Below are 57,671 nucleotides of genomic sequence, written 5' to 3'. Positions count from 1 at the left end.
ATAAAGAAATGAGCTTTGCCCACAACCCCTACGGTGACGGCAAAGCCTGCCACCGCATTATCGACGCGCTACTGGCCCACTAACTGCCAGCCCGCGCCGCAACAACACATCCGTTACGAAATACCCAGGAATCGCGCCATGTCATTCAACACCATTTCCGTCATTGGTTTGGGCTACATTGGTTTGCCCACCGCCGCCGTTATCGCCTCCCGCAAACAGAAAGTGGTGGGAGTCGATGTAAACCAGCATGCCGTGGACACCATCAACAAAGGTGAAATCCACATTGTCGAGCCGGACCTGGATATTGCCGTACATGCAGCGGTAACCCAGGGTTACCTGCGCGCTACGGCCACGCCAGAGCCGGCCGATGCGTTCATGATTGCAGTGCCTACCCCTTTCATTCATGACCCGGAAGGGCAATCCCACACGGCGGACCTGAAGTACATTAAAGCCGCTAGCCAAGCGTTGGCTCCGGTTCTTAAAAAAGGCGACCTGGTGGTGCTGGAATCTACCAGCCCCGTAGGTGCCACCGAACAGATGGCCGCCTGGCTGGCCGAAGCCCGTCCTGACTTAACGTTCCCGCAAACCCATGGCGAAGGTTCCGACATTCGCATTGCCCACTGCCCAGAGCGCGTGCTGCCCGGGCACGTCATGCGTGAGTTGATTGAGAACGACCGCGTTATCGGAGGCATGACTGACGCCTGCTCAAAGCGAGCCTGCGAGCTGTACGAGATTTTTGTCCAGGGCAGTTGCATTGCCACCACCGCCCGCACGGCGGAAATGGCCAAACTCACCGAAAACAGCTTCCGGGACGTGAACATCGCCTTCGCCAACGAGTTGTCTACCATCTGTCATGAGTTGGACATCAGCGTGTGGGAGCTCATCAGCCTAGCCAATCGCCATCCCCGGGTGAACATTCTCCAGCCTGGTGCCGGGGTAGGGGGGCACTGCATCGCCGTAGACCCCTGGTTCATCGTAGACGCATGCCCCGAACAGGCACGCCTGATTCGCACTGCCCGAGAGGTCAACGACGACAAGCCCAAATGGGTGTTGGAGCGCGTCAAAACGCAGCTGGAGCAATATCACCAGGCTAATCCTGACATTAGGCGCAGTGACCTTACGGTCGCCTGCTTGGGCGTCGCCTTTAAGCCGGACATCGACGACTTGCGCGAAAGCCCAGCCCTGGGCATCGCTCGAGCCATCTCCGACCTAGGCTGTCACGTGCAAGTGGTAGAGCCCAACATTCACGAACTCCCCACACAGCTCGACACCGGCAACACCCAACTGGCCACCTTGGACGAAGCTCTAACCCAGGCCGACATTCTATGCATCTTGGTAAAGCATAAGCCCTTTATAAAAGCCACCGAAGCAATCAAGGCTAAACCCTCCGTCATAGACGCCGTAGGCCTATTAGCCTAACCCCTGAGCCACCGCGTAGGGCGGATAAGCCAAAGGCGCATCCGCCACAAACTAAGCGTTCCGCTTTTAAAACATACGTAAAGATGAATCACCACAGGACCCAAATGGACGCACTACTCCAACAGGCAATTGAACTCGCCAAACAAGGCAGTACCCCCTACCTCCCCATACCGGGGCGCATCGCTTACGTCGTCAGTCATGGTCAAAGCTACGCCAGCAACGGCTATGCCATTCGTACCCAGGGCATCGCCAAAGCCCTGAACGACCATGGCCTGGAAACCCTCTGCTTCGTTCGCCAGGGCCGTCCCTGGGATCTCGGCGTGACCAGTGGCACAAACCCCGAAATGCTGATCGATGGTGTTCGCTATATCCACACCCGCTGGCCTAACAACAAAAGGCCCAAAACCGAAGCTGAACGCCTAGAAGTCACCGCCGACAAACTGGAGCAGCTCTTTCGCATCTACCGCCCGGAAAAAGTGCTGGTAGCCTCCAATTACGCTGTCGGGCTGCCAGCCTGGATTGCCGCTCAACGCCTGAATCTCCCGTTCTATAACGAAGTGCGTGGCTTTTGGGAGCTCTCAAGGGATGCCCGAGAACCCGGCTATGCCAAAACCCCGCAATTCAAAGCCGAAGCGGAGCGGGATGTCTTCGTTGCCCAGCAGGCGGAAAGAGTCTTCACTCTAAACGAGCCGATGAAACACGAATTGGCCCAACGCGGTGTTGAGCAAGCGCGTATAGAGCTGGCCCCAAATGGCATAGAGTGTATTCCTGAAACCAAAATCCCTGATGCTAACTTACAGAAGTCATTAGGTATCGAACCCAATGACAAAGTGGTAGCTTACATAGGTAGCCAAACGGAGTATGAAGGGCTGGACTTGTTGTTCGACGCCTGCGAATACCTGGTTAATACTGGCCAGAGTATCAAGCTCCTCTTTGTTGGGGACAAGCAACCCCTAAATCACCCTAAAAAACAATCTGTTACCAGCGACAAGGTGCCGTGGCTAATCCAAGCAGGACGAGTGCAGCACGAGCACATGGCAGACTATTACGCCTTGGCAAATGTTATCGCCATTCCGCGCAAGAACTTGCCGGTATGCCAGCTTGTACCGCCGATTAAAGTAGTCGAAGCCTTGAGCTACAAAAAGCCCCTTGTGCTCTCGGATATCGCCCCACTCCAGCCTTATAGCGAAGCCTTCTCCGCAGCAACGTCGTTCGAGGCGGATTCTGCGTCATCCCTGTCGGATGCCATACAAGTTGCTCTTAAAAAGACGGAAAGCAGCGAGGGCGATATTAAGGCATTGCTGTTCACTCGGTCTGTAGCACCGATGGTTAAAGCGTTAACGGGCCGATTAACTGCTCCCATTCAACATGGTGTACCTCGGGAGCCCGCTAGCTTTACGACACTGACAAGTGAACCAATTTCACAGGAGGGATCAGCCAACCCGGGCCAGCAAAAACTTGAAGCCGAGCCAGCCCCGCCGCCCTTCGAGCAGTCGACTCATATTGAAATCAGCCGAGCGCCAATGTGGTTCAATTTTGATGTCGATGAGCTGGTTCCCCATACCGTCAGCGGCAAACTCGAGTTTTCTGATCGCGCTGATATATCAAAGCGTGCCTGTATCACTCGCGTTGAATACCAGGACGAATCCGGAAAGACTATTCCTGGGCCATACAATGGCCTGGCCTCTTCCAAGCAGGTAGGGCCCTTCTCCTATCTCAATGTCACCAGCGAAAAGCTACTGCAAATCGTGCCACCCCTAGGGGCCCGGCGAGTGGCACTTGGAATACAGACCTGGAACGCGCAAAGTTCCGTGCGGTTGACGAGCCCTATTCAATGCATCAGCCAGTTGGCGTCGAAAGAAAAAGGCGGCGATCAAAAACAAAATAGGTCGGATATGGCGGCACAGGCCGCCAAACGTGCCGAAGCACCGGCCCGCTCGCTCCGGAACATCAAAATCGCCGCCATACTCGACGAATTCACCATGGAGTGCTTCCGCCACGAAGTTCAGCTCACGGCGCTATCTCCCCAAAACTGGGAAGCCGAGATCGAAACCAGTCAGCCCGATATGCTGTTTGTCGAGAGCTGCTGGTTTGGCAATGCCAACCAGTGGAGCGGCCTGATGTACGGTTACACCTCCAACGGCCCTAACAAAATGGACGAGCTGATCCAGGTTATCGCCTATTGTCGTAAGAAGGGCGTTCCCACCGTATTCTGGGCCAAAGAAGACCCCGTTCACTACAAGCGTTTCGGGCCGACCGCCAAGCTGTTTGACTATGTGTACACCACCGACGCCAATATGGTTACAGCGTACAGAGAGGATTTCGGAATCGACGCCGAGCCGCTCTCGTTCTTTTGCCAGCCACAGGTTCACAATCCGAGCCCAATCATTGCTCGCAATCACAAAGCTGCCTTCGCGGGATCTTACTACAGCGATAAAATAGAGCGGTGCGAGAACTTCCACACCATTATGCAGGGGTTGGAGGAAGCCGGAGTGGACTACGATATATATGATCGATGCCTAAAGCGCGGTGTGGCACACCTGCAGTTCCCGGAGCACTTCAAAAAACACGTAGTGGGCTACTTGGAGCCGCACGAGATGTGGAAGGCCTACAAAGGCTACCGCTTCACCGTAAACCTGAACACGGTAAAACACAGCCCTACCATGTTTGCTCGTCGGGTGTATGAGTCCTTGGCGTCGGGTACTCCTGTGATCAGCAACTACTCCGAGGGCGTGATCACCCAGTTTGGTGGTATCGTGTGTGCGAGCGATAGTCAGAAAGAGGTGAGTGACTACCTGAACCGCCTGAAAGAGCCCGCAGAATACCAGGCCATAAGCGAGCAGGGTGTTCGCGAAACCCTGGGTCGCCACACCTTGGCCGACCGGTTGGAGCAAGTATGTGAACGGTTGGGTATACCGGTTATACCGCATCTGCCCATCGCCAATGCCGTCTACACTGCAAGCACTGAAGCCGAAGTAGAACGGGCAAGGGCCCACTTCCAGCAACAGGGCTACCACCGTAAACGTCTGGTGGTCAACCTGGAGAACAGCAACGTTCTTTACCCCTACCTGAACCTGAACAATGAAGAAGAGATTTTCCGTGTACTGACTGAGTTTGCCAAGCCCCTGGATGGGATCGAAGTCGACATGGCAATCGATGGCACTTTCCCGGCTACGCACTTGGAAGATCAGGCCATCAAAACCCAGTACCAAGCTGAGACGGAGCAGGTTCACCTTCAGGAGGCGGTTGTATGAAATCCCTGAAGCTACTGGTCTACGCCGACGTCAACCTCAACATTATGGACGGCTCCTCTGTCTGGTTAGCTGAACTACTACGGCTGATTGCCGCTGACCCCCGTGTACAGTTGGACTTTCTCCAGAAAGCACCAGACCAAGGCGGTCCACTGAATGAACAGGTGCGAGATATCGCCACTATCAATCGGATAGAGAAGCATCCCCGGCCCATGCAGCCCGGTCAGGTAGTGGAAGCCATACGTGAACTGGACGATCAAAACCACTACGATCGGGTTCTGGTACGCGGCAACATTGCCTTGGGTCAGGAGCTAATCAAAATCCTGCCCGGTCGGTTGGCTTACTACACGCTGGAGCCCTTCCAGCGCATGACAGAGCTGACGCGCACGGAAAAAGCCGGCATTGGGCAGCTATTGAAAAAAACAGCATTCGCTATCGTCCAAAGCGAACGCATGCGCACCAGCTACAGTCGGGAGTTCGATATTCCGGAAGAGCACCTGTACATACTGCCGCCGCTGATCCCACCCATTGTAAAAAACCCAAGCTTCCGGAATCGGCTGAATACCCTATGCTATACCGGCAAGTTCTCGGAAGAATGGGGCACCCCCGGTCTGGTAGATGCCTTCAATGCTTTGAAGCAGAAGCTTCCCTACGCCAAACTCAACATCGCAGGCAATAAATTCCACGGTGACCTGGGCGGGCGGAAGGACGAAATTGAGCAGTACTTCGCCTCTGACGAGAATATTAACTGGGTGGGAGAAGTTTCTCGCCAAGAAAGCATTCAACTTTCCCGTGATTCGGATATTGGTTTCGCTCTGCGATCAGGCCAAATTGATAACGACAACTCTCAAGAGCTCTCGACCAAATTATTCGAATACATGAGCGCTGGCAAACCGGTCATCCTTCGTCCGACGAAGGTGCATAAAGACTTGCTGGGTGACGATTTCCCGTTGTTTGCTGAGAACCACGCTGAAGCCGCCGAAAAGTGTGCGGCCGCAATGACCAACGTCGCTTTGTATGAGCAAGCTGCAAAAATGGCCTATAGCGCTTACAAGCGCTTTGCCAATACTGTCAATCATGCAGAAATTGTCGAGCGCTTGCTAAACCACAAGAAAACTACAGTTCTTTTTGCCGGGCACGACTTTAAGTTTTTGACGGACGTAATCGACGCGTATGACAAAGACGACAAGTTCGAGGTGCTGATCGACAAATGGAAAGGACATACTCAGCACAACGAGGACGAAAGTCTAGACAAGCTGACGCAAGCAGATATTATCTTCTGTGAGTGGGGTTTAGGGAATATTCGTTGGTACTCCAATTACAAGAAGCCGGGACAAAAGTTAGTTGTTAGGGTTCATAGACAGGAAGTTCAACGGTTAGATTATCTTTGCGATTCGATAGAAAAAAATATTGACAAATATATTTTTATTGCTCCATACAGGTATGAGGAGTTTGTGGCCAAGGCTCATATGCCCCGGCGTAAGTCAAAAATGATATTCAACTCCGTCGACACTGATGTTATCACGCCCTCTGGAAGGTACTCCGATGGGTTTACCATAGGAATGGTTGGGATAGTTCCTTGGGGGAAAAGGTTAGACCGAGCTGTTGAGGTGCTGAAGTTACTTTGGGAGAAGAATAAGAATTTTAAGCTCCGTGTCAAGGGCAAGAAGCCGAACGAGCTTCCCTGGATGCTGAACGACAACCACAAGGAGGAAATGGAACGGTTCGAGCACTTATTTAATAGTATTAATTCGGAGCCATGGGGGAAAAATATAATTTTTGACCCGCATGGCAATGATATGTCCAATTGGTACAAGAAGGTTGATTACATACTGTCGGTCAGCGATTACGAAGGTAGCCACCAAGCTGTGGCGGAAGGTATGGCTTCGGGTGCATTTCCGCTGATACTTCCTTGGGCCGGTGCTGAGACAGTATATCCAAAAGAGCTCATCTTCTCAGGCGTTGAGGCATTAGTCTCATTTATTTCTTGCAACCCAGACCGTAAGCAGTATGTGGAATATGCACGAAAACATTTTGATCGGAGACTGATTGTGAGTCAGATAAGAGAGCTTTGCGAGAGCGTCAGTTGATTGCATAGAAGGCGCTAATAATGTACCCAAGATCGATAGCAGATATCTTTGAAAATCTAACGTTAGAAGCTAGGGCGTTTATTCTAGACGAGATTAAGGGGAGTAACAAAGAGAGTAAATCTAAACTATTGAGGGCATTTAGAGAATCGGTCGTGGAGACCAAAAACTTTCCTGCTGTTGATGATTGACGGTAAAAAGGAAGCCGTCGCGTGGTATTCGCCCGCAGAGGAGCACACTGTTGAACTGATGGATGAATGGGAAGGTCGAAAGGTGGCTATTCTAGGCTTTGCGCGGCAAGTGGGCAATAACGATGTAAAGTTGTCCAAGACATCAAACCCCCTTTAATGTGGATATTATGGCAGATACCCTTGAGTCACAACTTGAAGCACTGACCAGACAGATAGATCGCGTCCAGAAAGACCTGATGAACAGATCCTTCAAAGATTTGATCATTGTTCAAAATAGAATTTATTCCCAAATCGAAGCTCTAACCTGGTTGAGTCGGGCGTTGACGCTGTCTGGGTCATTGCCCCCGCTTCGCGGCTGGGCAGCGTCGCCGGATGTGCTGCTACGCCTCCACGAACATATCCGCTTCCAAAAGCCCAAAGTTGTGGTGGAGTGCGGTAGTGGCTCTTCCACGCTGGTGATTGCCGATGCGCTGCGCCAGAACGGGGAGGGTGTTTTGGTATCCTTGGAGCACTCGACGGAGTTTGGGGGGAAGACCCGGAGCCTACTGGAGCGTGAGGGTTTGAGCCAATGGGTGGATCTGCGTATCGGTGAGCTCGAAGATTGGGACGGCCCACATTTGAACGACGGTAAGGAGGAAACCATCAAGTGGTATTCCTCTGCGTCGCTTACGGGTATCCAGAACATCGATTTACTGTTTGTGGATGGCCCGCCGGGGGCGACCTGTAAATATGCTCGCTATCCCGCGCTGCCTGCACTGGTAGACCGTTTGGCCCCAAGAGCACAGGTGTGGATGGATGATACCGTGCGACAGGAGGAGGTCGATATCAGCAAAGATTGGGCTAAACGCTATGGTTACAGCGTTGAGTTCTTCAGCCTGGAGAAAGGGCTGGGTGTATTGATTCCTAATGAGCGCCAGCCTTCTTCCTCAGAGGAGGGTGAGCAGGCATCGTCTTTAAACTGGTCTGTAAACTCTGAGGTATCGAGTGCGCTGCAGCAGCATGTTGATGCCTGGCGGCCTGCGTGCGTGCTCCAATTTGGTGTAAGTGCGAATACATTGCCGTTAGCCGAATCGCTGAAGGCGGCGGGTGGCGGCAGAGCCGTGATTATCGCCGAGCCCTCTGACGAGGCTGATGCACTGAAGAGTAGGCTGGAGGCAGAAGGTCTTGCGTCTGTTATGTCTGTAGTTACCGAACCATTGGAAGATTGGGGTTATCGGCACCTACCGGATTGTGAGCGATCGCTCAAAAAATGGTTCTCTGAAGGTGCTTTTGAGTCACTGCCCACATTGGATTGGGTGATTGTCGATGGGCCTGATTTTCAGGGCCAACCCTGCAGTCGTTACCCGGCGTTTCCGTCAGTATTGGAGAAAATGTCGCCTCATGCGGAATTATGGATGCTGGGAGCACAGGATAGCCGGGTGCAGCAGGTAGTGAAGGCATGGTGTGAGCATTATCCGGCGAGGCGAGACGACACTATGCTAGACGAGGGTGTGATTCGCATCACATTGTAGATAGTCTTGTGATTCCGTTTGGGCAGTAAGCAGGTAGGTCGCTTTTCGATGCCCCCTGTCTAATCTTGCCCTGCTGTTAGAAAGGTAGTTCTATTGTGTCAGAATTGATGTTTATAGCAAAGAGAACCGATGGCCTGGGTGAGCGCCTTCGAGCCATATTAAACGCCTTCGCGTTGAGTGAGCTTTATGGCGCTCGGTTTGGCTTTTATTGGGATGATGACAAGTTTAATAAAGAGGGGCACGCGATAGACTCTATTGAGAAGGTATTCTCATCAAATTTTATCGATGCTTACCACATCGACCAAGATGTCGCAGAGTCTGCTAAACCGCTGCACAAGGTTCTGTTCTCGGGTAGTGGCGTTTTTTACTGCGACCAGGTAGTGGAGGAGGCTGTTTTTGAGAGCGAGCCTCACAGGTACGGTGATTTTAAGGCTAAGTTGTCTGAGTCATTTTGGAAGATTGGATTCTCTGAGTCCATTGAGCTGGCAATCAACGCTGCAATGCGAGTAAAGCTCCCAGAGAGCTGTGTAGCCATTCATTTGCGGGCGGGCGATGTAATATATGGCGGTCTGCGCAGCAACATAAGCTCTATCTCTAAGGCAATTTCATACCCATCTGTTGAAAATCTGGTCAATGGGTTTTTGGAGGAACGGGGCAATGTGTTATTGGCTGGTCAGGATTTGGCGGTCATAAGCCTGCTTTCTCAACAGGCGCAGGTTACTTCAATTGAAAGGTTGCATCCTGAGTCCTTTGGCAGGGTGGAGTCGGCGATTTTTGACGCTATTGTTATGTCAAGAGCTGAGTCGGTTTATGCAGGTAGCAGCGGTTTTGCGGTGCTCTCCAGCATCGTTGGCGGCATCCCTCTACTCAATCCGGAGCGTATAGTTGACCAAGCGGAAGTATGCGACTTGGTGGTCAGGAGTGTTACCTCTACCGAAATCAGTCCCGATGTTCCCAAAGAACAAGTTGGGTTTGCGTGTAAAAAGGCATTGGTGCTTGGTTTTCTGGTGTTGGAGAGAAAGGATTTTGATTTGTTATGTGACAAGGGGCTAAGCGCTGACCCAGATAACGTTGTGTTTCCTTATATGAGGGTCTGGCGAGACTTTAGAGATGGTCGAGTAACAGAAGCTGACAAAGGGGCAGAGCGAATTCTCGCTGACCATGAAAGCCTTGTCAGTTTTCTCAAAAGCAATTCAAGAACCCGTTGGCAGAGACGGTTTTTTGCCAAAACGTTTGGTCTAAAAAGTGACTGGCGTCAAGATTTTGAAGGCGGTTCTCCGTTCTCTGATTTGCTTGAGCTGACTTATCGGCTTATGCGAATTTGAGCCCGAGAAACCCATTAACCAATAGGAATGTGTGGCGAAATGAAAAGAAAAGCGCTTATAACAGGTGTGACTGGCCAAGATGGCTCCTACCTGGCAGAACTGCTTCTTTCAAAAGGCTATGAGGTTCACGGAATCAAGCGTCGTGGGTCACTTTTCAACACCCAGCGTGTTGACCATATTTTTGAGGATCCGCACGTCGATAATCAGCACTTTATTCTTCACTATGGAGATTTGACGGATTCAACCAATCTCATTCGAATTATTCAGGAAATTCAGCCGGATGAGGTGTATAACCTGGGGGCCCAGTCCCATGTGGCGGTGTCATTCGAGTCGCCAGAGTATACGGCGGACGTGGATGCTATGGGCACCCTGCGGTTGCTTGAAGCGATCCGGATCTGTGGGCTGGAAAAGAAGACGAGGTTTTATCAGGCATCAACTTCTGAGCTTTACGGGCTGGTTCAGGAAGTTCCCCAAAAAGAAACTACGCCGTTTTATCCTCGATCGCCCTATGCGGTGGCTAAGCTGTACGCCTACTGGATTACGGTAAACTACCGTGAGGCTTATGGCATGTATGCCTGCAACGGTGTGCTGTTCAATCATGAATCTCCACGCCGGGGCGAAACCTTTGTCACCCGAAAGATAACTCGCGGACTGGCAAACATTGCTCAGGGCCTGGAAGACAGGCTTTATCTGGGCAATTTGAATGCTCTGCGGGACTGGGGGCACGCCAAAGACTACGTACGCATGCAGTGGATGATGCTGCAGCAAGAAGAGCCGAAAGACTTTGTCATCGCTACTGGCATTCAGTATTCTGTGCGCCGGTTTATTGAGTGGTCCGCCGCCGAACTGGGTATTTCCCTGAGGTTTGAGGGCGAGGGCGTTGATGAGAAGGCGGTCGTCGAGCAAGTAGAGGGCGATCTGGCCCCGTCCGTAAAGCCGGGTGATGTGATCGTCGAGGTCGACCCCCGTTACTTCCGGCCCGCTGAAGTAGAAACCCTGCTGGGGGATCCCTCTCGTGCGAAAAATGAACTGGGCTGGGTACCAGAGATCACTGTGCGGGAAATGTGCGCCGAGATGGTGGCTCACGATCTCGATCAGGCCAAGCGTCATGCCCTGCTGAAGGCGCATGGGCACCATGTGTCAGTATCGACGGAGTAAGGGTAGTATGCGAATTTTCTTGACCGGTGGCTCCGGCATGGTGGGCCGAAACCTGCAGGCTCACTCCTTCGCCCAGGATTGCGAATTGCTTGCCCCGAGCAGCCGAGAGCTTGATCTGACCGATCAGAGTGCGGTGCTGGCTTACATCAAAGCCCAAAAGCCGGATGTGGTGGTACACGCCGCCGGGCAGGTTGGTGGTATACAAGCCAATATGGCCGACCCGGTGGGGTTTCTGGTCAATAATTCGCTGATGGGGCTGCATGTGATCAACGCGGCGTACCAGTCCGGTGTCAAACACTGCGTCAACCTGGCCAGTTCCTGCATGTATCCTCGGAATGCGCCGAACCCGCTCAAAGAGGAACAGGTCCTGACCGGGGAGCTTGAGCCCACCAACGAGGGCTATGCCCTGGCCAAGATCACCGCTACACGGCTGTGCCAGTACATTAGTCGGATGAATGACGATGTACAGTATCTGACCTTGATTCCCTGCAATCTGTATGGCCGCTACGACAAGTTTGACCCGGCGCACTCCCACATGATTCCGGCGGTGATCCGCAAAATTTATGAGGCGCGCGTACAGGGCGCCGACACGGTGGGGATCTGGGGAGACGGCGAGGCCCGTCGGGAGTTTATGTATGTTGAGGATCTGGCCGACTGTGTGTTTGATGTCATAGATCAGTTAGCTGCAGGTGAGGCTTTACCCGACTTGATGAATGTGGGGTTGGGCACCGATTACTCCATCAATCAGTATTACCAGGCGATTGCCGAGGTAGTCGGGTATGAGGGCCGCTTTGAACACGACCTGTCAAAGCCGGTGGGTATGCGCCAGAAGCTGATTGACAGCAGCCGGGTGAATGCATTGGGCTGGCGGGCGAAAACGTCGCTTATCGACGGCATTGAAAAGACCTATCAGTATTTTTTAAAGGAAGCGAAATGACACAGTATACGTTGGCCTCCAGCACCTGGGGCCAGGAGGAGCTCGACGCCATCCAGAAGGTGATCGACTCGGATATGTACACCATGGGCCCGCAAGTTGCGCAGTACGAAAAGCGCTTTGCGGAGTTTTTCGGCTCGCGGTACGCGGTGATGGCCAGCTCGGGCTCCACGGCGAACCTGCTGATGATCGCCTCCTTGTTTTTCACCAAGACGCCTCGCTTGCAGCGTGGCGACGAAGTGATTGTGCCCGCTGTCTCTTGGTCAACGACGTACTTTCCCCTTCAGCAGTACGGATTGAAAGTCAAGTTTGTGGATATTGATCAGGAAACGCTCAATATCGATCTGGATAAGCTTAAAGACGCGATTACCGACAACACCAAAGCGGTTCTGTTGGTGAACCTGCTCGGTAACCCGAACGACTTTGACGCGATCAACCAGCTGATCGCTGACCGGGATATTCTGATACTGGAAGACAATTGCGAATCCATGGGCGCCGAGTACAAAGGTAAAATGACCGGTTCTTTCGGCCTGATGGGAACCTTCAGTTCCTTCTTTTCCCATCATATTGCGACCATGGAAGGTGGTTGCGTCATTACGGATGACGAGGAACTGTACCATATCCTCCTGAGCATCCGGGCACACGGCTGGACTCGGAATTTACCCAAGGAAAATCGGGTGTCCGGCATAAAAAGCGATGATCCGTTTGAAGAGGCCTTCAAGTTTGTTTTGCCTGGGTATAATGTCCGGCCCCTCGAGATGAGCGGGGCTATTGGTATTGAGCAGCTTAAGAAGCTGCCTGGTTTTGTGTCCATCCGTCGTGAAAACGCCAAGCTGTTCGTGGAGCTGTTCGGCGATGATCCCCATATTCAGATCCAAAATGAAGTGGGAAGCAGTAGTTGGTTTGGATTCTCCATGGTGATCAAGCCGGGTGCGCCTTTTGGGCGAAAAGACCTGGTTACGGCTTTTCAAGAGGCCGGGATTGAGTGTCGACCGATCGTGACGGGAAACTTTTTGAAGAATACAGAAGTGCTTGAGTTCTTTGACTATGAGGTCAGTGGGGACGTCAGTGCTGCGGAGTATATTGATCAGAACGGTCTATTTGTGGGGAATCATCAAGTGACGCTGGATGATGAGATTCGTTATTTGCGTTCTGTAATCGACAGTCTATCTTAGCTTTTTGGGCAAGCTGAGTACTTATAGAAACTTTTACCCTGAGGTGAGGGTGAAGTCTGTTTCGGAAAATTTTGTAAATTGACAATAGTTGAGCGGATTCTTTATGGATTACTTTAGATTTCTCAATAATCCCCCAGTGATCGTGTGCGGCAATCCCCGCAGTGGCACCCGCATGTGCGCGAACGTACTAAATGCCCATTCAGATGTTCTCATAACAGGAGAGTGGCATAATGTCAGTAAGTTGAACCGAATGGTGTCACGGTTTAGCGAATATTTGCCGGATCGCATAACGAATGAACTAAAACAGGAAAAGTCAGATGCAATGGTTCACATGATGTGGGCCCTTCGCGATACTGCCACTGATATGGATAAGTTGGCTAAAGCCGCTTATGTCGGTAACAAAACGCCCACAGTTGAGCATCACTTTGACAAGTTTGAACAGCTTTTTGGTCAAAAACCCATTTATGTATACTGTGTACGTAATGCGTTTTCTGTCTTGCGTTCGGTAAAAAATCTTAAGAACCTGGCCTGGAATAAGAACTCAGTTGAAAAGAATCTTTCGTTGTATCTTTCTTCGTTGAAAAAGTATCAGGAGATGTTACGGCTGGCACCTGGTCGGGTGCACTTGGTCAAGCTGGATGAGCTGAAGAGCCATGAAAATAACATGTCGTATTACCGGTTTCTGTTTGATGCGCTTAACCTTTCGGTCGACGAGACTCTAGAACGGCGGGTCAATCGCCTAGGGAAACAAAACAGCATGGAGAAGGTGAAGTCCAAAAACAATGTGGATGAGAGCACTGTTGTGGAGTTGACTGAGGACGAGTTTCAATTGATCCTGGGTTCGCTTGAGTACAGGCGTCTAGCCCGAGAGCTCTCAATACCGGATCCCAACCTTGCGAGCATCAATGGTGCCAAATGAGTCAGCGTCATATTAGCTATTCCACTAAAGCTCACGAGGCGCTGTTGAATGGCGATTATTCATCCGCTCTTGAGCTGTATCTCTTGGCAGAAAATGAGGTCGGTAAAGGTATATTTGACGCCAATATCGATATTTGCCGAGCCGCGCTGGGAGAAGATGAAGCGTTTGATAGCTTTCAGGACGCCGCCAGTGAGTACAAGCTGACTGAGAACTCGGTGCGTGGGATTTTGGCGTCTGAGCTGTCGGTATTGAAAGCCGAAGCAGCGCCACTGCTACTGGTGCTTGGCTATAGTCTGGACAAAATCGAAACGTCCGGTGTCATCAGTCAGTTTCGTCATACCTGCCCGAAAGGAACGGTGTGCGTGGTGTTGCGCAAGGCATCGACACAGAAAGCTCTGAATGCCGCGAAGCGCCTGGGTGCCGATGAGGTGTATGTTCCGCCTTTTGAGGCAGAGGATGAGTTCTGGGTTAACTATGTGCTCAACCAGAATGAGTATACCCGTGCACTGGGTGTGAACTTCAGTCGTGGCGGCCTGGACTCAATGCTTGCTCGCCTTGATGTCGTTCATCGCGGGGATCGTAGTCTTTTTGGTATTGCCACGAGTGGTTTTGCGCTGTTTTCCCTCAGTGCTTATCAAACAAAAGAGTGCGGTGGCTTTTTCATTCCTTTGGAAGGGATGGCCGCCTGTTTGAGCTACCTTCTGAGGCTGGAGGTGCGGGGCGTTCTTCCTGGTGGTATCGGGCGTCGCGTTTTCTCTCAGCTTTCCTACTCCGAAACATCGCCTGCGCTGGCAATTGCTCGTAAAGTGACTTTTGACCTGATAGAGCAAGGCGGTGGTTTCGTAAAACCCTTGGATGTCCTTCAATGGCTCGCAAGTTACCCGGAAGGGATGTTGGGTAAGTCATCAACGCTGCTGGCTCTCTACGGCGAGCGATCCTCGGTCGAAGCTCCGGTGGATGTGTATTGCTTCGATGCGTTTTTGAATCGTTCGGGAATCAGTCGAAAAATCAAGCACGAGGAGTTTCATTTCCTGGACGGGCTTGAAAAGCCCAAGGTGAAGGTGCTGACCAATTCCGGGAGATCGGGCTCTCTACAGGCCAGCGAAGCGCTTCTCGCGCTTTCGGAATCAAAGGAGCTGCTTTATGTTGATCTTCTTCCCTTACGTACCTATGAGGTGTCTGGCCTTGATTTCCTTTTGGCAACTGGAAAGACACCCATCACGGTTCAGGTGCCCGTTATAAGGCGAATTCCCTGTCAAATGAGCCCCAAAGAGCTGTATGAGCTTAGCACTAAAGAGCAGTTTGGCTCGATTTCGGCGTGCTTTAACAATGGCAGTACGCTTTGCGCGTCGTTGTTAAGCGTAGTAGCGCAGTCAGTGTCGCGACTTGAGGTTAACGTCGTGGACGATTGTTCCGCGGATGACGGGCTGGCGCTGGCAAACGGGTTCCTTTCATTGTTTCCCTACGCGGATAAGCGCATTACCCATAGCCCGTTGAATCAGGGGGTTTATCCGTCGCGTAACGTGGCCATTATCAAGTCCCGGGCTTCTTACCTGTTTGGCCAGGATCTTGATGACCACTCAACGCCGCAGCGCGTGTTTCTCTCGAACGTATTGCTGAAGGAATCCGGTAAGGACTTTCTGGTCACGCGACATGCTCGGTGTGACTCGGGCACCAACCTGCTCTCCATGAAAAAAGGCTCTCAGCCCTTGCAGCTGTTCCGTAAGGGGTTGATGACTTGGCATACCAAGCGCTCTACGTACTTTACGTATGGTCTTTTTTCCCACGTCAGAAAGAGTGGAGACAGCGAGTTTTACGACCGTGTTAAACGATTGGGAAAAGGGGTGGTTGATGCGCCTCTCAACACCTACTTCGCTTTAATGGATGAGGCGAACGAGGGGCGGCTTACTTCTGATATTTTTTCAGTCGGTGGTGTCGACTCTCCGCTCGTCTACGAGTTTAACGCTTCCGAAGCGCGAGCCCAGTTTGAGCGGGATTATAAGAATGTACATAAAGAGTTGAAAGCACCCTTTAATCATTTTGGTGGCAATGTTGTTTCCAGGAATGAGGCGGTTAGAGTCGAGGGCTCGGTCGCCACGATTCCGGGTAGGGAAAGTCAGTTTTCTCAGGCCCTGCGTTCAATACTGGGGCAGGTTGACCAGATCAATGTTTTTCTCAACGGTCCTGTGAATGTAGAACATCCTGATTTGGCTTCTGTTATTGATGATGGCAGAGTGCACCTTTTTCGGTCGTCTCATGTCGGTGACCTTAGGGATAACGCGAAGTTTTTTCTGGCGCGTGAGCGGCAAGAGAATACCTATTACTTTACCTTTGACGACGATCTGATTTATCCTGAAGATTACGTAGATACCTTTCTGTATAAAAGCTCTTTGTATTCTGATAGTAAGGTGTTATGTGTGCATGGGTATCGTCTTTGGCCTCACTTGAAGAGTATTCATACAGACTCCCAGAAGCGTGGGCGGTACTACCACTTTAAAGAACCGTTGATTCACGATGTGGTGGTTGATGTTCCTGGCACCGGCACTGTTATGATTCCGCCTGGCGCGCCTATCCAAAGTTTCGATAGCCCACCTTACGGTATGATCGACGTTGTGTTCGCGGAGTTTTGTGCAAGACAAGACTGCGAGATTGTGTCGATTGCTCGTCCGTTACAGTGGATCAAGGAGGCAAAATCGGATGAGGCGCCTGATCAGCGTCCTGTGGCACTGTTCAAACAGAATCAAGCGAATGACCGGGAAGAGCAAATTCGAACGTTTGTGTCGTCGATACAAGAACAGCAGCAACAAAGTTCCCGGAAGGTTCCTCAGGCTCTGGAAAGGGAGGGTGAGTCTGCGAGCTTGAAGTATTCATTGGCGGATGAGTACGACAGGAATTACTTTAGCCAGTTTGGCCGCAAGCTTTATATCTGTTGTACAGGCTACAACTACGAAAGTTTTGCCAACAAGTTCGCTCGATCACTGTTTTGGGCCGTTCGGAATACCAATTTCTTAGACGTCGAGGTCCTTTTCTATGACGATGGATCTACAGACGGTTCGGTAGATGTTCTTATAGAGTTTCTGAGAAAGAACTTTACCGCTTGGCCCGTTACCGTGTTCAAGGGTCTGGCGAATCAGGGGCCTGCGTTTGGTCGCGCGTTTCTGGCAGAGCAGGTGGCAGAGGAAGATGCGGTCTGTCTCTTTCTGGACTCGGATGACGAAGTGTCTCCGTCTATTATTCGTCGTGTTATTGCCGAATATGTCGCGCATCCAGATACGATGGGTACGTTTGGCGGCTGGATGTTCAATGATGTTGTTAAGAAGCCCTGGCCCAGCCATACAAGAGCAGAGCTGGCAGAGAATCCTGCTTCAAACAACGTTTTCAAGTTTGGTCACCCAAGAACGTTGGTGAAGAGTGCATATACGGCGTCAGATAAGCGACTGTTTTTCACGCCGGATGGTCGGTGGCTTAAATACTGCTCTGATCTGGGGCTGTTCCTCGGCGTTCTCGCAAACGTCAATATTTCCCAGTTTCGCAGAATTGACGACATTCTTTATTACTACAATGTGGGCACCTCAAACGGAACTATGGCCCGCTTTGGTGCTGACAAGCGGCTGATGAGAGATTATTTGTTTTACGTCTACCGCCAAATTGAAGCCGGGGCGGGCGCCAGCCTTCCGAATCCTTACGCGTACCGCGTTGAGTCAGATTTCAAGTCGGTGGAAAAGGTTTATTGTGACAACGCTTGAGCGAGTTATAAGCGATGTGGTGCTTTCCGGATTGTTCGATGACGACTGGTATACGCAGTCTTATCCAGATGTTGCGGCGTCCGGAATGGCACCCGTGGTTCACTACGTGCATGTGGGTGCGAGGCTGGGAAGGTCGCCTAGCAAAGCGTTCTCGCTTTCTGACGCTCGCCGAGTGATTGGTATTGAGGCCGGTTCAGTTAATGTGCTTTGGCGCTATATTGAAGCTGGGCAGCCAAAGCTGGCATTGGGACCTGTCGCCGACAGTCCTGAGGCGTTGATTAGCCTTAGGTCCCAAAAATTGGAGAGCCTGCTGTGGGGTGGTTTTTCTGACGATGGCCTATTCACGTTAAAGGCGAAGCTGCAATCGCCCTCTCAAAGTCGACAGGAACGTGCTTATGCTGCTTGGGCACTGGCCCGCTGGGCGGCTTTTCACCGTGAGTATGATGAGGCACTGTTGCGGATACAGCAGCAGCGGTTCCTTGATCCTAACGCGGCTTCCGGCAAAGCGTCCCGATTGATGCTGATCGATTGTCTCAATCGTATGGGCCGGCCTGACGAGGCGTTGGGTCACTTGGATTCACTACCCAAAGCCGAGCAATGCGATGTGGATCTGCTGCTCGCTCGGGCGAACGGTCTAATCAGCTGTGCCGACGTCGGTTTTGAGTCGGACTGGCTGGCCAGTGTCAATCAGGCGTTGGCTCAGTCGGGGTTTTCGATGGTCGACCGACGGGATAAGTCGAACGCTATCTCGATCTTCAACATTGCCTGTTATGGCGTACCCGTGCTACCTCAGGTGCAATTACAGCAAGCGAAGGTGTCCATTGTAATGCCAGCCTATAATGCCGCCCACCAGATTGGTTTGGCGATTCGTAGTCTGCAGGAACAGAACTGGACAAACCTCGAGATACTGGTTGCAGACGATTGCAGCACTGATGAGACGCAGGAGGTGGTAGCGCGGCTCGCTAAGAATGACCCGAGGATTGTCCTGCTGTCCACGCCCCACAATGGTGGCGCTTATGCGGCGCGAAATACCGCGCTGGCTCAAGCCACTGGGGACTTTATTAGTGTACACGACAGTGATGACTGGTCCCATGCCCAGAAGCTGCAGGTTCAGGTGGAGCATTTGTTGAACAATCCGGGTTGTGTGGCCACGCTTACTGACTGGGCTCGAGCCAGGGAAGATCTCTACTTTACCGGCACCTTTCGGGCGCATGGCTCTCTGGTTTCGGAAAATACCTCGTCATTGATGTTTCGCCGGGAGGTGGTGGATGAGCTGGGTGGCTGGGGGCTGGCGCGCACCAGTGCCGACAGTGAGTATGTCATGCGCATTTGCTGTCGCTACGGGGATGAGGCGGTGGAACGCCTATACAAGGGGGTGCCCCTGGCCTTTGCACTAGATCAGGAGACCTCTCTTACGCGTACCCCGGTTACCCACGCTAAAACCTTGTTTTATGGCGCTCGCCGGGAGTTTCGCGAGGCTGCGCAGGCGTGGCATGAGCAGGCCGGCCCCGAGAGATTGCGTGTACCGTTGGGCAACCCGACATTGCCGTTCCCCATGCCTTCGGTCATGGAGACCAAGCGAACTAATAAGCCGCGAGAGTATGACCTGGTGGTGATCTCCGACTTCAATCTGAGCGGCGGTGCCTATATTTCCACGATGCATTACGTCAATGCTGCTGTTGGCCACGGGCTGCGGGTGGCGCTCTTTCATTGGCGGCGTGCGGACCTGGACGTAAAAACACGGCTTCGCCCCGAGCTTCGGGCGCAGGCGAGGGAAGGGCGGTTTGATATTCTGGCGGCCGGAGAGTCGGTCGTGGCGAAGACGGTCATTGTGGGTTATCCGGTGGTGTTGAACTACCGGCTGGATTCCCTGCCAGAGATCAAAACCGAACGGTTTGCGATTCTGGTGAACCAGATGGCATCGCGCCTGACCACCGGTGAAGACCCGCAGTATGATCCGCGCCGCATTCAAGCCAATGTCAAAGCGCTGTTTGGCCTGGAACCGGTCTGGGTGCCAATCTCAGGCTATGTGCGGCGCCTGATGTGGGAGGATGGGCGTTATCCTGTGCCCCATGAGGAGCCCTGGAACCCATTGCTGGACTTGGAGAACTGGTGCCAGTTTCGGGTTCAATGGCGTGGAGATGAGCGTGCAAAGCCCGTGATAGGGCGGCACTCCCGGGACCACTATACGAAGTGGCCCGTGACCCGTGCGGCGCTGGAAGCGGCGTATTGTGTGAATCGTGACTGTGAAATCCGGTTGCTGGGCGGCGCCGATCACGCGCTGTCGGTGCTGGGTTATCGGCCTGACAACTGGGTGGTGGAAGGCTATGTGGATACCACTCATGAGTTTTTGCAGGAGCTGGACTTCTTTGTGCACTTCCCGCATGAGGAGTATATCGAGGAGTTTGGCCGGGCGGTGCTGGAGGCCATGGGATTGGGCATTCCCGCGATTTTGCCGCCGGTATTCAAAGATACCTTCGGTGAGTATGCGTTGTATGCCGAGCCTGAGGAGGTTTGGCCGTTGATTGATCGGTTGTGGGCGGATCAGGGGGCGTATCAGGCGGCCGCGGACAAAGCGTTAGAGTTTGTACGGCGGTTTGCCGGATATGATGTGCTGGAAGCTAGGTTGGGCCGATTACCGTAGGGCACCCATGCGGTGCCGTTTCGATGTTGGAATTTTGGCACCGAATGGGTGCCCTACTTTTGTGGTAACGATGTGTTTGGATTTTTAAAACGGAAAAAGAAGTTCATCGAGGTCCCGCGCTTTTCCGGAAAAGTCGGTGTGACCGACCTGGCGGATTACCGCCGTACGGAATTTGGACCTGAGCTGGTAGAAAACGACGACGATCGGGTGATATTCACTCGGGAGCATAACGGTTTACGGTATGATTTCGCGTTCGCCAAAAAGCCCAAGGCCAAGCGTCTGTTTGTGCTGTTCAGCGGCGCGGCGGCCCGGGATAAAGTGGACCCGCCGGTATTTCAGCGTTGGAAGTGGGCAGACCGTTTTCCGGGGCATGTGCTGTATGTATCGGACCCGGCCCTGTTTGAGCATGAACGCTTGGGCCTGGCGTGGTATATCGGGGTAGGGGACAAGGATCCTTTGCCCTTTATTGCTGACACGGTGCAGGAGCTGGCGGGTTACTTGCGAGTCAGGCGTAAGAATACCATTTTCTATGGTTCCTCGGGCGGTGGCTTTGCGTCTCTGAGGATGCAGGATTTCCTGTCGGGTGCAACGTCGGTGGCCATTAACCCTCAGGTAACCTTACAAAAATATAACAAAAGTCTGGTGAATCGTTACTTGAAATTCTGCCATAATTCAACGTTTGATACGTTTGATTTTACAGCCAGTGCGGAGCGTTTTGATCTGTTGGCGAGCCCGAGAACGACCAAAGATCGATTGGTGTTAGTGCAAAATGTGTTGGATAAGTCCCACTATACAAAGCATTTTTCCGAGTACTGCAAAATGCTTGGGATCTCACCGGATGAATCCACATCCCGAAAGCGGGTAAAGACCATTCTGTTTTCCCATGAGAAAGGGCATCTCCAGGCGGAAACGTCGGACGTGTTTTCTGAAATTATGAGCGCGGTGTGATATGGCGTTGTTCAAGTCAGAGGTTGGGCAGTCAATTGAAGACGTTGAACGGATTCTTACTGAGATTACGGAGCGTTACCAGGCGCTGAGCAAACCGGTAAAGGCGATTCATCGCAAAAAGTTGCTGTCAGATAAAGACGCTGAGGCAGTCAGAGCGCTGAAACAGTTTAATTTTTATCCCCGGTTGAACCACACTGAAAATACGTTTTTCGAAGCTTCTCAGCCCGTTTCTTACCGGTTGCAGCGAGCGGCGCAACTGGGGGCAATTCAGAATTCAAAGAAATTGCCGCCGCGCGTGGTGAGTGTCAAGGGGAACAGTGTGCGCTTTGCGGAGCGCGTTGGTTTGCCGATTCCGGCTTCCGAGTACCCACTCAAGCTGGAAACATTGACGTTTGACCAGCCTTGTGTGATCAAGCCGGTTCACGCGGAAGGTGGGAAGTGTATTTATGCTGTCCGTACGCTGCCCAGCGGTGAATTGCACGATTTCTTTTCCGATCGAACCTTCTCGTCGCCGCAAATGTTTTTTGAGACGGTTCGGCGAGAGATGGCCGAGGTGGGCGTGGCTAAAGATGCCTGGCTGAAGGAGGAGATGATTGTCGGCTCAAGCGGTAGCCCTCTGGATACGTTTGATGTCAAGATGTATACGTTTTACGGGAAGGTTGGACTGATTCTTCAGGTTGACCGTTGGCACGGGCGTGAGTATCGCTTTTTCAATGCTGATGGCGACGTGGTTGATACCGGAAAGTATTCTGCGAAGGCAGATGTGGCCCCCGTTTTTGATCATAAATTGATCGAAGTGGCCGAGGATGTCAGCCGAAAGATTCCCTGGGCGCATGTGCGCATTGATTTTTTGGTGTCGGACACCGATTGGCGGTTCGGCGAGTTTACGCTGCGGCCGGGTGTGGCGGCAAGTTTCAATCAGGTGTGGGACCGCAAACTTGGCGATCTGTTTGTCAAAGCTCAGGCCCGGCTTTTTGAGGACTTGATTTTGGGTAAAGATTTTTCAGATTACCGGAGTTTGTTGCCCGGTTCCTGATGGAAGGCGATGATGCTTATGGACAAAATTGATAGTCCTTCGGAACAGAGCCTGCGTGTGTGCACCCTGGAGCAACGGGTCAGGGAACTTGAGGCCGAGCTGGAGGACAAAGAAATATCGCTGGCGACTCGATTTGATGAATTGGGTGCTTTGACGCAGCTTATAGAGCTTCAGCGGCAGGACCTGGAATCGCTGAGGCGGTCAACACCGTTTCTGCGGGCTTTTAAGCGGCTCAGTAGTACGCCTCGGTTTCCGGTGACGCCGTGGTACAACCGCTGGTTTCGACGAGCGCGGAAACGAATCCCCCAGCGAGCGGTGCGACGCATCGCGGAATCATCATTTTTCGATGCTGACTGGTATCGGGCTCAGTACCCCGAACTTGCCAATGATCGGTTGGCGCGCTCGAACCCGGCGCTTCATTACCTGAAGCAGGGCGGCTTTCAGGGGTATGACCCTGGTCCGAACTTTGATAGTGCCTGGTATTTAGAGAAGTACCCGGACGTCAGGGCGATTGGTGTCAACCCTTTGTTTCATTATTTACTCCACGGTGCCGATGAGGGGCGGCGTATTCGTCCCCACCAAGTTAAGTGAGAAACGATAGAATTCAGAATGGTGTGTAGTGTATGAATAAAGTATTGGCTGGTATTGGCGTTGTTGCCGGATTGGCGGCCAGCGTTGGGATTTGGTATGCCCTGGAAAGGGTGGATCGTAGCGAGCTGCCCGAGTGGATGGGCGGCGAAGCGACAGAAAAGCCAAGTGAGAGTCAGGGCAAGGTGTGGGATAAATTTGTCGCGGTGGATGATTTATCCAAACAGGACTTTACAGCGTGGCCCGGCCAGCTCGAGTGCGACCCTTGGCATCGCTGGGAGGGCTTTAGTCGGGACAAAGAGTTGCTCGTTAGCGAGGGGATGGTCGCCTACGATAATGGGGAAGTTCAGGCGTTTCTCGATTCCACTCAGGGCGGGACGGTAGTCCCCGCGCAGCTGAGTGCCAGGTTTGAGTGGTGGCGAGGGGAGGTTAGCGGCACCACCGTGGTGATGGAAGGTTGGTACACGGCCGGGAATGACGATTTGAAACGGCTTTCCATGACGGGGACCCTTGCTGAGGGAGAGCTGTATTTGGAGGGTGAGCGCGGCCCCCGGACGTGCCGAATTACCGCCTCTCGACCGGATTGATGCTCTCTGGTGTTTTAAGGCATTTATACCGCCGCCAGCAGAACGTATCGGAGGATTTTGCGACGCTGGTTGACGAGCCTTGGTATTTTGAGCAGTACGGCCCTCTGATTCCGGAGGGCTTGTCGGCGCTTGAGCACTACGCTAACTATGGGGCGGGTCTTGGTTGCGACCCCAGCCCCTGTTTCAGTACCAGCGCCTATATTGCTCAGCATCCGGGGTTGTGCGAAAGCGGTATGAATCCGCTTTGGCATTTTCTGACGCGCGGCCGTGCGACTGGCAGTCGGGTGGTGGTATCGAGCCTCGCCGACTCTGCGTTGATTGCTCATCCCCTGGCTCGCCAGCCTGCCAAACGCCTTGAAGATAAACTCTGGGCGGGCTTTTCCGATGAGGTGTTGCCGCTGTTGCGGCTCAAGCGGATTTCCCCCACCGAGGGTATGAAAGAGCGCAGTGATGCGCTCTGGGCGCTGGCCCGTTGGGCCGCGTTTCATAAAGATTACGCCACGGCATTGGCGCATTTGTCACAACGCCGCCATATCGATCCGGGTATTCGCCACAGTAAAGAGCAGGTGCTGCTGGAGTCGGATTGCCTGGTGCGGTTTGGCGCGGAGCCGCAGGCTTACGAGTGCGTGCAGGCAGCGCGGCGTGTGGTCGGGCGGCAGGATTCTGACCTGCGCCTGGCATTGAGCAATACCTATGTGCGTGCACACACCGGCACAGCGGTCTCTCAGCGCTTGGCGGCCTTGAATGGTATTTTGCAACGGGCAGGGTTTTGCCCCATCGAGCGGCGGGATTCGGCGCGGCCGTTAGCCCTGGATAATGTGATGGCCGCTGCAATGCCTGCGTCAGACGCGGAGCACAGCAAAGTTTCGATACTGGTGCCGGCTTACAATGCGGGCGCCCAAATCGAACCGGCGCTGCGCAGCTTGTCGGCACAAAGCTGGGCCAACCTGGAAATTCTGGTGGTGGACGACTGCAGCACTGACGATACCCGTAAGCGGGTTCAGGCGCTAATGGCTACCGACTCACGTATCAAACTGTTTCAGATGCCGCAGAATAGCGGCGCCTACGCGGCGCGCAACTATGGGCTGAGCTTGGCCTCGGGCGAGCTCGTCACCGTGCACGATGCCGATGACTGGTCGCACCCGCAGAAACTCGAAACCCAGGTGCGCTACCTGCTCGATCACCCGGACGCTATCGCCACCATTACCGATTGGGCGCGGGCGAGAGAGGACCTGTACTTTACCGGTACTTTTCGGGCCCACGGGGCGCTTACCTCGGAAAATACCTCCTCGCTGATGTTCCGCCGGTCGGCCATTGATGCCTTGGGGCAGTGGGACCTGGCTCGGACCAGTGCGGATTCTGAGTTCATGTTGCGGCTTAAAGCCGTGTACGGTGAGGGTGCCGTGGTCCGGCTGCACAAGGGCGTGCCTTTGGCATTTGCGTTGGACCAGGATAGCTCCCTGACTCGCACGCCAGTCACTCACGCCAAAACGCTGTTTTACGGCGCCCGGCGTGAATATCGCGAAGCGGCCCGCGCCTGGCATGAAAGTGTGCCCCCCGAGTCATTGAAACTGCCGTTGGCCGGCGGCCAGCGACCCTTTCCGATCCCTTCCGTGATGCAGGTGGACCGGCGTGATACGCCCCGGCGCTACGACCTGGTGGTGATGGCGGATTTCAACCTGGACGGCGGTGCCTTTGTATCGACTATCAATTACGTCAATGCCGCCCTGGCGCTGGGTAAAAAGGTGGCGATTTTTCACTGGCGCCGGGCGGACCTGGATGTCACCTTGCCGCTTAAAGCCAGCCTGCGCGCGCGCGCCAGGGCAGGGGAGTTTGATATTCTAGCGGCCGGAGAGGCGGTTGAAACTGACCGGGTTTTGGTGGGTTACCCGGTGGTGCTGCGCTACCGGCTGGACGCGGTGCCGGAGATTCGCGCCGACCAGTTTGCGATTCTGGTGAACCAGATGGCGGCACGTCTGACCGATGGTGGTGACCCGCAATACGACCCGCGCCAGATTCACGCCAATGTACAGGCACTGTTTGGTATTGAACCGATATGGGTGCCCATTTCCGGATTGGTGCGCCGGTTGATGGAAAGCGACGAACGCTATCCGCCACCGCACCGCGATGTGTGGAGCCCATTGTTGGACGTGGACACCTGGAAGGTCGCCGAGCCGCACTGGCGAGGCGCCGAGCGGGACCAACCGGTACTGGGCCGCCACGCGCGCGACCATTACACCAAGTGGCCCTCGTCACCGCAGGCGCTGGCCCAGGCGTACTGTGCGGATCAGGGTTGTGAGGTGCGCTTGCTCGGCGGCGCCGATTACGCGCTGAATGTCCTGGGGCGCCGTCCGGATAACTGGCAGGTAAGCGCCTTTGCCGAGAGTACCCGGGACTTTTTGGGGGAACTGGACTTTTTTGTTCACTACCCGCACGAGCGCTACATTGAAGAATTTGGCCGGGCCGTCCTGGAGGCCATGGGACTAGGCATTCCGGTAATTTTGCCCCCGGTGTTTGAAGAAACCTTTGGCGATTACGCTCACTACGCCGAGCCCGGACAGGTGTGGCCCCTGGTACAACAACTGTGGCGCGATGAGTCGGCCTACCTGGAGGCCGCCAATCGAGGGCTGGCGTTTGTGCGCGAGCGTGCGCACTATTCGGTGCTGGCCGAGCGCCTGCGGCGATTGGATAAAACGCCGGTGGCTACGGGATAAACAGATGGATGCTTTTCATGAGTCATGATGTGGAAACGATAGCAGCGCTCACCCGACAGTTGGAGCGCCAGCAGGACGAGATCGACCGGCTGCGCGGTGTTCCGTCTCCGCTGCGCCGCTTTGTGCGCCGCCAGTCGACCTACCCGTTTACCCGCCGCCCCTGGTGGCTGCGTTATTTTGATCGTTACCGGGCGCTCGTGCCTCAAAGCGGTGTACAGGTGGTGCGCAACACCGCGCTTTTTGATGGAGACTGGTATTTGCGCCAATACCCGGAGTTGAGGGAGAACCGCCTGGCTCGGCGGGACCCGGCGGTACACTATTATCGGCACGGTGCCTCTCAAGGCCTGAATCCGGGCCCGGATTTCGACACGCGCTGGTACTGGGCCAACTACCCCGATGTGCGCTCTACAGGCATCAACCCCCTGGTGCACTTTGTGTTGTTTGGCCAGGGTGAAGGGCGTTCGGGTAAGCCTTGACATGGCGTTGCTGGCACGAGTGACACGGGGCTTCAAAAGCCTCAGCGCGATGCGAGCGGCCCTTTCGCTGGATGCTGACTGGTATCTGGCTACCTATCCGGATGTCAAAGCGTCGGGTATGAACCCCCGGTTGCACTACTTGCGCTATGGTCGAGCCGAGGGCCGTCGCCCCTCATTGAACGCCAAAACGCCCTATCTGCCTCAATCTCCCCAACACACGCTGGTTGACCGCTTGGGTGAACAACTCTGGTCGGGCTTCGCCTATCGCGCAGCACCTGAGCTGGAAGCGCTCGCTAAAGGTGGTGACGGGAGGGCAGCCTGGGAGTTGGCGCTCTGGGCCTATGCCAACGGGGATTTGGCCACTGCTCGAGGTTGGCTCGCAGACGCTTCGGCGCCTGGCGGGGAGCGGCAAAAAACGCTGGCGTTGAAGAAATGCGGTGTCGAAACGTCATTATCGGAACTCGATCCGGTTAATCGGGCGCTGCTGGAGGTAAATAGGGACCCGGCGCCAACGCTGGAACCCTTGAACCGTCTTTACCGAGCTCAAGGGCTGGACGAACTGGTGGCGCGTGACAAAAGCCGAGCTTTGAGCCTGGATAACCTACAGGGCCGTCACCGAAGTGAGTTAAGTCGCCAGGACGGGGTAAAGATCAGTGTCGTGATGTGTGCCCATAACGCCGCACAAACTCTGCCGACCGCCCTGGACAGCGTGTTGAACCAAACCTGGGGCAACCTCGAAGTGTTGGTGGTGGATGATGCCAGTACTGATCAGACCGCCGCGATAGTAGAAACGTACCTGGCGCGAGATAGCCGTGTTCGCCTGCTACGCAATGCCCGCAATTTGGGAGCTTACGGTGCGCGTAATCGCGCAGCCCGGGAAGCGCAGGGCGACTTTGTTACAGTCCACGATTGCGATGATTGGTCGCACCCGCAAAAACTGGAGCGGCAACTTGCTCCGCTGCTGAGTAACACGGTCCTGATGGCCAGCGCGAGCCGTTGGGTGAGGGTGCAGGAGCCGTTTAAGATGATGGGCTCCTGGCAACTGAACCAGGGCATGTTGGAGCTAAACCCGTCGTCCTGGCTGGTACGCCGTGCGGTGTTCGAGCGCATGGGCTACTGGGATGAGGTGCGGGTTGAGGCGGATACCGAGTTTGCCCGGCGCCTGGAGCACCATTATGGACACAAGGCGCTGATGACGGTGATGCCGGAGATACCCCTGGCGTTTGCCCGGCTGAGCGCTAATACCCTGACACAACAAACGGCCAGCCACTTGAGAACCCAGTTTTATGGCTTGCGCCGCGTGTACGCCGAGTCCGCTCGCTGGTGGCACCGGGCGAGTGGGGGTCAACCGGTCATGCCCGATGGGTTGCGCCCCTTTCCGGTGCCGTTGGGGAGTATAATGGCCGCCAGGCTTAAGGTGACGCGGGTGGCAGTAGCGAATTTTGCATTGCAGGACCAGGCGGAGCTGCCTGGGCTGCTGACTCAGCTTGAGACCCTCAATAGGGATGGTGAGACGCTGTGTTTACTGCACTGGCCCGACGCCACGGCCTGGGCGGGAAATACCATCGCTGATGAAGTGTTTGCCTGGGCCCAACGAGCCGGTGTGTGTTTCGCTCACCCGGGGCTGACACTGGAGGCGGAAACGGTGTGTTTGCTGACGCCGTTCGCGTCGTCACCTCGGCCATCGCCCACGGTGGCGCTGCCCCGGCTGCAGGAAGTACTGGGCCCCGATGGACGATGTCATGAGTCACAAGCATCCTGGCTTGAGTATTTTCGGGCCGGAGGGGCTCGCCTGTGAGCCTGCGTCGTTTAAAAAATTGGTACTGGCGCTGGCGATTACGCAATGAACCTTTGGCGCATGCGTTTGATCCGGTCGCTTACCGGAGTTTGCATCGGGACGTTGCGGCCCTGGGGCAGGATCCGCGAGTGCACTATTTGCGTTTCGGCCGTGCTGAGGGGCGAGACCCGGGGCCAAACTTCAGTGCGTCTGGTTATGCGCTACTGAATCCTGAGGTGTCTGATGGGGCGGACCCGTTGCATCACTGGTCTCAGCATCATTTGAGCGAGCCTTATTGTGTACCCGAACTAAAGGGCGATGTGGCTCTGGTGCAGGGGCAACAAACGGTGCTGGTTTGCGGACATCAGGCTGGGCGTACCTTGTATGGCGCTGAGCGCAGTTTGCTTGAGACCCTGGACGCCATGAGTGGTTTGCCCATCAACCGTGTGGTGGTGTTGCCCAGTGCACTCAACCCGGATTATGTCGACGCGGTGCGCGCTCGCTGTGCGGCGCTGGTTATCGTGCCCATGGGCTGGTGGCATCGTGAGCGTCCAAGCGTGCAGGCAACGGTACGGCATTTTGTGGATCTGATCCAGCGCTTCGAGGTCGATCTGGTCTATGTGAACACCCTGGTGCTGGATGAACCTTTAGTCGCCGCGCGTCAGTGTGGTATACGCACAGTGGTGCACGTTCGGGAGCTACCGGTAAGAGACGACGCTCTGTGCGCAACCTTGGGCGCCACACCTCAACAGGTCCTTGAGCGGGTAGGGCAGGGTGCGGATGTGCTACTGGCAAACTCGGTTTACACGGCAAATAGCCTGGGTCTTCGCAATATTTGGGTGGTGCCTAACGGCGTTAACGTCGGCAGTTTCCAATCGCTGGTAGCTCACCCGGATCGGCCTTTTACTGTCGGCATGGTCAGCAGCAATTTGCCCAAAAAAGGGCTGTACGATTTTGTAGAACTGGCTCGACAGCTGAGCGACAAGGCTCACATTCGCTGCCATTTGGTGGGGCCCGACAATGAATGGGTCCAGAGTGTTAAACGCGAGCCGGTACCTGAAAACCTGGTGTTTGTGCCTTATGTTTCAACACCACAGGAGGCGCTGGCCGATTTGGATGTGTTGGTCAACCTGTCGCATTTTGAGGAGTCGTTCGGACGCAGTGTGGTTGAGGCCATGGCCGCCGGACTCCCGGTGGTGGCGTACCAATGGGGTGCGCTGCCCGAGCTGATCGAACACGGCGAAACCGGATACCTGGTGCCGCTGGGGGAGGTTGACGGGGTGCGTCACCGGGTGGAGCTGCTAGCGGAAGATTCCGCCCTGTGTGAGCGTTTGGGCTCCGCCGGAAGACGTGCTGCCACCGATCGCTATGATGTGACGGTAACGCGACAACGCCTGGAGCAGGTGATGCGACACATTCTTTCGTTTTAGGAATCAGTATGGGTGATGAACAGAGGGGGAGCCTGCACAGCCAGGGAGTGGATGTGGTAATTCACGTCGGTGCGCCCAAAACGGGTTCGTCGGCTATTCAGCTCTTTAGTATGAATAATCGAAAGGCTTTGTTAGACGTAGGATTTTATTATCCAAAGCACTTCGTGGATAAGAATGGCGTTTCTGGTGGCCACTCGATTCTGTCAACCCTTATGCTCAAGAAAAGCTTTTTTCTGGCTAGAGTGTACTTTCGGTGCCAGTTGCTCAAAGCCCGTCTAATGAAGAAAACCTTGCTGCTCTCCTCGGAGGGCTTTTGCCGATGTGCTTCACGCTTTTGGCCGCTTCTTGAAGGGCTGAATGTACGAGTGGTGGGCTGGTTTCGTCACCCCGTTGAAGCGTTTGTTTCGAACTACAACCAATCGATAAAGCGTCATTTTTGCACTAAAACCATTGGTGAGGTGTTTGAGAATTTGCCTTCCAGTCCGCGCCCCCCCAACTTGAGTGGTAAGCGACTACGCCGTTGGGCGGATTTGGTGGGTGATGATAACTGCACGTTTCTGCCTTATTTGAAGCCCTCGCAGGGGGAGCCTGAAAAGCCTATTGAAGAACGATGGTTGGAGGCGATTGGGGTAAAGACACAATACTTTGACCGTTTCCGTTTTGATGCTAAACGAGTCAATCGCAGTTATGTCCCTGACGCGTTGGAGCTGAAGCGATTGTTGAATGTCATTCTCAGTGAGGATGAAGGCATCGATAGCCATGCAGTGGACTGGGCGCTGCAGGACTACTCTGATCAGTCTGAACATGTAGAGAAGGGGCTGAGCGTTTATTTGGAGCCTGAACAGGTTGAGCGCCTGAGCCGGGCTTTTCATCGAACAAACAGTGTTCTGGCGAACCGCTTCCCAGCAATGAAGTTGTTGTTAGATAGAGACGAAACTTATTTACATCAGTCCAGGGGGGCGCAGAAAAAGCCATTAGATCTGGGTTCTGCTCTGAGGCATCTTGAGCAGCTTTGCCCCAACGAGATTGAGCGAATTCGTGCTGGCGTGAAACATCGTTTGAAAACGCAGAAAATGGTCTCCAGTGACGTTGAAAAGCTGGCGCTATTGCTTGGGTTGAAGGAGGAGTGTTAGTGCTCTAGAGCCGAGGGTTTTGCTTTATTTACAAGGGGATAGAGTTGGAGTAGCATGCCTCGCATTATTATGTTTGCCTGAGATAAGCCTCGTGGAACTGATTAAAGTAGTGGAAACGAATGAAGATTAAAAACTTTTTAGCGCTGGTGGATGTAAAGGCGAAGATGTCGCTGAAGTCCGATGCGTCCAAGCTGTATCTCAGCTATTTGTGGTGGATTCTGGAGCCAGTATTGTGGGTTTTGATGTTTTACTTGGTGTTTACGGTCCTGTTGGGTTTCGGTCGCGACATTCTGTTTTTGATGATGGGGAAAATTCCGTTTTTGTGGTTCAGTAAGTCGGTGAACTCGTCTTCGAACAGTATTGTCAGTGGTAAGTCTTTGATCACCCAAACCAACGTGCCTCGGCAGTTTTTCCCCTATGAGCAGGTTCACACAGTACTGTATCGGCAATGGGTGACGTTTCTGATGCTGTTTGGCTTGACCATGGTTTATGGTCATATGCCGAGCTGGCACTGGCTCTGGATTGTGCCTCTTTGGGGGGTACAGTATTTGCTGATTCTGTTGGTGTCATTGATGGCAGCGGCGTGCGTAAGTTATGTGCGTGACGTTCGTATTCTGATCGGCATGGCTGTGATGGGGCTCATGTTTGGTTCGGGTATTTTTTGGGATTTGAACCGAATTGAAGACCCTGTGAAGCGTGAACTTCTGGTGACCTGGAATCCGTTGGCCTATTTGCTGGACGCGTACCGCGATGTGCTGATGCGGGGTGAAATGTACGACCTGCAGCACTTGGGATGGTTGGCGTTGGTACTGTTGGGTGGCTTGGTGCTGGTGCATCTGTTTTATCGATTTATGGGGCAATCCATGGCCTCCAGGGTGATTAACTCATGACGACGGGTGATATTTTGCTCTCAGTTGAGGATGTCGAGTACGGCTATAACAGTCGTGTCTGGGGCTTCAAGCGGGTGAGCATACCGGTTCTTAAGGATGTGACATTTGAGGTACGCCGCGGTGAAACCTTGGGCATTATGGGGCGCAATGGTTGTGGAAAAAGTTCGCTGTTGCGGATTCTGAACGGTGTGGTTGCCCCTACCGGGGGTAAGGTGACGCATCCCAAGCACATCTCCCGGATCCTGCTGACGCTGGGTATGGGTTTTGATAAAGAACTGTCCGGACGGGATAATGCGCTGTTGGCGTCGATGCTTCAGGGCTACAGCAAAAAGCAGGCAAAGCAATCTATTGAGGGCATAAAGGAGTTCTCGGAGCTGGGCCAGTTTTTTGAACGCCCGGTGAGAACTTATTCGTCGGGTATGCGTGCCCGCCTGGGGTTCTCCACTGCTCTGCTGACCGAAGTGGATCTGTTAATGATCGATGAAACCCTGAGCGTGGGAGATCAGCAGTTCAACAAAAAGGCCGAGAAGGCCATGATGGAAAAGATCAACAGTGAGCAAACCGTGGTATTTGTAAGTCATAGCGGGGCGCAGGTGAATAAGGTGTGCAGCCGTGCCCTGTGGCTGGAAGATGGCGTGATCAAGGCCCAGGGAGATACCCATGAGGTGGCCAAGGAGTATAAACACTTTATGAACAATCTGGCCAAAAAGGGCGGGAAGTCCGCATGGCAATAAGTTCCAAGGCACGAAAGGGCATTATCCTCGCTGGCGGCTCTGGTACACGTTTATACCCCCTTACCCTGGGTGCCAGCAAGCAGCTTATGCCCATCTACGATAAGCCCATGATCTATTACCCGCTGACAACGCTGATGTTTGCGGGTATTCGCGATATTCTGGTGATAACCACGCCCCACGAACAGGAAGCATTCCAGCGCCTGTTAGGGGACGGTAGCCAGTGGGGGATTAATCTGGAGTATGTGGCGCAACCCAGCCCCGATGGCCTGGCACAGGCTTTTGTGCTGGGCGAGCGTTTCCTCGATGGTCACCCGAGTACGCTGATACTGGGCGACAACATTTTCTACGGCCATGGGTTTCTGGCCCTGATGCAGCGTGCGAATCAGCGCGCTGATGGCGCGACAGTGTTTGGTTATCACGTGGATAACCCGGACGCCTACGGTGTGGCTGAGTTTGATAGTGAGGGTAAGGTGGTCAGCCTGGAAGAGAAACCCCGGGAGCCTAAGTCCAACTATGCGGTGACCGGCCTGTATTTTTACGACCATCTTGCGCCCGAGATCGCCAAGACGCTGAAGCCCTCTAAGCGCGGTGAGTTGGAAATTACCGATCTTAATATGCACTACCTTCGCGAGGGTCGCTTGAACGTGGAGATTATGGGCCGAGGTTATACGTGGCTGGATACCGGCACCCATGAGAACCTGTTGAGCGCTGCGCAGTATGTACAGACCATCGAAAAGCGGCAGGGCTTGAAGATCTCTTGCCCGGAAGAGGCTGCGTATCGGCAGGGTTTTATAACCGATGAGCAGTTGGAAGCGCTGGCGAAGACGCAGATCAAAAGTGGGTATGGCCAGTATCTACTGAAGATATTAAAAGACAGCCAGCGCCCCTGTGGTGATCTTCGACATCGTTTCGCTGATTGATTTATGAATATTGTTGATACCCGTATCCCCGACGTAAAAATTCTGGAGCCTCGAGTATTCGGCGACGAGCGGGGTTTCTTTATGGAGACCTTTCGAGAGAGCTGGTTTCGGGAGAATGTCGCTGATGTGACCTTTGTTCAGGATAACCACTCTAAATCTCGCCGGGGTATTCTTCGTGGGTTGCACTATCAGGAGCCGCAACCTCAAGGCAAATTGGTGCGTGTGGTTTCCGGCGAGGTGTTTGATGTGGCGGTGGATATTCGTAGGGACTCTCCTTCCTTCGGTCAGTGGGTAGGATGCTATTTAAGTACTGACAACAGGCGTCAGATGTGGGTGCCTGAAGGCTTTGCACACGGCTTCCTGGTGATGTCGGACTCTGCGGAGTTTGTGTATAAGTGTACGAATTACTACCACCCGGAATCGGAGCAGTCGATTCGGTGGGACGATCCGACGTTGGGTATTGAGTGGCCTGTTGAGCGCGCCGGCGACGTGTTGTTATCCGAAAAGGATCGCACCGCTCCAATCTTCACGTAGTGCGGATAAGCGCCAAGCGCATCCGCCGTAACCCAACATTATGTATTCCTGCAAGCGTCACGTGTAATTAAGGCGGATGCGCTTGGCGCTTATCCGCCCTACGGGGGTATTATGAGAATTTTGGTCACTGGCGGTGCCGGTTTTATCGGGTCCGCGGTTGTTCGCCAGTTGATGAAGGATGATGAGCACCAGGTGCTGATTCTCGATGCGTTGACTTATGCAGGGAACCTTGATTCTGTGCCCGGTTACGAGAGCCACGCCCGAACAAACTTCGCTCAGGTCGATTTGCGGGATGCGGGCGCGACCCATGCTGCTGTCAGTGGTTTCGCGCCGGACATTATTATGCACCTGGCTGCGGAGTCCCACGTGGACCGTTCCATTGACGGGCCCCAGGCGTTCCTTGAGACCAATGTGATGGGTACGTTTAACCTGTTGCAGGCCGCTCGTGAACATTTTGAACAGCTGGATGAGGCAGGCAAGGCACGGTTTCGGTTTCACCATGTGTCGACGGATGAGGTATACGGTGACTTGGACGATACCGAAGCGTTGTTTACGGAATCTACGGCCTATGCTCCCAGTTCCCCGTATTCGGCGTCCAAGGCGGCCTCGGATCACCTGGTCCGAGCCTGGGGGCGCACCTACGGGCTTCCGGTTGTGGTGACCAACTGTTCCAACAACTATGGTCCGTATCATTTCCCCGAAAAGCTGATTCCCCATATGATCCTCAACGCGTTGGCCGGTAAGCCGTTGCCCGTTTACGGGGATGGGGCGCAGGTGAGGGATTGGCTGTATGTGGAAGACCATGCTCGTGCGCTGATTCAGGTGGCGACCGAAGGGGCTGTCGGCGAAACCTATAACATCGGCGGGCACAACGAGGTCAAGAATCTTGATATCGTTCGTTCTGTGTGCGCGATACTGGAGGAGTTGGCTCCGGAGAAGCCCGCTGGCGTTAACCGGTATGAAGAGCTGATTACTTTTGTGAAGGATCGGCCGGGGCATGACCGCCGGTACGCGATTGACGCCTCTAAAATTCAGAGAGAGCTTGGCTGGGAACCCCGGGAGACGATTGAGACTGGGTTGCGGAAGACGGTTCAGTGGTATCTGGATAATAGGGCCTGGTGGGAAAGGGTGTTGAGTGGGGAGTATCAGTTGACGCGTTTGGGCGAGGGCTGATATTAACGTTATTTTGGTAGGTGGCGGCTATCGCCTTACCTACCCTACACCTCGTTAAGGTGGGTATGAAGGTTTTGGTGGTTGGTGGTGGTCAGCTTGCGTGGGATTTGATGCAGACTGCGCCGGCAGGTGTTCACGTCACTATGGCCGGTCGTGATGAGCTGGATATCACCTTGTCGGATGCCTGTGAGTATGTTCTTCAGGGTCGACGGCCAGAGGTCGTGATCAATGCAGCGGCGTACACGGCGGTGGACAAGGCTGAGAGCGAGCGCGAAGCGGCGTTTGCGGTGAATGAGCAGGGCGTGGCCAATTTGGCGGCGGCCTGCCAGTCCGTACGAGCCCGGCTTTTTCATGTTTCTACGGACTTTGTGTTTGATGGTCAAGGGAATCGGCCCTATGTGCCTGATGACGCTGCCAATCCACCGTCCGTCTACGGCGCCTCGAAGCTTGCCGGGGAAACGGTTCTGCGCCGCCAGCTGCCGGGCTCGGTGATTGTTCGGACCAGTTGGTTGTACTCGCGCAACGGCGGAAATTTTGTAAAAACCATGTTGCGTCTGATGGCTGAGAAGCCGTCACTGAACGTGGTGGTTGACCAGTTGGGGGCGCCCACCTGGGCGGCGGGCCTTGCCGGGGCATTATGGTCAGCCATTGAGCGTGAAGTACCCGGTGGCATTTATCACTGGTCCGATGCCGGTGTGGCGTCCTGGTACGATTTCGCGGTGGCGATTCAGGACATCGCCCTGGAGCTTGGCATTCTTGATAGCGCCATCCCAATTCGCCCAATCCCTTCTTCAGAGTTTCCGACACCGGCCAAGCGCCCCGCTTACAGCGTACTGGATACTCGCTCTACTCAAGAGGCCTTTGGATTGGAGGCGGTGCATTGGCGCCGGCAGTTGAAATCGATGCTGGAGACGTTGCCGTAAACGGCCAATAATGCGTAGCGTAGGTAAGCCGGTAGGCGCCACCTACGGATGGTACGAGCGCACACCAGCGTGGTAGGTGGCGGCTGACGCCTTACCTTACCCTACGTAAATTCGGCCCTATCAAAATTAGTAGGGTAATGGGTTATTTTAAGCTTTTGGAGCCGAACAATGCGGTTTTGGTTCTGACCCAGGCGAAGCGGATGGCGCTGGTCAGGTGCCACCAAAGGTGTTTGTTGTTCAGGGTGTGGCTGGCTCGTTTGCCCCGGTGGACCATTTTGGCGCCGGGAATGTAGTGGGTTTTCACGTTCAGTAAATGCCGTGCCCGCCAGCATATGTCTACGTCTTCATAATATAAGAAATACCGTTCATCGAACCCACCCAGCGCTTCAAAGGTGTCGGCCCTGAAGGCTAGGCAGGCGCCCGATGCCCAGTCCACTTCGCACGCTGTGAGGCAGCAGCGGTCCACGCCCGTTCGGTTTTTCCGAAATATATACGACGTCAACAACTCCCATAAGTAGGGAAAACGGCGAACGGATTCCTCGTGCTCCTGAAAGGCGTTGTCCTTGAAAATGTTGGGCGCCCCAATTCTGGTGCCTTCTTTTTCCATATCCTTCACGAACGTCGTAATACTTTGTGGGTCGCACTCCAGGTCCGGGTTCAGGATGATGAACCAATCCGTTTCAAGGTCCATGCCCAGGTGTTTGCGACAGTATTGAAATACACGGTTGTGGTTTGAACCAAAGCCTTGGATGGCGTCGTTTTCAAGGTAGTGCAGTTGGTGGTCCAGTGCGTACCGTTTGAGGTCGTCTGACGGTTTGTTGTCTAACAGCACGACCCGCTGATTGGCGGAGGCCAACTGATGAGGCTTCAGGTCGTGGACAATTTCAATCGTGTTTTGATGGGAGACGATTGAGATGAAAATGGTCATTGGGCGCGCGCTCCCTTCACCAACAGAATGCTTGCCCACAGCTTGCAGGTACGATTGAGGTCTTTATGGGTGGGCCGATGGCGCAGTATAAATGCCAGGCGCTTTAGTGTGCCGCCGCGCATGGCGTTCTCGTAGGCCAGAAAGAAGGCGCGATCCTCCGGCGTGAGCCGTTCCCGAAAATGTTCCGAGAAAGCGACGGCCTGGCAGAGAATTCGGTTGGCGATAAACAGGGTTTTGGCAATGTTCCGCTTCTTTTTTCCGGCGGAGTTCTGGCTCCCGACCTGGTTGCTGCTGTGTTGGCGGTAGAGCAGAGTGGGTTCTTTGATGGCGCTTACTCGGCCGGTACCGCTGGCGATCAGTGCCAGCCACCAGTCGTGCATGATCACCTCGCTCGGCGCGCCTTCGGTGTTTATCGTATTGATCAGTGCCCGGTTAAAGCAGGCCGACGCGCCTTGCACGGTGTTGTGAAACGCGAGCTTTCTGGGGCTTTTGGCGTTGTCGGGTTTCAGGTCGTCAAGCTTCCAGAAAGAGGCCATTTCCTCCTTCCCCGGGTGCCAGACCCAGGCATCGGAGAAAATCAGGTGGGGGTCATCGCTTTGACGCATGTGTTCCGAGAACAGGGCTACTTTGTTCTCCAGCCAGATATCGTCCTGGTCCGAGAGGAACACGTATTCTGCGGTGGTTTGCGGCAGGGCGGTCAGCACGTTGTGAATGACGCCTTTTCTCGGGCCGTCAATCAGGGTAACTGGCACGGGTGATGTTTCGGCCAATTGCTTTACAATGTCGCGAGTATTATCTGTTGAGCCGTCGTCGCTGATCAGGATCTGTCGAGCGGGCGGCTCTTGTTTGAGGATGCTTTCAAGTTGCTCAGCAATGTAGGCCCCACCGTTATAGCTGCACACGACGACGTCGTAGTCTATGCGTGTGGGTTGGGGAGGTGTGCTGGGCATATCGGTTTCGGTTTTATCCATAATTTGGCGGAGTATACCTGAAAAGATGACGGTCTGGATAACAGGAGCCACCGGATTTGTGGGGCGAGCGCTGATGGCTCGTTTAGTCAACGACGGGGGGGGCGTGGTTCCCGTCTCGCGTTCCGCTGGTGAGGTTGCTGGCGTGAAGGCCGAGCGCGTGTCGGCGTTGGGCGATCCCTTATCACCGGGTGATGTGGTGGTTTATGCGGCGGGTCGAGCCCATGTTCAGGGAAAGCCGAGTAAGGCCTCTCGGGATGCCTTTCGGCAGGCGAACCGGGACGAGCCTTTGGCGGCGGCACGATTGGCGTCTTCGCGCGGAGCGCGTCGGTTTGTGTTTGTGAGTAGCATCAAAGTCAATGGCGAGAAAACCGAGGGAGCGCCGTTCTCGGAGAGGGATACACCCGCGCCTCAGGATGATTATGGCCGTTCCAAGTGGGAGGGCGAGCAGGCGTTGCGCCAGCATGCCGAACAGTCGGGAATGGAGGTGGTGATTGTTCGGCCGCCTTTGGTATATGGGCCAGGGGTGCGGGCCAATATGGCGGCACTGATGCGGGCGGTCGGGCGCGGTTGGCCTTTGCCGTTGGCGTCAGTGAGCAACAAGCGCAGCCTGGTGTTTGTGGAGAATCTGGCGGATTTTCTGGCGCTTTGCTGTACGCATCCGGCGGCGGCGAATGAGACGTTTCTGGTGTCGGATGGGCGGGATTTGTCCACGCCGGAGCTGGTACGCCTGATGGCTGAAGCGCAGGGCCGTTCGGCACGGTTGTGGCCCTGCCCGGTGCCTATACTCAAGTCGGGCGCCGGTCTGTTGGGGCGCGGAAGCATGGCGGACCGGTTGTGCGATTCCTTGCAAGTGAGTTCGGATAAGGCCCGCAACCGTCTGGTGTGGCGCGCGCCGTTTTCGGTGGAGGAGGGGCTGCGGAAGATGGCGGAGTGATTTTACTGGTAGGTGGCGGCTGGCGCCTTACCAACCCTACGTTAGGCACACGCTTGCGTAGGGTTGGTAAGGCGTCAGCCGCCACCTACCGCTACAAGTGGTTAGTTGATATGACGTTGTTGCTGGTTGGATTGGTGGTGTTGGGGCTGACTTGGGCTCTGACTGGGCTGCTGCGGGGCTATGCGCTGCATAGGCAGTTGTTGGATGTTCCCAATGCGCGCAGTTCGCACTCGGTGCCGACGCCGCGTGGGGGCGGGGTGGCGATTGTGGTGTCGGTGCTGGCGGCGTTGCCAGCGTTGGCGTGGCTGGAGCTTGTGCCGGATACCCTGGTGTACGGATTGGGTGGCGCGGGTTTGCTGGTGGCGCTGGTGGGGTGGTGGGATGATCACGGCCATGTGCCCGCGCCGGTGCGGCTGCTGGTGCATTTTACTGCGGCGGCCTGGGGCTTGTACTGGTTGGGTGGGCCGGTGGCTCTGCCCTTGCTGGGCTGGACGCTGGAGGGGTATTGGCTGTGGGTGCCCATGTTGGTGTATTTGGTGTGGGTACTGAATCTGTATAACTTTATGGACGGAATTGACGGGATTGCCGGGGTAGAGGCGCTGACCGTGTGTGTCGGTGGCGCCTTGCTGGCCTGGTGGGTGTTGCCGGAGCCCAACATGGCGTTGTATGGGCTGCTGGCCGTGGCGAGCCTGGGGTTTTTGATCTGGAATTTCCCGCCGGCGAAGATTTTTATGGGGGATGCCGGCAGTGGTTTTGTGGGGCTGTGGCTGGGGCTGCTGTCCATTTATGCGGGGCATCAGGCGCCGGTGCTGTTCTGGGGTTGGGTGATTTTGTTGGCGATGTTTGTGTCGGATGCGACCTTGACTCTGTTTTTTCGGTGGTGGCGACGGGAAAACGTGTTTGAGGCGCATCGTAGCCATGCGTATCAGCACCGGGCAGTGTATTGGGGACACAAAGGGACGACGTTGTTTTACGGTGCGATCAATGTGATCTGGTTGTTACCCATGGCCTGGTGGGTGGTGTCCGGGGGTATTGACCCGCTGTGGGGTGTGTTGTTGGCCTATGCGCCGGTGGTGTTTTTGGTGTATCAGTTCGGCGCCGGGATTCGGCATGTTGAAGAGTGGTAAAGGGAGTTTGGTAGGTGAGGCGACAATTGGTCGGTGGTGCTTCTGGTAGGTGGCGGCTGACGCCTTACCAACCCTACGTGTTTTGGCTAGAGCGTAGGGTTGGTAAGCGAAGCGCCACCTACCATTAGCCTAATTCACCACCCGTAGCTTCCCGGTATTCTGCTTCTGCCGCCAGACGGCGTCGGTGATCAACATGCTGGCTTTGTAATCGGTGGGGGCTTCCACCAGGAGCTGTTTGACGCGGTCGCACTGGTAGGAGTGGCAGGCTACGTCCAGTTCATCCAGCAGGTTTTTGGTTTCTTCCCAGCTCAGGTGATGCTCTTCGGCGCGCAAAATGCCCGGGTGCTGGGTGCCGGCGACGTTGCTGCCGATCAGCAGTTCCTCATAGAGTTTCTCGCCGGGGCGCAGGCCGGTGAATTCGACCGAGATGTCGCCGTTGGGGCGGTCGTCGTCTTTCACTTCCAGGCCCGAGAGGTGAATCATCCGGGTCGCCAGGTCCACGATTTTCACCGGCTCGCCCATATCCAGCACAAACACGTCGCCACCGGTGCCGATGGCGCCAGCCTGAATCACGAGCTTCGCCGCTTCCGGAATGGTCATGAAGTAGCGGACCATTTCCGGATGGGTGACGGTGACCGGGCCGCCGTTTTTGATCTGTTCCCGGAACAGGGGCACAACCGAGCCGGAGGAGCCCAGCACGTTGCCGAACCGGACCATGCTGAAGATGGTGTTGCTCTGGCGTTTGGCCAGGCCCTGAAGCACCAGTTCGGCCAGGCGCTTGGAGGCGCCCATGATGTTGGTTGGGCGTACCGCCTTGTCTGTGGATACCAGCACGAAGGACTCCACACCGGCGCGGATAGCGGCTTCGGCGGCATACCAAGTGCCGTACACGTTGTTGCGCACGCCCTCTACAATATTGTGCTCCACCAGCGGTACATGCTTGTAGGCAGCGGCGTGATACACGGTCTGAACGCCGAAACTGCGCATGATGGTCTCAACCCGGTGCTCTTTCTGGACGGAGCCCAGGATGCTGTACAGGTTGATATGGTTTTCCCGATAGGATGGGGTGTCCATCAGTTCGCGCTCGATCTGGTAGAGGCTGAACTCGTTCAGCTCGAACAGGACGATGGCTCGCGGCCGGTGCTGAATGATCTGGCGACAGAGTTCGCTGCCGATCGAGCCGCCGGCGCCGGTGACCATGACGACTTTGTCGGTAATGCAGGCGTTCATGAGTTCCGGTTGGGAGGTGACGGGGTCGCGACCCAGAAGGTCTTCAATTTCCACGTCCCGGATGTGCTCGATACGTGCCTTGCCACTGAGAATATCGGGAATGGCAGGCACCGTCTGGACCGAGATGGCCAATGACTCGAGTCGCTTGATCACCTGCGCCCGGCGGGAGTTGGGCGTGCTGCCCAGTGCCAGCAGGACTTTGCTGGCCCGATGGGTCCGAATCAGCGCCTCAATCATTGTGGGGCTGTAAACCTTGATATTGGCGATCACGGTTCCAGACAGAGCCGGATTATCGTCCACGAAAGCGACGGGCTTGTACTGGGAGCCCTGCAGGGCCAGGGTCAATTGGTGGCCGGTGTAGCCGGCGCCGTAGACGATAACCGGTTCTTTGCAGTCCACGCTACGGCGGCTGAGCATCATGATGACGCTGCGGACCATCAGGCGCGGGGCGCCGATCAGGAGCAGGGCGATGGTCAGGTAGATGAACGGTATGGAGCGGGGTAGCTTGGAGTTGGTGAGGAAGCTGGCGGTCGCCAGCACCAGCGCTGAGATGAAAACGCAGCCAACGATGGTCAGCATGGCCGGCGTGCTCATATAGCGAAGAATGGCCCGGTACATGCCCATGCGGATAAATACCGCGAGGCTCACCACCAGGGTAATGGCGATGACGGTAATGTCTTTGTCGAGAAACTGGGACTGGAAAGTGCCAAGACGGAGAAACGCGGCCATATAGAAGGCCGAAACAATGGCGATGGTGTCGTAAACTAGGGAGATAATGCGTTTGGTGGTCCGGGAGGACTCAAACAGGGCTTCCAGCATATACCTCAAACTCCTTAATGACCGAATCGTGCCCCTGGCCGTGTGTGCTCCTTCGTGGGGCATTAACTGGCGAAGTATAGCTTAGATAGCGGCCAATTGTTACGAAAACCTTACGATTTTTTGTTGGGAAATTGTAAAAGCAATTTCGGCGCCGTTAGGGGCGTCGGGTTTTTTGGTAGGTGGCGCTTCGCTTACCAACCCTACACCAGAAAACCAATTACGCGTAGGGTTGGTAAGGCGTCAGCCGCCACCTACCAGAACTGCCACCTACCAATTCTGTCTAACGCCGCACCAACCAACACTGGTGGATTTTTGGGTTGCGCTGGAAATCCTTATCAATCGTCTGCGCGGTGATGTCTTCCAACTGATATTCCGCCAAGGCGTCCCGATCCAACGAAAAACTCCGCAAGTTGGTGGAAAAAATCAACGTTCCTCCCTTCGCCAACGCTTTCATGGCGTCTTTGATGAGGACCACATGATCCCGCTGAATATCCAGCACGCCCGGCATTTTTTTCGAGTTTGAGAAGCTGGGCGGGTCCAGCAGGATCAGGTCGAATTCCTGGTTGTTGGTTTTGAGCCATGCCATGCAGTCCGCTTCTTCGAGCCGGTGCTTGGTGTCGCTCAGGCCGTTCATGGCGAGGTTGTTGCGCGCCCACTTGAGGTAGGTGGGGGACATATCCACGCTCAGGGTAAAACGCGCGCCGGCCAGGGCGGCGTGAACGCTGGCGGTGGCGGTGTAGCAGAACAGGTTGAGAAAGCGCTTGTTGGTGGCCATTTCGGCGATTTTCAGGCGCACAGGCCGATGATCGAGAAAGAGACCCGTGTCCAGGTACTGCCAGAGGTTGATCTGCAGGCGAGCCTGGCCTTCGGTCACAGTCAGCAGTTCGCCCTCAGGGCGCGCGCTCAGGCGCTCGTACTGGCTGCCTTCCTGGTGACTGTGGCGCCGGCGCTGCTTGTAGCTGACGTGTTCGGGCGCAATGCCCAGGGCGTGGGGCACGGCGGCTTTGATTTCGGCAAACCGCTGCTCGGCCCGGGCTTCATCCACGGATTTGGGGGCGGCGTATTCCTGCACGTGGGCGTACCGCTCGCCCTGGTCCGTGTGGTACAGGTCCACTGCGGCGCTGTATTCGGGCATGTCCGCGTCGTACAGACGGTAACAGTGAATATTCTGCTTTTTCGCCCATTTTCCCAGCTGTTTCAGGTTCTTTTGCAGGCGGTTGGCGAGCATCTGGGCGCCCTGGCTCAGGGCCTGGCCCGGTTCCGGTTCGTGGGCGAGGGGCTTGGGGGCGGCGTTGACGTAGGCGCTTTCCTCGACGGTGAACAGCAGCAGGTCCGTCGGTAGGGGGCCGTTGAACAGCTTGTAGCGCTTTTCGGCGCGCAGGCCCATCTGCTTGCCCAGTTCAGGGTTGCCGGTGAATATGCCGGCTTTCCAGCCCGGGAATTCGGTTTTCAGGCGTTCTCCCAGGTGCTGGTAGAGCAGCTTGAGGGATTCGACATCGCCCAGACGCTCGCCATAGGGCGGGTTGGTGATCACCAGGCCTGGTTCCAGCGTTTTGTGGGTGGGCTGTTTCAGAGTTGCCAGTTCCTTGCGGCTGACGCGTAGCCAGTCGTCCAGCTCGGCCTGAATGATGTTGTCTTCGGCGGCACGAATAACCGAGAGGTTGGCGTCGTAGCCGCGCACTTCCGGTTGGGGGCGGGCCAGGCCGGCGCGTTTGCGCTCGATGGCTTCCTGCCGCAGTTCCAGCCAGACGTCATTGCGGTGGCTCAGCCAGTGTTCGAACCCAAAGCGGGCCCGCCCCAAGCCGGGGGCAATGTCGGCGGCGATCATGGCCGCTTCCACCAGTAGGGTGCCGGAGCCACACATGGGGTCGATCAAGGCGCCACCCCGCGCGGCGATTTCAGGCCAGCCGGCCCGGATCAGGATACCCGCGGCGAGGTTTTCCTTCATGGGGGCGGTGCCTTGCTTGGTGCGATAGCCGCGTCGGTGCAGGCTCTCTCCGGAGAGGTCCAGGCTGATGGTGACCCGGCCTTTGTTCAGACGGGCGTTGATGCGCAGGTCCGGCTGTTGTTTGCTGACGGAGGGGCGCTCGCCGGTGATGTCCCGCAGGCGGTCGACGATGGCGTCTTTGATTTTGAGGGCGCCGAATTGGGTGTTACGGATGGCGCCGCTGGAGCCCAGAAAGTCCACCACCAGGGTGCTCTGGGGCCCGAGGTGCTCTTCCCAGGGGATGCTTCTGGCGCCGTTGTAGAGGCTGTTCTGGTCCCCGACCGGGAAATCGGCCAGCGGCAGCAGGATTTTGTTGGCGAGGCGGGACCAGAGGCAGGTGCGGTAGGCGAGGGCGATGTCACCGGAGAAAGCGACGCCAGCGACGGTTTCTTTGAGGTCCTCGGCCCCGAGTGCCTCCAGCTCCTGATAGAGCAGGCCTTCCAGGCCTTTTGGGCAGGTGGCGAACAGTGGAAGCGGTGCAGTCATGGTCAGGAGGGCCTATTTGTCAAACGCGTTAATAGAGCAATGTGCCATATAAGGGTAGCTGGCTATAAAAAAAGAATCGTTCACAGCCAGGGGAGTTTTTTGCTGTACTGAGGGCTCGCCTCTCTGGTATCCCGCACGACCGCGCCGATCCAGATGAGGAGTTAGCAGTACCTCCCCACGCATTGGCTTCAGGGCCCGCAGGCCCGGCGATGCGTTTTCCCTTAGACCGGCGGCACCCACCCGGGTGGCCGGTCTCGCAAGATTAACGGCTACATAGAGGTGCATCAAATATGAAACGTCAAAAGCGTAACCAATCAGCTCGCGCATTCGGCAAGGGCTATCAAGCCGGTATTTCGGGACGCTCCCGGAGCCTGTGCCCCCATGAGACAGGGAATGCCCGCCAGGAATGGCTTTCCGGCTGGCGCGAAGCACGCACGGACCAATGGGATGGTTACAACATGGCCGCTCAAGTTCAAAAATTGAGCAACCTCAACCATCATCCCTAGACGGGCCTTTTGACGATAACCATTTTTCTTGGCCAACATCTCCTCAAACTTGCCCACCCGTAAAAAGGTGGGCACTTTTTTGTGCAGGGATGCACTTACTGAAAATTGCTCCTGCATCTCCAGCACTTCCCCCATCCTTGGGGGGCGTATGCCGCGGAGCACAGGATGTGCGGGAGCGGTGCTTGTCTACCATAAAAAAAACGGCTTGGGCGCAATCGCTCAAGCCGTTTTTCGGTATTTGGTAGGACTACCCAGACTCGAACTGGGGACCTCTACCATGTCAAGGTAGCGCTCTAACCAACTGAGCTATAGTCCTATTTCGTTGAGGCGCGAACTTTACCAAAACTATGATTTTTTGCAAACCCTTTTTTTAGTGGCGGATGCGGGTTGGCGGATGCGCTTCGCTTATGCCGCCCTACGCGACCTGCCGTGCTCTCCGTAGGGCGGATAAGCGTCAAGCGCATCCGCCATTGCCACGGGCCACCATAGCCGAGGGGATGGAACTTGGTACCTATGCTATAGTCTTCCTAACATTCGTACTCAAAGAGGAGAACTCCATGCGTATCAACCGTTTGAGCAAAGCCATCGCCACTGGTCTGTGTGCGGGCCTGATTCTGCAAACCACCGCCTGTGGCACGGTGCTTTATCCCGAACGCAAGGGCCAGACCGGTGGTCAGCTTGACCCGGCGATTGTGGCGCTGGATGCGATCGGCCTGTTGTTCTTCTTCGTCCCCGGGGTCATCGCCTTTGCGGTGGACTTCTCCAACGGCACCATCTACCTGCCCGGTGGCAGCGCCCAGCTGACGGAAGAGCAAATGGACCGCGTCGCCCGTGAAGACGGCACTGTCGACCAGGAAGCTCTGGAGCAGGTGCTGCAAAACGAGCTGGACACCCCGGTCGACCTGAAAACCAGCGACCTGCGCGTGCGCAGCCTGCAGTCGGTCGAACAGGCCCGGGCGCTGATCGACAATCAGCCCACAACGCTGGCTGCCCTGTAATACCGTCAACATGAAACTGAAAAACCCCATTGCCGCCATCTGGGCCAGCGATGCCTCCCGCGGGCTGAAGATCATTGCCTACAGTCTGGTGGTGGTGTTTGCGACCTCGTTACCGTTTATCGCCTATGTGGCGTTTGGGCCCGAGGGTGGTAACCCGGTGGGGCTTGGGCTGCTGTTCGCCTGTGGGGCGATGGTGGCTCATGTGGGGTTTTTTGTGGGGCTGTCGATGTTGATTTGGGATCATTATTTTCGGAAGTGATTTTGAGCTTTTTTTGGTAGGTGCGCCTTAGGCTTACCAACCCTACACACGACCCGACCGCGTAGGGTACGGTAAGCGAAGCGCACCTACCATAAAGCCCTAGCGTTAGACCTTGGCTCGATCATTCACCTCGCCCACGTTTTTCAGCGTTCGGGGCAGCGCGTAGGGTTGGTAAGCCTAAGGCGCACCTACCAACAAAGCCTGCTTACTCCTCCCCCAAAAATCCCCCGGACTGATGCGACCACAGTTGCGCATATAAGCCACCCTCGGCGATCAACTGTGAATGCGTTCCCTGCTCCACAATTTTGCCTTCATCCAACACGATCAACCGGTCCAGAGCGGCGATGGTGGACAGGCGGTGGGCGATGGCGATCACGGTTTTGCCTTCCATCAACCGGCTCAGGTTGGACTGAATAATACTTTCCACTTCCGAATCCAGGGCTGAGGTGGCTTCGTCCATAATCAGGATGGGCGCGTCTTTTAGCAGCACCCGCGCAATGGCGATCCGTTGGCGCTGTCCGCCGGAGAGTTTGACCCCGCGCTCGCCCACGTGGGCGTCGTAGCCGGTTCGGCCCTCGGCATCGCTCAGCCCCAGAATGAACTCGTGAGCTTCGGCCTGTTTGGCAGCTTCGATCATCTGTTCTTCGGTGGCACCGGGTTTGCCGTAGAGCAGGTTGTCTCGCACGGAGCGGTGGAGCAGGGCGGTGTCCTGGGTGATCATGCCGATGGAGGCCCGCAGGGTTTCCTGCTGAACGGCGGAAATGTCCTGCCCGTCGATGCGGATCTCGCCTTTGTCGATGTCGTAAAAACGCAGGAGCAGGTTCACCAGGGTGGACTTGCCAGCGCCCGAGCGACCGACCAGACCAATTTTCTCGCCGGGCTTGATGGCGAGAGAGAAGTCTTCCAGTACGCCTTCGCCTTTGTGGTAGTGGAAGGTCACCCGATCAAAGTCGATTTCGCCGGCGCTGACGTTCATGACCGGGGCGTCGGGTTTGTCCCCCACATGGCGGGGGTGGGACAGGGTATTGATGCCGTCTTTGGCGGTGCCGATGTTTTCAAACAGGGTGGAGACTTCCCACATGATCCACTGTGACATGCCGTTCAGGCGCAGGATCAACCCCATGGCAGCGGCGATGGCGCCGACGGAAATGGCGTTGGCCTGCCAGAGCCAGATGGACAGGGCGCCGGTGCTGAAAATCAGCAGGGCGTTGATGCCCCAGACGCCGCTGTTGAGCAAGGTGGCCAGGCGCATCTGCGGGTAGACGGTATAAAGGAAGCGCTCCATGCCGTCGCGCGCGTAGTCGGATTCACGGCGCGAATGGGAAAAAAGCTTTACCGTGGCGATATTGGTGTAGGTATCGACAATGCGGCCGGTCATGTCCGCCCGGGCGTGGGCCTGGCGGGTGGCAACGGCGGAGAGCCGGGGCAGGAAGAAGCGCAGCAGGCCCGCGTAGGCCACAAACCACACGCCCAGGGGAATCATCAGCCGCAGGTCGAGGGTGCCGAGCAGCGCCAGCATGCTGGTGAAGTACACCAATACATAGACGGTGATATCCAGCATTTTCATGACGGTTTCCCGCACCGCCAGGGAGGTTTGCATGACTTTGGTGGCGATGCGCCCGGCGAATTCGTCCTGGAAGAATGCCACGCTCTGGCCCAGCAAGTAGCGGTGCGCCTGCCAGCGGATGATCATGGGGTAGTTGCCCAGCAGGGTCTGGTGGATCAACGTCGAGTGCAGAAAGACGGTGACCGGAATCGCAAAGAGCACGACGATGGCCATCAGCGTCAGTTCAGTGCCGCGCTCTGCCCACAGGGTGCCCGGGTCGTATTGGCCGAGCCAGTCCACCACCAGCCCCAGGAACTGGAACAGGGCCACTTCCATCACGGCAATCATCGCCGCCATGACGGCCATGGCGAGCAGAAAGGGGATGGCGCCTTTGGTATAGTGGCGGCAGAACGACACCAGGCTTTTGGGGGGTTGTTGCGGCTCTTCAACCGGAAAAGGTTTGAGCAGGCTTTCGAAAAAAGCGAACATAGGGGGTTTTTACAACTGGGGAATGGGGCGCGTAGTGTACAGCGTTTTGGTGTCGCGGGGCCAACGGGCTTTATTGGTAGGTGCGCTTCGCTTACCGTACCCTACGCGGTCTGATAACGCGTAGGGTAGGTAAGGCGTCAGCCGCCACCTACCAAAATGTATTTTGACGAGGACGCTTGATGAGAAAACTGTTAACGGTATTCGGCGCCGGTTCGCTCGGCGGTTTGGGTAACAGCCTGGTGGTCTGGCTGTTCGGGTTTTACGGCATCAGCCAATCCCTCGGGGTGAGCATCGCGCCGGGGCTCTCGGCCGACTGGCTTTACCCGCGGATTGTGTGGGGCGGCTTGTGGGGCTTTCTGTTTTTGCTGCCGGTATTGAATAACCGCCTGTGGGCGCAGACGTTTGTGCTCAGTCTGTTCCCGACGATGATTCAGTTGTTTTTGGTGTTTCCGTATAAAACGCCTTACGGCGTGGCGGGGTTGGAGTTGGGAACCCTGACGCCGTTGTTGGTGATTCTGTTTAATTGGGTGTGGGCGTTGGTAACAGCGATTGCGTTGCGGATGGGGCGGTAACCGCGGAGTTTATTGGTAGGTGGCGGCTGACGCCTTACCAACCCTACATGGTTGGGCAACGCATTGGGTGCGTCAACCGCGGTTGGGTAATGCACGGGGTGCGTCAACCGCGGTTGGGTAATGCACGGGGTGCGTCAACCGCGGTCGGGTAATGCATGGGGTGCGTCAACCGCGGTCGGGTAATGCATGGGGTGCGTCAACCGGGGTTGGGTAATGCATGGGGCGCGTCAACCGCGGTTGGGTAATGCACGGGGTGCGTCAACCGCGGTCGGGTAATGCACGGGGTGCGTCAACCGCGGTTGGGCAATGCATTGGGTGCGTCAACCGCGGTTGGGCGATGCGTAGGGTTGGTAAGCGAAGCGCCACCTACCAATCTTTGCTTACCATTACCCCGCCAACTTCCCGGCCCGGTAATCGTTGATCGCCTCTTCAATCTCATCCGAGGTATTCATCACAAAGGGCCCGTATTGCGCGATGGGTTCTTTGATCGGCTTGCCGGCCAAGACCAACACCCGTGCGCCATTGTCACCGGCGCGAAGAGTCAGTTGCTCGCCATCGCCGAGCAATCCGGCGGTGCCGTTTTCCACCTTGCGGGCGGGGTCGCCCACGGTCAGGTCGCCTTCGAATACATACAGGAAGGCATTCAGACCCTTGGCAATAGGCTGTTCAAAGGCGGCGCCGGCCGGTAGCTGCACATCCCAATAACGCGGCTCGGTGCTCAGCCCCTGAATGGGACCTACTACAGTTTTGCCGTCGACCTCGACTTGCCCCGCAATCACTTTCACTGTGCCGCCGTTTTCCAACGCTACTGACGGAATGTCGCTGGCCGGGATGTCCCGGTACTGAGCGGGCTTCATTTTCTCCGCCGCCGGCAGGTTCAGCCACATCTGAAAGCCATGCATCCGGCCCTCTTCCTGTTGCGGCATTTCCGAGTGGATGATGCCGCGACCGGCGGTCATCCATTGGACGTCACCGCTTCGCAGGTTGCCCTGGTTGCCCATGTGGTCTTCGTGCAGCATGTGGCCTTCGAGCATGTAGGTCACGGTCTCGAAACCCCGGTGCGGGTGCGAGGGGAAGCCGCCGATGTAATCGTCCGAGCTCTCGGAGTTGAACTCGTCGAGCATCAGGAACGGATCAAACCGGGCCTGTTGGCTTTGCCCCAGGCTGCGCCGGATGCGAACACCGGCTCCATCGCTGGTGCCGAGGGCGGGGATGATTCTGAGCAGTTGGCGTTGCATAAACACCTCCTAGGCTTCAATGGGGCCGCCTTATGCGGCCGCCAGTTCGGTAATGGTTTCCTGAGCCGCATCCAGCGCTTTCTTCTGGTTGTCGTCGCCCATGTTGAGTCCTTCGGCGTAGATGAAGCGGGTGTTGGTCAGCCCCAAAAACGCCAGAAAGGTATTCAGGTAGCCGGTCTGGGAATCTGCTTCGGTGCCCTGGTAGATGCCACCGCGGGCCGCGAAGATGTAGACCGGACGATCTTCCAGCAGGCCTTCCGGGCCGCTTGACGTGTATTTGAACGTTTCGCCGGAACGGGCGATGTGGTCAAAGTACGCCTTCAGGGTGGAGGGTACGCCGAAGTTGTACATGGGCACACCGAATACCACCACGTCGGCGCGGCGCAGTTCAGCAATCAGTTGGTCCGAGTACGCCACAATCTCCTGCTGGGTCGCGGAGCGTTTGTTCTCCGGGGTGATGAAGGCATGCAGGCGCTCGGCATCCAGATGCGGAATCGGGTGGCGGGCCAGGTCCCGAACGATCACTTTGCCGTCGGGGTTGTGTTCTTGCCAGCGCTTCACGAACTGGTTGCTGAGGCTGGTGGAGTGCCCGTTGTCGCCGGACAGACTGCTGTTGATCTGAAGTAGGGTAGCCATGTCGCATCTCCTTGGGAGTGTTTGCTGTGTATGGCTCTATTAAATGATTTGACGAGCGAATGATAAATAGCGATATTTAGCGCAGTTTGATCAAATTATTTGATGTATTGGATGGGGAGTGTCTGTGGAACCCAAAGTGAGTCTTGATCAGTGGCGTGCTTTTTTGGCGGTAATTGATGAGGGCGGCTACGCCAAGGCCGCGGAGCGCCTGGGCAAGAGCCAATCTGCCGTGTCCTATGCCATCAGCCAGCTGGAGACGGCACTGGGGGTTGCGGTGTTTGAGCTTCAGGGGCGCCGGGCGGTGCCGACGGCGGCGGGGGACGTGATGCACCGGCGCGCCCGGCATTTGCTGATGGAGGCCGAGAGCCTGGAAAACGCCGCCACTCAGCTGTCGGCCAAAGTCGAGCCTCTGGTGGCCCTGGCGGGGGACATTATCGTGCCCCCGGAGCAGGTGTTGGCCTGTATCGCTTCTTTTGCGCGCGAGTTTCCGGATACCCGGGTGGAGCTGTACGAGTCGGTCATGAGCGGTACGGAAGACGCGTTGGTACAGCACGATGTGGACCTGGCCATTGCCGGGCGGGTACCGGCGGGTTTTAACGGTGAGTACCTGATGTCGGTGACGTTTCGTGGCGTTACCAGCCCGGATCACCCGCTACAGCACTTGGGGCGTCCCGTCAGCTATGACGACCTGCGCCATTACCGCCAGTCGATCGTCCGGGATTCTGGGATACATCGGCGTTACAGCGAGGGTTGGCAGGAGGCGGAGCAGCGTTTGACGGTCAGCCATATCCGCACGTCACTGCAGGCGATTCGTCTGGGGCTCAGTTACGCCTGGTTGCCGGAGTCGTATTTAAAGGAAGACCTGGAAGCGGGGCGGTTGAAGCTGATTCCCATGGAAACGGAAAGTGAGCGGGTGCATGCCCTGTATCTGATATTTGCGGACCGGGAGTTGGCGGGGCCCGCGACGCGGCATCTGGCGGAGGTGTTGAAGTTGCAGTTGCCGCGGATGTAGGGAGGCATATTGTCAGGTGGCGCTTGCGCTTACCTGACCTACGGTTTCGACTATTGCGTAGGCTAGGTAAGCGGTAGCGCCACCTGGCAAATTGGGTTGCGCAATGCTCGCCTACTCGCCGGGCAAGCCACCCCGCGTCAACTTCTCCGGATTCAACAACCGCTCCAGCTCTTCCCGCCCTATGTCCGTCTCTTCGTCGGCCACATCAATGATGGGGCGCCCGTCGGCATAGGCCTTCTTGGCGATGGCGGCGGCTTTGTTGTAGCCGATGATGGGGTTGAGGGCGGTGACTAACACCGGGTTGCGGGCCAGGGCCTGTTGGAGGTTGTCTTCCCGCACCGTGAAGGTGGCGATCGCGCGTTCGGCCAGCACCTCACTGGAGTTCGCCATCAGCTTGATGCTGGACAACAGGTTGTGGGCGACCAGTGGCAACATGACGTTCAGCTCAAAGTTGCCGGATTGGCCGGCCACGGTAATGGTGGTGTCATTGCCCATTACCTGGGCGCAGGCCATGGCGACGGCCTCGGGAATCACCGGGTTGACCTTGCCGGGCATGATTGAGGAGCCCGGCTGCAGGGCTTCGAGCTCGATCTCACCCAGCCCCGCCAGGGGGCCTGAGTTCATCCAGCGCAGGTCGTTGGATATTTTCATCAGCGCAACCGCCAGGGTTTTGAGCTGCCCGGAGGTGGCGACGGCGACATCCTGGCTGCTCTGCAGTGCGAAGAAGTTGTCCGCGGCTGAACAGACCAGTCCGACGTTCTCGCTCAGTTGGCGGGCGAACAGGGGGGCGAAGTCCGGGTGGGCGTTGACGCCGGTGCCGACCGCTGTGCCTCCCTGGGGGAGGGTGCACAGCTGGTCCAAGGCCTGGTAGAGGCGGGCCTCACAGGCGGCCACCTGGCCGGCCCAGCCGCTGAGTTCCTGCCCGAGGGTAACGGGCATGGCGTCCATGAGATGGGTGCGGCCGGTTTTTACCACCGAGTCGAGCTCCCGGGCCCGGTTAACCAGGGTGGTGTGAAGGAACTTCAGCTCCGGCAGCAGATGGTTGTTCAGCGCGAGACCGGCGCTCAATTGAATCGCGGTGGGGATCACATCATTGCTGCTCTGGCTCATATTGACGTGGTCATTGGCGCCCACGGTTTGCCCGGAGCGCTCGCTGGCCAGGTGGGCCACCACCTCGTTGACGTTCATATTGGTGCTGGTGCCGGAGCCGGTTTGAAAGACATCCACCGGGAATTGGTTGTCATACCGGCCCTTGGCGACGTCGTCGCAGGCCTCGATAATCGCCTTGGCGATGGGTTGCTCCAGCAGGCCCAGCCCTGCGTTGGCTTGGGCAGCGGCTTTCTTGATGTGGGCGATGGCGTGAACGAACGCCGGGGGCAGGGTGGTGCCGCTGATGTGGAAGTTGTTCACGGCGCGTTGGGTCTGGGCGCCATACAGGGCGTCGGCGGGGACGCGAACCTCCCCCATGCTGTCGCGCTCAGTCCGATAATCGCTCATGCTGACTCTCCTTCTGACGGCGGCATCGCCGCTGAATGAATAGACTTCACTTTAAAGAAATAACGTTAAGAGTATTGGGTAACCACCTGAATTACCTGAGGGTAGTAGCTGCTACCAAAGAGGTTCAAGTGGTTGAGCAGGTGGTACAGGTTGTACAGTGAGGTACGATCCCGCCACCCGGGCTCCAGCGGATTCACTGCCAGATAGTGCTCGTAGAACTCGGGGGCGAAGCCGCCGAACAGGCGCGTCATGGCGATTTCCGCTTCCGCCCAGCCCCAGTGGGTGGCGGGGTCAATCAGTACCGGGTGGCCTTGCTCGTCGCCGTGAATATTGCCGCCCCAGAGGTCGCCGTGTATCAGCGCTGGTGGCTGCTCGGGAAGGAGCGTCGGCAGGCGGGTACACAGCCGCTCCAGGGCATCGAGTTCACGGCTGTCCAGGTGCCCCTGTTCGTGGGCCAGGCGGCCCTGATACATCAGCCGGTGTTCGGCAAAGAACTCGTGACCGCTCGGGGTTTCGGGGTTGGGTTGGGGCGTGCGACCGCAGTAGTTATCAATGCTGAAACCGAAGGTGGGCGCCGGCAGCTGGTGCATTCGGGCCAGGCCCTCACCCAACCGTTGCCAGTAGTCGTTCGCCCGGCGTGCCGGGGCGATGTACTCCATGGCGATAAAGTGCTCCTGAGCCTCGTACACCTCCGGTACCCGCAGAGTGTCGGTGTCGCGAAGGGCGGCGAGCCCCGTCGCCTCCGCGATGAAAAAGTCTCTGGGGGCGGAGTCCTGCTGTTTGACGCACAGCTCCCGCCCATCGGTGGTGATCAGACGGGTGGTGTCGCAAATATCGCCGCCCGAGAGCCGCTCAAAGCGGGCGATGTCAGTGTTCAGGTCGTTCTGCAGCCAATGCCTGATGTCATCCATAGCGGGGTTATCTGCCGTATCAGTGAGCGAATTCGTGTGTCTGTGTAAATCGGTGTAAGTGTCCGGTACCGTCGCGGTTTCCCAGGCGTTACAATCGCGGGCTCGCCCTCTTTCCTGTCACCGATCAAAAGGCGTCTCCATGTCCAAGAAGTTTGTGGTACAGAGCGATTATCAACCCGCGGGCGACCAGCCCAAGGCGATCGCGGGCCTGGTTAAAGGCATCGACGCCGGTCTGGCGCACCAGACCCTGCTCGGGGTGACCGGTTCCGGTAAGACCTTCACCATGGCCAACGTCATTGCCGAGTGCCAGCGGCCTACGTTGATTATGGCACACAACAAGACGCTCGCCGCCCAGCTTTACGGGGAGTTCAAGGACTTTTTCCCCAATAACGCGGTGGAGTACTTCGTCTCTTACTACGATTACTACCAGCCCGAGGCCTATGTGCCGTCGTCCGATACCTTTATCGAGAAAGACGCCTCGGTGAACGAGCATATCGAACAGATGCGGCTCTCGGCTACCAAGGCGCTGATGGAGCGCAAGGATGCCATTGTGGTTGCCACCGTGTCGGCGATCTACGGTCTGGGCGACCCGGACTCCTACCTGAAAATGTTGTTGCACCTTGTGCGCGGGGATCAGGTGGACCAGCGCCATATTCTGCGGCGGCTGGCGGAGCTGCAGTACACCCGCAACGATATGGACTTCCAGCGTGGCACCTATCGGGTGCGCGGCGATGTGATCGATATTTTCCCAGCGGACTCGGAGTACGAGGCCATCCGCGTGGAATTGTTTGACGATGAGGTGGAGCAGCTCTCCATTTTCGATCCGCTCACCGGGGAAATGCGGGGCAAAGTGGCGCGGGCGACCATTTATCCCAAGTCCCATTATGTCACGCCCCGTAGCCGGGTACTGGAAGCCATTGATCAGATCAAGGAAGAGCTGGACGAACGCCTCAAGCAGCTTCGGGATAACAACAAACTGGTGGAAGCCCAGCGCCTGGAACAGCGCACTCGTTATGATGTGGAGATGATGCAGGAGCTGGGTTACTGCAACGGCGTGGAGAACTATTCCCGCTACCTGTCGGGGCGCGACCCGGGCATGGCGCCGCCGACCCTATTCGACTATTTACCCGCCGAAGCGCTGCTGATTGTCGATGAGTCTCACGCGACCATTCCCCAGATAGGAGCCATGTACAAAGGCGATCGCTCGCGCAAAGAAACCCTGGTGGAATACGGCTTCCGTCTGCCGTCGGCACTGGATAACCGGCCGCTGCGCTTTGAAGAGTGGGAGCGGCTGGCGCCCCAGATGATTTTCGTCTCCGCCACGCCGGGACCTTATGAAGCCGAACACGCCGGCCAGACCCTGGAGCAGGTGGTTCGCCCCACCGGCCTGGTGGATCCGGAGCTGGAGGTTCGACCGGCTTCCACTCAGGTGGACGACGCTTTGTCGGAAATCCGGCTGCGGGTTGAGCGCGACGAACGCATTCTGCTGACCGTGCTCACCAAACGCATGGCGGAAGATCTGACCGAGTACCTCGCCGAGCACGGGGTGCGGGTGCGCTACCTGCATTCCGACATCGATACCGTGGAGCGGGTAGAGATCATTCGCGACCTGCGCTTGGGTGAGTTCGATGTGCTGGTCGGCATCAACCTGCTGCGGGAGGGGCTGGATATGCCCGAGGTGTCCCTGGTGGCGATTCTGGACGCGGACAAAGAGGGCTTCCTGCGCTCGGAGCGCTCCCTGATTCAGACCATTGGCCGGGCCGCCCGCAACCTGCACGGCAAGGCGATTCTGTACGGGGACCGGGTAACCGGCTCCATGCAGCGGGCCATTGATGAGACCGAGCGCCGCCGCGCCAAACAGATGGCTCACAACGAAGAGCACGGCATCACCCCCATTGGCATTCGCAAGAGCGTGGCCGACATCATGGAGGCCGGCCCCGTGCCGGGCTCCGGCTTGCGGGGGCAGCGCAAGGCCTCGGTGGCCGAGAAAAAAGCAAAATACGAAGTCGAGCAGGAGGGCGACGTCTTGAAAGCCGTGGCCAAGCTCGAGCAGGCCATGTACCAGGCCGCGAAGGACCTGGAGTTCGAGGAGGCCGCTCGCCTGCGGGATCAGATCGAAAAGCTGAAGCATCGGGTTGCGTAAATGGGCAACCAACCGTCTTTGTTCGATGAACAGGCAACCGATGAGCCGGAAGTGCTGATTCGAGACGATGGTGATGTACGCCTCTATCGCCATTGGTTATCAGGCGAGGAGAGTCGGGCGTTATTTTACCAGTTGGAGCAAGAGCTGGCGTGGCAACAGACGCATATTCAGATGCACGGCCGTCGACTTCCCGTGCCCAGGCTGGATGTCTGGTACGGTGATGCCGGTCATCGGTATCGGTACTCTGGCGTCAGATTCGACCCTCGACCCTGGAGCCGGACGTTGTTAACGTTAAAACAAGCGCTGGAGGTCAGACAGGGCTTGACCTTTAACAGCGTCTTGGCCAATCTTTACAGAAGTGGCCGAGACAGCGTGGCCTGGCACAGTGACGATGAGCCCGAGCTGGGGCGAAACCCGGTGATAGCGTCCATCAGTCTCGGTGCCGAGCGGCGCTTTGCGCTTCGCCACAAAACCCGAAAGGATCTACCGTCGGTGCGTCTGGACCTGCCCGATGGCTCACTTCTTGTTATGGCCGGGGCTACCCAGCATCACTGGGAGCACGAATTGGCGAAAACCGCTCGTGCCGTTGGGCCCAGAATCAATCTGACTTTTCGAACGGTGTTCGAGACAGGCCCTTCGGGTTTATAATGTAACGGATGTAAACGATTTGCAGTCTCAGAGGGATCGGGCGTGTGACCGGTTCCTCCACGCCCCAGTTTTGCCACTGACCGCCAGTGGCAGGAACCGACCAGACGTTTTCAGGCAAGGCGTTCATAACAACAACCGATCGTCAGGCAACGCAGTATTTGGGGGCAAAGTTGACTAAAATTTTAGTAGTGGACGACCACGATCTGGTGCGTATGGGTATTGTCCGTATGCTCGCGGATGTGGCCGGCTTCGAAGTGGTGGGCGACGCCAAAAGTGGCGAGGAGGCTGTCTCCAAAGCCCGGGAGCTACTGCCGGACGTGGTCCTTATGGACGTTAAAATGCCCGGTATGGGGGGGCTGGAAGCCACCCGTAAGCTGCGCCAGGTGAATCCCGACGTTAAAATCATCGCGGTAACCGCCTGCGATGACAGTCTTTATCCCACCCGTCTGATGCAGGCCGGCGCCGTCGGTTATGTCACCAAAGGGGCGGAGTTTACCGAGATCACCGACGC

46 protein-coding genes and 1 tRNA gene (2 of these 47 running past the window's edge) are annotated in these 57,671 nt (G+C 56.1%); 37 read left to right on the top strand and 10 right to left on the bottom strand.

The genetic code is table 11. The features are described from left to right. From wecB to rfbD, 27 genes are all read left to right on the top strand, one after another. Positions 1–83: the final stretch of a non-hydrolyzing UDP-N-acetylglucosamine 2-epimerase gene (gene wecB / locus G547_RS0119070; RefSeq protein ID WP_027331193.1), read on the top strand. It extends 1,036 nt beyond the left edge of the window; only the last 83 of its 1,119 coding nucleotides appear in the window; the start codon falls outside the window, past its left edge; the stop codon is at positions 81–83. A gap of 55 nt (positions 84–138) precedes the next feature. Then, the gene (gene wecC / locus G547_RS0119065; RefSeq protein ID WP_027331192.1) at positions 139–1,419 is read left to right on the top strand and encodes a UDP-N-acetyl-D-mannosamine dehydrogenase; all 1,281 of its coding nucleotides are present in this window, start codon (positions 139–141) and stop codon (positions 1,417–1,419) included. A gap of 104 nt (positions 1,420–1,523) precedes the next feature. Next, positions 1,524–4,673, top strand: a complete 3,150-nt coding sequence (locus G547_RS22900; protein ID WP_027331191.1) for a glycosyltransferase family protein — start codon at positions 1,524–1,526, stop codon at positions 4,671–4,673. Continuing rightward, entirely contained in the window at positions 4,670–6,760 is a 2,091-nt protein-coding gene (locus tag G547_RS0119055) for a glycosyltransferase family 4 protein (RefSeq protein WP_027331190.1), read from the top strand. The genes G547_RS22900 and G547_RS0119055 overlap by 4 nt, the downstream gene beginning before the upstream one ends. A 355-nt stretch (positions 6,761–7,115) precedes the next feature. Next, positions 7,116–8,459 carry an O-methyltransferase gene (locus G547_RS23250; protein ID WP_084646235.1) on the top strand — a complete coding sequence of 448 codons (1,344 nt, stop codon included), beginning with the start codon at positions 7,116–7,118 and terminating at the stop codon, positions 8,457–8,459. Between the two features lie 95 nt (positions 8,460–8,554). Then, positions 8,555–9,784 (top strand): hypothetical protein, encoded by a 1,230-nt coding sequence (locus G547_RS0119035; RefSeq protein WP_157209948.1) that lies wholly within the window; start codon positions 8,555–8,557, stop codon positions 9,782–9,784. A gap of 39 nt (positions 9,785–9,823) precedes the next feature. Further along, on the top strand, positions 9,824–10,942 hold the full coding sequence (gene gmd, locus G547_RS0119030) for a GDP-mannose 4,6-dehydratase (protein ID WP_027331188.1): 1,119 nt from the start codon (positions 9,824–9,826) through the stop codon (positions 10,940–10,942). Between the two features lie 7 nt (positions 10,943–10,949). Next, positions 10,950–11,879 (top strand): GDP-L-fucose synthase family protein, encoded by a 930-nt coding sequence (locus G547_RS0119025; protein WP_027331187.1) that lies wholly within the window; start codon positions 10,950–10,952, stop codon positions 11,877–11,879. After that, positions 11,876–13,051: a DegT/DnrJ/EryC1/StrS family aminotransferase gene (locus tag G547_RS0119020; RefSeq protein ID WP_027331186.1), complete on the top strand. Its 1,176-nt coding sequence runs from the start codon at positions 11,876–11,878 to the stop codon at positions 13,049–13,051. Before G547_RS0119025 ends, G547_RS0119020 begins: the two co-directional genes overlap by 4 nt. 103 nt (positions 13,052–13,154) lie before the next feature. Continuing rightward, positions 13,155–13,970, top strand: coding sequence for a sulfotransferase (locus tag G547_RS0119015; RefSeq protein ID WP_084646233.1), 816 nt, complete (start codon positions 13,155–13,157; stop codon positions 13,968–13,970). After that, a complete protein-coding gene (locus G547_RS0119010) occupies positions 13,967–17,716 on the top strand; it encodes a glycosyltransferase family A protein (protein WP_027331184.1) in 3,750 nt (1,249 codons plus the stop codon). The genes G547_RS0119015 and G547_RS0119010 overlap by 4 nt, the downstream gene beginning before the upstream one ends. 298 nt (positions 17,717–18,014) lie before the next feature. Next, on the top strand, positions 18,015–20,360 hold the full coding sequence (locus G547_RS0119005) for a glycosyltransferase (RefSeq protein ID WP_027331183.1): 2,346 nt from the start codon (positions 18,015–18,017) through the stop codon (positions 20,358–20,360). A gap of 138 nt (positions 20,361–20,498) precedes the next feature. Next, the gene (locus G547_RS0119000) at positions 20,499–21,308 is read left to right on the top strand and encodes a hypothetical protein (protein ID WP_157209946.1); all 810 of its coding nucleotides are present in this window, start codon (positions 20,499–20,501) and stop codon (positions 21,306–21,308) included. Position 21,309: 1 nt separating this feature from the next. Then, positions 21,310–22,344 carry an ATP-grasp fold amidoligase family protein gene (locus tag G547_RS22895; protein WP_027331181.1) on the top strand — a complete coding sequence of 345 codons (1,035 nt, stop codon included), beginning with the start codon at positions 21,310–21,312 and terminating at the stop codon, positions 22,342–22,344. Positions 22,345–22,362: 18 nt separating this feature from the next. Then, complete coding sequence (locus tag G547_RS0118990) at positions 22,363–22,935, top strand: hypothetical protein (RefSeq protein ID WP_157209945.1); 573 nt, start codon at positions 22,363–22,365, stop codon at positions 22,933–22,935. A gap of 32 nt (positions 22,936–22,967) precedes the next feature. Then, positions 22,968–23,519: a hypothetical protein gene (locus G547_RS0118985; RefSeq protein WP_027331179.1), complete on the top strand. Its 552-nt coding sequence runs from the start codon at positions 22,968–22,970 to the stop codon at positions 23,517–23,519. Further along, positions 23,489–26,233 carry a glycosyltransferase family A protein gene (locus G547_RS0118980; protein ID WP_157209944.1) on the top strand — a complete coding sequence of 915 codons (2,745 nt, stop codon included), beginning with the start codon at positions 23,489–23,491 and terminating at the stop codon, positions 26,231–26,233. Before G547_RS0118985 ends, G547_RS0118980 begins: the two co-directional genes overlap by 31 nt. 17 nt (positions 26,234–26,250) lie before the next feature. Continuing rightward, positions 26,251–26,709, top strand: coding sequence for a hypothetical protein (locus G547_RS0118975; protein WP_027331177.1), 459 nt, complete (start codon positions 26,251–26,253; stop codon positions 26,707–26,709). 1 nt (position 26,710) lies between these two features. Continuing rightward, the gene (locus tag G547_RS0118970) at positions 26,711–28,507 is read left to right on the top strand and encodes a glycosyltransferase family 2 protein (protein WP_027331176.1); all 1,797 of its coding nucleotides are present in this window, start codon (positions 26,711–26,713) and stop codon (positions 28,505–28,507) included. Continuing rightward, positions 28,504–29,916 carry a glycosyltransferase family 4 protein gene (locus G547_RS0118965; RefSeq protein WP_027331175.1) on the top strand — a complete coding sequence of 471 codons (1,413 nt, stop codon included), beginning with the start codon at positions 28,504–28,506 and terminating at the stop codon, positions 29,914–29,916. The genes G547_RS0118970 and G547_RS0118965 overlap by 4 nt, the downstream gene beginning before the upstream one ends. An 8-nt stretch (positions 29,917–29,924) precedes the next feature. Next, on the top strand, positions 29,925–31,049 hold the full coding sequence (locus G547_RS22335) for a hypothetical protein (protein WP_036189385.1): 1,125 nt from the start codon (positions 29,925–29,927) through the stop codon (positions 31,047–31,049). A gap of 119 nt (positions 31,050–31,168) precedes the next feature. Beyond that, a complete protein-coding gene (locus tag G547_RS0118955; protein WP_027331174.1) occupies positions 31,169–31,939 on the top strand; it encodes an ABC transporter permease in 771 nt (256 codons plus the stop codon). Beyond that, positions 31,936–32,673, top strand: coding sequence for an ABC transporter ATP-binding protein (locus tag G547_RS0118950; protein ID WP_027331173.1), 738 nt, complete (start codon positions 31,936–31,938; stop codon positions 32,671–32,673). Before G547_RS0118955 ends, G547_RS0118950 begins: the two co-directional genes overlap by 4 nt. Continuing rightward, positions 32,664–33,593, top strand: a complete 930-nt coding sequence (gene rfbA, locus G547_RS22330; protein WP_051235731.1) for a glucose-1-phosphate thymidylyltransferase RfbA — start codon at positions 32,664–32,666, stop codon at positions 33,591–33,593. Before G547_RS0118950 ends, rfbA begins: the two co-directional genes overlap by 10 nt. A 3-nt stretch (positions 33,594–33,596) precedes the next feature. Continuing rightward, positions 33,597–34,127, top strand: a complete 531-nt coding sequence (gene rfbC / locus G547_RS0118940) for a dTDP-4-dehydrorhamnose 3,5-epimerase (protein ID WP_027331172.1) — start codon at positions 33,597–33,599, stop codon at positions 34,125–34,127. A gap of 111 nt (positions 34,128–34,238) precedes the next feature. After that, positions 34,239–35,300: a dTDP-glucose 4,6-dehydratase gene (gene rfbB / locus G547_RS0118935; RefSeq protein ID WP_027331171.1), complete on the top strand. Its 1,062-nt coding sequence runs from the start codon at positions 34,239–34,241 to the stop codon at positions 35,298–35,300. A gap of 65 nt (positions 35,301–35,365) precedes the next feature. Further along, positions 35,366–36,223 (top strand): dTDP-4-dehydrorhamnose reductase, encoded by an 858-nt coding sequence (gene rfbD / locus G547_RS0118930; RefSeq protein ID WP_027331170.1) that lies wholly within the window; start codon positions 35,366–35,368, stop codon positions 36,221–36,223. 142 nt (positions 36,224–36,365) lie between these two features. On the opposite strand, the gene G547_RS0118925 is transcribed toward rfbD, so the two are convergent. Together G547_RS0118925 and G547_RS22325 are read right to left on the bottom strand one after the other, a co-directional pair. Next, positions 36,366–37,151, bottom strand: a complete 786-nt coding sequence (locus G547_RS0118925; protein WP_027331169.1) for a glycosyltransferase — start codon at positions 37,149–37,151, stop codon at positions 36,366–36,368. Beyond that, positions 37,148–38,122, bottom strand: a complete 975-nt coding sequence (locus G547_RS22325; RefSeq protein ID WP_051235730.1) for a glycosyltransferase family 2 protein — start codon at positions 38,120–38,122, stop codon at positions 37,148–37,150. Before G547_RS22325 ends, G547_RS0118925 begins: the two co-directional genes overlap by 4 nt. On the opposite strand from G547_RS22325, the gene G547_RS0118915 reads away from it, so the two are divergent. Both G547_RS0118915 and G547_RS0118910 read left to right on the top strand, forming a co-directional pair. Next, positions 38,070–39,056, top strand: a complete 987-nt coding sequence (locus G547_RS0118915) for an NAD-dependent epimerase/dehydratase family protein (RefSeq protein ID WP_342664699.1) — start codon at positions 38,070–38,072, stop codon at positions 39,054–39,056. The genes G547_RS22325 and G547_RS0118915 overlap by 53 nt on opposite strands. A 110-nt stretch (positions 39,057–39,166) precedes the next feature. Continuing rightward, positions 39,167–40,183: an MraY family glycosyltransferase gene (locus G547_RS0118910; RefSeq protein WP_036189382.1), complete on the top strand. Its 1,017-nt coding sequence runs from the start codon at positions 39,167–39,169 to the stop codon at positions 40,181–40,183. A 129-nt stretch (positions 40,184–40,312) separates the two neighbouring features. Here the strand turns inward: G547_RS0118910 and G547_RS0118905 are convergent, their stop codons facing one another. Further along, entirely contained in the window at positions 40,313–42,232 is a 1,920-nt protein-coding gene (locus G547_RS0118905) for a polysaccharide biosynthesis protein (protein WP_027331166.1), read from the bottom strand. Positions 42,233–42,512: 280 nt separating this feature from the next. Beyond that, positions 42,513–44,705, bottom strand: coding sequence for a bifunctional 23S rRNA (guanine(2069)-N(7))-methyltransferase RlmK/23S rRNA (guanine(2445)-N(2))-methyltransferase RlmL (gene rlmKL / locus G547_RS0118900; RefSeq protein ID WP_027331165.1), 2,193 nt, complete (start codon positions 44,703–44,705; stop codon positions 42,513–42,515). A gap of 290 nt (positions 44,706–44,995) precedes the next feature. Here rlmKL and rmf point away from each other — a divergent pair, with 290 nt between their 5' ends. Next, complete coding sequence (rmf, locus tag G547_RS23245) at positions 44,996–45,211, top strand: ribosome modulation factor (RefSeq protein ID WP_084646226.1); 216 nt, start codon at positions 44,996–44,998, stop codon at positions 45,209–45,211. A 239-nt stretch (positions 45,212–45,450) separates the two neighbouring features. On the opposite strand, the gene G547_RS0118885 is transcribed toward rmf, so the two are convergent. Beyond that, a tRNA-Val gene (locus tag G547_RS0118885) sits at positions 45,451–45,527 on the bottom strand. A 241-nt stretch (positions 45,528–45,768) separates the two neighbouring features. Here G547_RS0118885 and G547_RS0118880 point away from each other — a divergent pair. Together G547_RS0118880 and G547_RS0118875 are read left to right on the top strand one after the other, a co-directional pair. Further along, positions 45,769–46,209, top strand: coding sequence for a hypothetical protein (locus tag G547_RS0118880; protein ID WP_027331162.1), 441 nt, complete (start codon positions 45,769–45,771; stop codon positions 46,207–46,209). Positions 46,210–46,219: 10 nt separating this feature from the next. Continuing rightward, a complete protein-coding gene (locus G547_RS0118875) occupies positions 46,220–46,468 on the top strand; it encodes a hypothetical protein (protein WP_036189379.1) in 249 nt (82 codons plus the stop codon). Positions 46,469–46,673: 205 nt separating this feature from the next. Here G547_RS0118875 and G547_RS0118870 read toward each other — a convergent pair whose 3' ends face one another. After that, entirely contained in the window at positions 46,674–48,503 is a 1,830-nt protein-coding gene (locus G547_RS0118870) for an ABC transporter ATP-binding protein (protein WP_027331160.1), read from the bottom strand. Positions 48,504–48,682: 179 nt separating this feature from the next. Here G547_RS0118870 and G547_RS0118865 point away from each other — a divergent pair, with 179 nt between their 5' ends. After that, on the top strand, positions 48,683–49,075 hold the full coding sequence (locus tag G547_RS0118865; RefSeq protein WP_027331159.1) for a hypothetical protein: 393 nt from the start codon (positions 48,683–48,685) through the stop codon (positions 49,073–49,075). A gap of 386 nt (positions 49,076–49,461) precedes the next feature. On the opposite strand, the gene G547_RS0118860 is transcribed toward G547_RS0118865, so the two are convergent. Together G547_RS0118860 and G547_RS0118855 are read right to left on the bottom strand one after the other, a co-directional pair. Continuing rightward, positions 49,462–50,313: a pirin family protein gene (locus tag G547_RS0118860; RefSeq protein ID WP_027331158.1), complete on the bottom strand. Its 852-nt coding sequence runs from the start codon at positions 50,311–50,313 to the stop codon at positions 49,462–49,464. A gap of 30 nt (positions 50,314–50,343) precedes the next feature. Continuing rightward, complete coding sequence (locus G547_RS0118855; protein ID WP_027331157.1) at positions 50,344–50,949, bottom strand: FMN-dependent NADH-azoreductase; 606 nt, start codon at positions 50,947–50,949, stop codon at positions 50,344–50,346. A gap of 124 nt (positions 50,950–51,073) precedes the next feature. Here G547_RS0118855 and G547_RS0118850 point away from each other — a divergent pair, with 124 nt between their 5' ends. Continuing rightward, the gene (locus G547_RS0118850; RefSeq protein WP_245573515.1) at positions 51,074–51,961 is read left to right on the top strand and encodes a LysR family transcriptional regulator; all 888 of its coding nucleotides are present in this window, start codon (positions 51,074–51,076) and stop codon (positions 51,959–51,961) included. Positions 51,962–52,072: 111 nt separating this feature from the next. On the opposite strand, the gene G547_RS0118845 is transcribed toward G547_RS0118850, so the two are convergent. Next, positions 52,073–53,458 carry a class II fumarate hydratase gene (locus tag G547_RS0118845; protein WP_027331155.1) on the bottom strand — a complete coding sequence of 462 codons (1,386 nt, stop codon included), beginning with the start codon at positions 53,456–53,458 and terminating at the stop codon, positions 52,073–52,075. A gap of 65 nt (positions 53,459–53,523) precedes the next feature. Further along, positions 53,524–54,369, bottom strand: a complete 846-nt coding sequence (locus tag G547_RS22320) for a fructosamine kinase family protein (RefSeq protein ID WP_051235729.1) — start codon at positions 54,367–54,369, stop codon at positions 53,524–53,526. A 139-nt stretch (positions 54,370–54,508) separates the two neighbouring features. Here G547_RS22320 and uvrB point away from each other — a divergent pair, with 139 nt between their 5' ends. The 3 genes from uvrB to G547_RS0118825 all read left to right on the top strand — a co-directional run. Then, positions 54,509–56,512 carry an excinuclease ABC subunit UvrB gene (uvrB, locus tag G547_RS0118835; RefSeq protein ID WP_027331154.1) on the top strand — a complete coding sequence of 668 codons (2,004 nt, stop codon included), beginning with the start codon at positions 54,509–54,511 and terminating at the stop codon, positions 56,510–56,512. Then, positions 56,513–57,160: an alpha-ketoglutarate-dependent dioxygenase AlkB family protein gene (locus tag G547_RS0118830; RefSeq protein ID WP_027331153.1), complete on the top strand. Its 648-nt coding sequence runs from the start codon at positions 56,513–56,515 to the stop codon at positions 57,158–57,160. Between the two features lie 170 nt (positions 57,161–57,330). Then, on the top strand, positions 57,331–57,671 hold the 5' portion of the coding sequence (locus G547_RS0118825; protein ID WP_027331152.1) for a response regulator. The gene runs 313 nt beyond the window's last position; 341 of the gene's 654 nt are visible here — the first part of the coding sequence; it begins with the start codon at positions 57,331–57,333; the stop codon falls past the right edge of the window.

The sequence above is a fragment of the Marinimicrobium agarilyticum DSM 16975 genome, from assembly GCF_000423345.1.
Taxonomy (GTDB): domain Bacteria; phylum Pseudomonadota; class Gammaproteobacteria; order Pseudomonadales; family Cellvibrionaceae; genus Marinimicrobium; species Marinimicrobium agarilyticum.
The sequence above is the reverse complement of the archived record's forward strand: the minus strand, read 5'-3'. Positions and strand labels throughout refer to the sequence as shown.

What these genes read in the sequence shown, in the direction of transcription:
- wecC (WP_027331192.1), top strand. Translation starts at nt 139, where the DNA reads ATGTCATTCAACACCATTTCCGTCATTGGTTTGGGCTACATTGGTTTG.
- G547_RS22900 (WP_027331191.1), top strand. Translation starts at nt 1,524, where the DNA reads ATGGACGCACTACTCCAACAGGCAATTGAACTCGCCAAACAAGGCAGT.
- G547_RS0119055 (WP_027331190.1), top strand. Translation starts at nt 4,670, where the DNA reads ATGAAATCCCTGAAGCTACTGGTCTACGCCGACGTCAACCTCAACATT.
- G547_RS23250 (WP_084646235.1), top strand. Translation starts at nt 7,116, where the DNA reads ATGGCAGATACCCTTGAGTCACAACTTGAAGCACTGACCAGACAGATA.
- gmd (WP_027331188.1), top strand. Translation starts at nt 9,824, where the DNA reads ATGAAAAGAAAAGCGCTTATAACAGGTGTGACTGGCCAAGATGGCTCC.
- G547_RS0119025 (WP_027331187.1), top strand. Translation starts at nt 10,950, where the DNA reads ATGCGAATTTTCTTGACCGGTGGCTCCGGCATGGTGGGCCGAAACCTG.
- G547_RS0119020 (WP_027331186.1), top strand. Translation starts at nt 11,876, where the DNA reads ATGACACAGTATACGTTGGCCTCCAGCACCTGGGGCCAGGAGGAGCTC.
- G547_RS0119015 (WP_084646233.1), top strand. Translation starts at nt 13,155, where the DNA reads ATGGATTACTTTAGATTTCTCAATAATCCCCCAGTGATCGTGTGCGGC.
- G547_RS0119010 (WP_027331184.1), top strand. Translation starts at nt 13,967, where the DNA reads ATGAGTCAGCGTCATATTAGCTATTCCACTAAAGCTCACGAGGCGCTG.
- G547_RS22895 (WP_027331181.1), top strand. Translation starts at nt 21,310, where the DNA reads ATGGCGTTGTTCAAGTCAGAGGTTGGGCAGTCAATTGAAGACGTTGAA.
- G547_RS0118990 (WP_157209945.1), top strand. Translation starts at nt 22,363, where the DNA reads ATGGACAAAATTGATAGTCCTTCGGAACAGAGCCTGCGTGTGTGCACC.
- G547_RS0118985 (WP_027331179.1), top strand. Translation starts at nt 22,968, where the DNA reads ATGAATAAAGTATTGGCTGGTATTGGCGTTGTTGCCGGATTGGCGGCC.
- G547_RS0118975 (WP_027331177.1), top strand. Translation starts at nt 26,251, where the DNA reads ATGAGTCATGATGTGGAAACGATAGCAGCGCTCACCCGACAGTTGGAG.
- G547_RS0118970 (WP_027331176.1), top strand. Translation starts at nt 26,711, where the DNA reads ATGGCGTTGCTGGCACGAGTGACACGGGGCTTCAAAAGCCTCAGCGCG.
- G547_RS22335 (WP_036189385.1), top strand. Translation starts at nt 29,925, where the DNA reads ATGGGTGATGAACAGAGGGGGAGCCTGCACAGCCAGGGAGTGGATGTG.
- G547_RS0118955 (WP_027331174.1), top strand. Translation starts at nt 31,169, where the DNA reads ATGAAGATTAAAAACTTTTTAGCGCTGGTGGATGTAAAGGCGAAGATG.
- G547_RS0118950 (WP_027331173.1), top strand. Translation starts at nt 31,936, where the DNA reads ATGACGACGGGTGATATTTTGCTCTCAGTTGAGGATGTCGAGTACGGC.
- rfbA (WP_051235731.1), top strand. Translation starts at nt 32,664, where the DNA reads ATGGCAATAAGTTCCAAGGCACGAAAGGGCATTATCCTCGCTGGCGGC.
- rfbC (WP_027331172.1), top strand. Translation starts at nt 33,597, where the DNA reads ATGAATATTGTTGATACCCGTATCCCCGACGTAAAAATTCTGGAGCCT.
- rfbB (WP_027331171.1), top strand. Translation starts at nt 34,239, where the DNA reads ATGAGAATTTTGGTCACTGGCGGTGCCGGTTTTATCGGGTCCGCGGTT.
- rfbD (WP_027331170.1), top strand. Translation starts at nt 35,366, where the DNA reads ATGAAGGTTTTGGTGGTTGGTGGTGGTCAGCTTGCGTGGGATTTGATG.
- G547_RS0118925 (WP_027331169.1), bottom strand. Translation starts at nt 37,151, where the DNA reads ATGACCATTTTCATCTCAATCGTCTCCCATCAAAACACGATTGAAATT.
- G547_RS0118915 (WP_342664699.1), top strand. Translation starts at nt 38,070, where the DNA reads ATGCGTGTGGGTTGGGGAGGTGTGCTGGGCATATCGGTTTCGGTTTTA.
- G547_RS22325 (WP_051235730.1), bottom strand. Translation starts at nt 38,122, where the DNA reads ATGGATAAAACCGAAACCGATATGCCCAGCACACCTCCCCAACCCACA.
- G547_RS0118910 (WP_036189382.1), top strand. Translation starts at nt 39,167, where the DNA reads ATGACGTTGTTGCTGGTTGGATTGGTGGTGTTGGGGCTGACTTGGGCT.
- G547_RS0118905 (WP_027331166.1), bottom strand. Translation starts at nt 42,232, where the DNA reads ATGCTGGAAGCCCTGTTTGAGTCCTCCCGGACCACCAAACGCATTATC.
- rlmKL (WP_027331165.1), bottom strand. Translation starts at nt 44,705, where the DNA reads ATGACTGCACCGCTTCCACTGTTCGCCACCTGCCCAAAAGGCCTGGAA.
- rmf (WP_084646226.1), top strand. Translation starts at nt 44,996, where the DNA reads ATGAAACGTCAAAAGCGTAACCAATCAGCTCGCGCATTCGGCAAGGGC.
- G547_RS0118880 (WP_027331162.1), top strand. Translation starts at nt 45,769, where the DNA reads ATGCGTATCAACCGTTTGAGCAAAGCCATCGCCACTGGTCTGTGTGCG.
- G547_RS0118875 (WP_036189379.1), top strand. Translation starts at nt 46,220, where the DNA reads ATGAAACTGAAAAACCCCATTGCCGCCATCTGGGCCAGCGATGCCTCC.
- G547_RS0118870 (WP_027331160.1), bottom strand. Translation starts at nt 48,503, where the DNA reads ATGTTCGCTTTTTTCGAAAGCCTGCTCAAACCTTTTCCGGTTGAAGAG.
- G547_RS0118865 (WP_027331159.1), top strand. Translation starts at nt 48,683, where the DNA reads ATGAGAAAACTGTTAACGGTATTCGGCGCCGGTTCGCTCGGCGGTTTG.
- G547_RS0118860 (WP_027331158.1), bottom strand. Translation starts at nt 50,313, where the DNA reads ATGCAACGCCAACTGCTCAGAATCATCCCCGCCCTCGGCACCAGCGAT.
- G547_RS0118855 (WP_027331157.1), bottom strand. Translation starts at nt 50,949, where the DNA reads ATGGCTACCCTACTTCAGATCAACAGCAGTCTGTCCGGCGACAACGGG.
- G547_RS0118845 (WP_027331155.1), bottom strand. Translation starts at nt 53,458, where the DNA reads ATGAGCGATTATCGGACTGAGCGCGACAGCATGGGGGAGGTTCGCGTC.
- G547_RS22320 (WP_051235729.1), bottom strand. Translation starts at nt 54,369, where the DNA reads ATGGATGACATCAGGCATTGGCTGCAGAACGACCTGAACACTGACATC.
- uvrB (WP_027331154.1), top strand. Translation starts at nt 54,509, where the DNA reads ATGTCCAAGAAGTTTGTGGTACAGAGCGATTATCAACCCGCGGGCGAC.
- G547_RS0118830 (WP_027331153.1), top strand. Translation starts at nt 56,513, where the DNA reads ATGGGCAACCAACCGTCTTTGTTCGATGAACAGGCAACCGATGAGCCG.